47 protein-coding genes and 1 CRISPR repeat array are annotated in these 57671 nt (G+C 63.0%); of the genes, 13 read left to right on the top strand and 34 right to left on the bottom strand.

The features are described 5' to 3' along the window. Positions 1–36: 36 nt before the first annotated feature. The gene (locus tag OXG30_04800) at positions 37–375 is read right to left on the bottom strand and encodes a P-II family nitrogen regulator (GenBank protein MCY4134219.1); all 339 of its coding nucleotides are present in this window, start codon (positions 373–375) and stop codon (positions 37–39) included. A 129-nt stretch (positions 376–504) separates the two neighbouring features. Here OXG30_04800 and OXG30_04795 point away from each other — a divergent pair, with 129 nt between their 5' ends. Next, on the top strand, positions 505–900 hold the full coding sequence (locus tag OXG30_04795; protein MCY4134218.1) for a GntR family transcriptional regulator: 396 nt from the start codon (positions 505–507) through the stop codon (positions 898–900). Between the two features lie 3 nt (positions 901–903). Here OXG30_04795 and OXG30_04790 read toward each other — a convergent pair whose 3' ends face one another. Continuing rightward, positions 904–1686 (bottom strand): class II aldolase/adducin family protein, encoded by a 783-nt coding sequence (locus OXG30_04790; GenBank protein ID MCY4134217.1) that lies wholly within the window; start codon positions 1684–1686, stop codon positions 904–906. Between the two features lie 84 nt (positions 1687–1770). Here OXG30_04790 and OXG30_04785 point away from each other — a divergent pair, with 84 nt between their 5' ends. Genes OXG30_04785 through OXG30_04765 form a run of 5 tightly spaced genes read left to right on the top strand, consistent with a single transcriptional unit; the run spans position 1771 to position 5639 of the window. Then, positions 1771–2043, top strand: a complete 273-nt coding sequence (locus OXG30_04785) for a hypothetical protein (GenBank protein MCY4134216.1) — start codon at positions 1771–1773, stop codon at positions 2041–2043. Between the two features lie 22 nt (positions 2044–2065). Continuing rightward, a complete protein-coding gene (locus OXG30_04780) occupies positions 2066–3364 on the top strand; it encodes a M1 family metallopeptidase (protein MCY4134215.1) in 1299 nt (432 codons plus the stop codon). Positions 3365–3381: 17 nt separating this feature from the next. After that, the gene (locus OXG30_04775; protein ID MCY4134214.1) at positions 3382–4038 is read left to right on the top strand and encodes a nitroreductase family protein; all 657 of its coding nucleotides are present in this window, start codon (positions 3382–3384) and stop codon (positions 4036–4038) included. A 6-nt stretch (positions 4039–4044) separates the two neighbouring features. Further along, the gene (locus OXG30_04770) at positions 4045–5184 is read left to right on the top strand and encodes a DUF418 domain-containing protein (protein MCY4134213.1); all 1140 of its coding nucleotides are present in this window, start codon (positions 4045–4047) and stop codon (positions 5182–5184) included. 47 nt (positions 5185–5231) lie between these two features. Further along, the gene (locus OXG30_04765; protein MCY4134212.1) at positions 5232–5639 is read left to right on the top strand and encodes a PPOX class F420-dependent oxidoreductase; all 408 of its coding nucleotides are present in this window, start codon (positions 5232–5234) and stop codon (positions 5637–5639) included. A 115-nt stretch (positions 5640–5754) separates the two neighbouring features. Here OXG30_04765 and OXG30_04760 read toward each other — a convergent pair whose 3' ends face one another. The 5 genes from OXG30_04760 to cas1 all read right to left on the bottom strand — a co-directional run bounded on the left by OXG30_04760 (position 5755) and on the right by cas1 (position 15421). Next, positions 5755–6084 (bottom strand): XRE family transcriptional regulator, encoded by a 330-nt coding sequence (locus OXG30_04760; GenBank protein ID MCY4134211.1) that lies wholly within the window; start codon positions 6082–6084, stop codon positions 5755–5757. Positions 6085–6097: 13 nt separating this feature from the next. Further along, positions 6098–6472: a type II toxin-antitoxin system RelE/ParE family toxin gene (locus OXG30_04755; protein MCY4134210.1), complete on the bottom strand. Its 375-nt coding sequence runs from the start codon at positions 6470–6472 to the stop codon at positions 6098–6100. 309 nt (positions 6473–6781) lie between these two features. Further along, complete coding sequence (locus OXG30_04750; GenBank protein ID MCY4134209.1) at positions 6782–7909, bottom strand: DUF222 domain-containing protein; 1128 nt, start codon at positions 7907–7909, stop codon at positions 6782–6784. A gap of 390 nt (positions 7910–8299) precedes the next feature. Next, positions 8300–13893: direct repeats of the CRISPR family, unit length 37 nt; unit sequence CGTTCAATGAGGGCCGGGGGGTTACCCCCGGCGACGC. Positions 13894–14068: 175 nt separating this feature from the next. Further along, positions 14069–14362, bottom strand: a complete 294-nt coding sequence (gene cas2 / locus OXG30_04745) for a CRISPR-associated endonuclease Cas2 (protein MCY4134208.1) — start codon at positions 14360–14362, stop codon at positions 14069–14071. A gap of 3 nt (positions 14363–14365) precedes the next feature. Further along, the gene (gene cas1, locus OXG30_04740; GenBank protein MCY4134207.1) at positions 14366–15421 is read right to left on the bottom strand and encodes a CRISPR-associated endonuclease Cas1; all 1056 of its coding nucleotides are present in this window, start codon (positions 15419–15421) and stop codon (positions 14366–14368) included. Positions 15422–16238: 817 nt separating this feature from the next. Between cas1 and OXG30_04735 the strand changes: the two genes are divergently transcribed. After that, on the top strand, positions 16239–16568 hold the full coding sequence (locus OXG30_04735) for a hypothetical protein (protein ID MCY4134206.1): 330 nt from the start codon (positions 16239–16241) through the stop codon (positions 16566–16568). A gap of 455 nt (positions 16569–17023) precedes the next feature. Here OXG30_04735 and cas3u read toward each other — a convergent pair whose 3' ends face one another. The 6 genes from cas3u to OXG30_04705 all read right to left on the bottom strand — a co-directional run bounded on the left by cas3u (position 17024) and on the right by OXG30_04705 (position 25655). Continuing rightward, positions 17024–19882: a type I-U CRISPR-associated helicase/endonuclease Cas3 gene (gene cas3u / locus OXG30_04730; protein MCY4134205.1), complete on the bottom strand. Its 2859-nt coding sequence runs from the start codon at positions 19880–19882 to the stop codon at positions 17024–17026. Between the two features lie 646 nt (positions 19883–20528). Beyond that, positions 20529–20678 carry a hypothetical protein gene (locus OXG30_04725; protein ID MCY4134204.1) on the bottom strand — a complete coding sequence of 50 codons (150 nt, stop codon included), beginning with the start codon at positions 20676–20678 and terminating at the stop codon, positions 20529–20531. A gap of 615 nt (positions 20679–21293) precedes the next feature. Beyond that, positions 21294–22505 (bottom strand): type I-U CRISPR-associated RAMP protein Csb1/Cas7u, encoded by a 1212-nt coding sequence (cas7u, locus tag OXG30_04720; protein ID MCY4134203.1) that lies wholly within the window; start codon positions 22503–22505, stop codon positions 21294–21296. A 465-nt stretch (positions 22506–22970) separates the two neighbouring features. Then, a complete protein-coding gene (locus OXG30_04715; GenBank protein ID MCY4134202.1) occupies positions 22971–23198 on the bottom strand; it encodes a hypothetical protein in 228 nt (75 codons plus the stop codon). A 208-nt stretch (positions 23199–23406) separates the two neighbouring features. Continuing rightward, positions 23407–24459, bottom strand: coding sequence for a nucleotidyltransferase domain-containing protein (locus tag OXG30_04710; GenBank protein ID MCY4134201.1), 1053 nt, complete (start codon positions 24457–24459; stop codon positions 23407–23409). A gap of 62 nt (positions 24460–24521) precedes the next feature. Beyond that, on the bottom strand, positions 24522–25655 hold the full coding sequence (locus tag OXG30_04705; protein ID MCY4134200.1) for an LLM class flavin-dependent oxidoreductase: 1134 nt from the start codon (positions 25653–25655) through the stop codon (positions 24522–24524). A 114-nt stretch (positions 25656–25769) separates the two neighbouring features. Here OXG30_04705 and OXG30_04700 point away from each other — a divergent pair, with 114 nt between their 5' ends. Beyond that, positions 25770–26993 carry an acyl-CoA dehydrogenase family protein gene (locus tag OXG30_04700; protein ID MCY4134199.1) on the top strand — a complete coding sequence of 408 codons (1224 nt, stop codon included), beginning with the start codon at positions 25770–25772 and terminating at the stop codon, positions 26991–26993. Here OXG30_04700 and OXG30_04695 read toward each other — a convergent pair. From OXG30_04695 to OXG30_04680, 4 genes are read right to left on the bottom strand one after another with little or no spacing between them, the layout of a single operon-like run. Continuing rightward, positions 26990–27889 carry an SDR family oxidoreductase gene (locus OXG30_04695; protein MCY4134198.1) on the bottom strand — a complete coding sequence of 300 codons (900 nt, stop codon included), beginning with the start codon at positions 27887–27889 and terminating at the stop codon, positions 26990–26992. The genes OXG30_04700 and OXG30_04695 overlap by 4 nt on opposite strands. A 2-nt stretch (positions 27890–27891) precedes the next feature. Next, positions 27892–29049: a thiolase domain-containing protein gene (locus tag OXG30_04690; GenBank protein MCY4134197.1), complete on the bottom strand. Its 1158-nt coding sequence runs from the start codon at positions 29047–29049 to the stop codon at positions 27892–27894. 46 nt (positions 29050–29095) lie between these two features. Continuing rightward, positions 29096–30163: a lipid-transfer protein gene (locus OXG30_04685; protein ID MCY4134196.1), complete on the bottom strand. Its 1068-nt coding sequence runs from the start codon at positions 30161–30163 to the stop codon at positions 29096–29098. Next, entirely contained in the window at positions 30157–31152 is a 996-nt protein-coding gene (locus OXG30_04680) for an OB-fold domain-containing protein (protein MCY4134195.1), read from the bottom strand. The genes OXG30_04685 and OXG30_04680 overlap by 7 nt, the downstream gene beginning before the upstream one ends. A 97-nt stretch (positions 31153–31249) precedes the next feature. On the opposite strand from OXG30_04680, the gene OXG30_04675 reads away from it, so the two are divergent. Both OXG30_04675 and OXG30_04670 read left to right on the top strand, forming a co-directional pair. Continuing rightward, positions 31250–31516 (top strand): type II toxin-antitoxin system prevent-host-death family antitoxin, encoded by a 267-nt coding sequence (locus tag OXG30_04675; GenBank protein ID MCY4134194.1) that lies wholly within the window; start codon positions 31250–31252, stop codon positions 31514–31516. Further along, complete coding sequence (locus OXG30_04670; GenBank protein ID MCY4134193.1) at positions 31513–31893, top strand: type II toxin-antitoxin system VapC family toxin; 381 nt, start codon at positions 31513–31515, stop codon at positions 31891–31893. The genes OXG30_04675 and OXG30_04670 overlap by 4 nt, the downstream gene beginning before the upstream one ends. 15 nt (positions 31894–31908) lie before the next feature. On the opposite strand, the gene OXG30_04665 is transcribed toward OXG30_04670, so the two are convergent. Continuing rightward, on the bottom strand, positions 31909–32169 hold the full coding sequence (locus tag OXG30_04665; GenBank protein MCY4134192.1) for a hypothetical protein: 261 nt from the start codon (positions 32167–32169) through the stop codon (positions 31909–31911). A 71-nt stretch (positions 32170–32240) separates the two neighbouring features. Between OXG30_04665 and OXG30_04660 the strand changes: the two genes are divergently transcribed. Both OXG30_04660 and OXG30_04655 read left to right on the top strand, forming a co-directional pair. Next, positions 32241–33266, top strand: coding sequence for a cyclase family protein (locus OXG30_04660; protein ID MCY4134191.1), 1026 nt, complete (start codon positions 32241–32243; stop codon positions 33264–33266). Further along, the gene (locus tag OXG30_04655; GenBank protein MCY4134190.1) at positions 33263–34117 is read left to right on the top strand and encodes an SDR family NAD(P)-dependent oxidoreductase; all 855 of its coding nucleotides are present in this window, start codon (positions 33263–33265) and stop codon (positions 34115–34117) included. The genes OXG30_04660 and OXG30_04655 overlap by 4 nt, the downstream gene beginning before the upstream one ends. Positions 34118–34205: 88 nt before the next feature. Here OXG30_04655 and OXG30_04650 read toward each other — a convergent pair whose 3' ends face one another. Continuing rightward, positions 34206–35027 (bottom strand): TauD/TfdA family dioxygenase, encoded by an 822-nt coding sequence (locus OXG30_04650; protein MCY4134189.1) that lies wholly within the window; start codon positions 35025–35027, stop codon positions 34206–34208. Between the two features lie 9 nt (positions 35028–35036). Further along, complete coding sequence (locus OXG30_04645; GenBank protein MCY4134188.1) at positions 35037–35708, bottom strand: GPP34 family phosphoprotein; 672 nt, start codon at positions 35706–35708, stop codon at positions 35037–35039. Positions 35709–35996: 288 nt separating this feature from the next. Between OXG30_04645 and OXG30_04640 the strand changes: the two genes are divergently transcribed. Then, positions 35997–36230 carry a hypothetical protein gene (locus OXG30_04640; protein ID MCY4134187.1) on the top strand — a complete coding sequence of 78 codons (234 nt, stop codon included), beginning with the start codon at positions 35997–35999 and terminating at the stop codon, positions 36228–36230. A gap of 35 nt (positions 36231–36265) precedes the next feature. Here the strand turns inward: OXG30_04640 and OXG30_04635 are convergent, their stop codons facing one another. The 14 genes from OXG30_04635 to OXG30_04570 all read right to left on the bottom strand — a co-directional run bounded on the left by OXG30_04635 (position 36266) and on the right by OXG30_04570 (position 56999). Continuing rightward, positions 36266–39181: an ATP-binding cassette domain-containing protein gene (locus OXG30_04635; protein ID MCY4134186.1), complete on the bottom strand. Its 2916-nt coding sequence runs from the start codon at positions 39179–39181 to the stop codon at positions 36266–36268. Positions 39182–39324: 143 nt separating this feature from the next. After that, complete coding sequence (locus tag OXG30_04630; GenBank protein ID MCY4134185.1) at positions 39325–41478, bottom strand: NHLP family bacteriocin export ABC transporter peptidase/permease/ATPase subunit; 2154 nt, start codon at positions 41476–41478, stop codon at positions 39325–39327. Between the two features lie 97 nt (positions 41479–41575). Continuing rightward, the gene (locus tag OXG30_04625; protein ID MCY4134184.1) at positions 41576–42478 is read right to left on the bottom strand and encodes an HlyD family efflux transporter periplasmic adaptor subunit; all 903 of its coding nucleotides are present in this window, start codon (positions 42476–42478) and stop codon (positions 41576–41578) included. Positions 42479–42504: 26 nt separating this feature from the next. After that, entirely contained in the window at positions 42505–43461 is a 957-nt protein-coding gene (locus OXG30_04620; protein ID MCY4134183.1) for an LLM class F420-dependent oxidoreductase, read from the bottom strand. Positions 43462–43532: 71 nt separating this feature from the next. Next, on the bottom strand, positions 43533–43994 hold the full coding sequence (locus OXG30_04615) for a hypothetical protein (protein ID MCY4134182.1): 462 nt from the start codon (positions 43992–43994) through the stop codon (positions 43533–43535). A 297-nt stretch (positions 43995–44291) separates the two neighbouring features. Further along, positions 44292–45404 carry an ABC transporter substrate-binding protein gene (locus tag OXG30_04610; protein ID MCY4134181.1) on the bottom strand — a complete coding sequence of 371 codons (1113 nt, stop codon included), beginning with the start codon at positions 45402–45404 and terminating at the stop codon, positions 44292–44294. Between the two features lie 11 nt (positions 45405–45415). After that, positions 45416–46195 (bottom strand): ABC transporter permease, encoded by a 780-nt coding sequence (locus OXG30_04605; GenBank protein ID MCY4134180.1) that lies wholly within the window; start codon positions 46193–46195, stop codon positions 45416–45418. Beyond that, a complete protein-coding gene (locus OXG30_04600; GenBank protein MCY4134179.1) occupies positions 46192–46983 on the bottom strand; it encodes an ABC transporter ATP-binding protein in 792 nt (263 codons plus the stop codon). Before OXG30_04600 ends, OXG30_04605 begins: the two co-directional genes overlap by 4 nt. A 26-nt stretch (positions 46984–47009) precedes the next feature. Beyond that, positions 47010–47987 carry an ABC transporter permease subunit gene (locus OXG30_04595; GenBank protein MCY4134178.1) on the bottom strand — a complete coding sequence of 326 codons (978 nt, stop codon included), beginning with the start codon at positions 47985–47987 and terminating at the stop codon, positions 47010–47012. A 30-nt stretch (positions 47988–48017) separates the two neighbouring features. Then, positions 48018–49019, bottom strand: coding sequence for a TIGR03842 family LLM class F420-dependent oxidoreductase (locus OXG30_04590; GenBank protein MCY4134177.1), 1002 nt, complete (start codon positions 49017–49019; stop codon positions 48018–48020). Positions 49020–49317: 298 nt separating this feature from the next. Beyond that, positions 49318–49965 carry a hypothetical protein gene (locus tag OXG30_04585; GenBank protein MCY4134176.1) on the bottom strand — a complete coding sequence of 216 codons (648 nt, stop codon included), beginning with the start codon at positions 49963–49965 and terminating at the stop codon, positions 49318–49320. 95 nt (positions 49966–50060) lie between these two features. Further along, complete coding sequence (locus OXG30_04580) at positions 50061–50726, bottom strand: excisionase family DNA-binding protein (protein MCY4134175.1); 666 nt, start codon at positions 50724–50726, stop codon at positions 50061–50063. Positions 50727–51325: 599 nt separating this feature from the next. Beyond that, positions 51326–53041, bottom strand: coding sequence for a hypothetical protein (locus OXG30_04575; protein ID MCY4134174.1), 1716 nt, complete (start codon positions 53039–53041; stop codon positions 51326–51328). A gap of 10 nt (positions 53042–53051) precedes the next feature. Continuing rightward, positions 53052–56999, bottom strand: a complete 3948-nt coding sequence (locus tag OXG30_04570) for a VWA domain-containing protein (GenBank protein MCY4134173.1) — start codon at positions 56997–56999, stop codon at positions 53052–53054. Positions 57000–57671 lie beyond the last annotated feature (672 nt).

The following is a 57671-nucleotide window of genomic DNA, read 5'->3' as shown; positions in this document are numbered from 1 at the left end:
AATACGGCGCCGGTCAGTCTTCAGATGGGTCGGGAACTAGAGGGCGTCGGAACCCTGCTCGCCGGTGCGAATGCGGGTGAGGCCCTCCACCGAGGAGGTCCAGATCTTGCCGTCGCCGATCTTGCCGGTGCGGGCTGCGCCAGCGATGGCCTCGGTGGCCGCGGTCAGGGAGGAATCGTCTACCACAACCTCTATGCGGGACTTGGGGGTGAACGAAACCTTGTACTCGGTGCCTCGGTAGGTCTCGGTGTGGCCACCCTGTCGGCCGAAGCCCTGAGCCTCGCTCACGGTCATGCCCTGGACGCCGACCTCGGCCAACGCCTCCTTGATGTCTTCAACCTGATGGGGCTTTACAACCGCAGTGATGAGCTTCATGGGAGCCGTCCTTTCTGGTCGCCGACCGGGATGCTATCAAGTCAATACAAAACTGGCAACAACCGCACAATGTTGGGTTTCTTGGACTTCATTGTGCTTTATGAATCAGTACATTGGTACAATCTTGCTGTGCGGATTTGGATTGACGAGAACGCTCGCATTCCGCCCTATGAACAGCTGCGGGCCCAGCTTCGGCTGATGGTCTCGTCCGGTCAGCTCAAGCCCCGAGAACGGCTGCCACCCATCCGATCACTGGCCGAAGAGCTGGGCTTGGCACCGGGGACGGTGGCCCGGGCCTATCGAGAGTTGGAGTGGGAAGGGATCGTGGAGGGCCGGGGGCGGGCCGGCACCTTCGTGGTGGACGAGCCCCCCGTGGCGTTCTCGGTGGTAGAGCGTCAATTGGCCGATGCCGCCGAGGCGTTCGCCGCCGAAGCCGACCGGTTGGGGGCCGGACAGCAAGCGGCCATGCTGGCGCTGGAGACCGCTATTGCGGCCCGTTCCGATCCCGAAATGGAAGCTGACTGACGCTCAGCCCAGCACCACCGAGGGGTCGGGCACCAGATCTCGGGCCAGCCACTGGAACATGCGCCAGCCGTTGTCCGCCGAGAACAGCGATGCCTCGACTTCCTTGGCCGCCTCCTCGCTGATCGCCTTGGCGTCGGGGGCTTTCACATGCACCTCGGCTACCCGCTCGGCGGCCGCAAACCAGCCCACCGCCTCTCCCGGTGAGCGCCCTCCGGTGAGCAGCCCGTGGTTGCGGAGAATGCACACTCGGCTGGAACCCATGGCCTGGGCGATGGCCTCGCCGCCGGAGACGTCGTTAACCTCGAGGTTGTCGCCGTCGTAGAGGGATTGGTCGAACACGAAGCCACACGACTCCTGGCTGATGGGCCGAAACGGCTCGACGTTGGCCGACCACGGCGTGCCGTAGGGAGTGTGGGTGTGGGCTGCCGATGCCAGATCGGGACGGGCGTTGAGGATCGGCCAGTGGATGTAGTAGGCCGCGAAGTTGACCCCGTTTTCGAGAGGACCGGCCACGCCCTGTCCGTCGGGGCCCACCAGGGTGAGGTTGTCGATGGTGGCATCACCAAAGCGGATGCCGTAGCCCAGCACCCAGAAGCAGTCGGCAAGAATCGGATCTCGGGCGGTGATATGGCCGTCGCCGGTCTGCCCCCAGCGCATGGCGGCAAAGATGCGGTAGCCGATAGCCGCCTCCCACTTGCGCAGCAGGCGCAAGTCTTCGAGGTCGCTGACCTCCGGCGGAGACCCGTCGTAGGTGAACTCGGGATAGCGGTCCAGCAGTAACGCCATCGCCAAATGATACCCGTAGGCTGATCCAGTGATTGCCGGAAAGCTGCTCGTCTGCTTCGCTATTTTGGCCTCGATTGCAGCTGGATGCAGCGGCAGCCCCAGGCAATCCGCAACTCCCACGCCCGCTGCATCCCCCGTGCCGACGATTCAGGCCACACCATCGCCCACTCCCGCGCCGACGCCCACGATTCAGGCCACACCATCCCCTACTCCCGCGCCGACGCCCACGATTCAGGCCACACCATCCCCTACTCCCGCGCCGACGCCCACGATTCAGGCCACACCATCCCCTACTCCCGCGCCGACACCGACGATTCAGGCCACACCATCGCCCACTCCCGCCGCCGATCTCTCTGACCCCGCAGACCCCTCCGCCGGGGTGGGCGACAGCTTCTACCCGCTGCTAGGCAACGGCGGCTACGACGTCCTCCACTACCACATCGATCTCGATGCGGAGCCCTCGGAGAACACCATTGACGCGGTAACCACTATCACGGCGGTCGCCACCGAGGACCTGGACAAGTTCAACCTCGACTTTCTAGGGCTGGAAGTGGAGGCCGTGGCGGTCGACGGTGTGAAGGTGGAGTTCTCCCGCGACGGCCAGGAGATGACGATCGAGCCCATCGAGCCGGTCTCATCAGGCGCACAATTCACGGTGGCCGTCTCCTATTCGGGAACCCCCCAACCCGTCGATGATCCCGGTGTGCCGTTCTTCCCGTTGGGGTGGCACTCAGCCAACGGCGTGATCTACACGGTCAGCCAGCCGTCGGGAGCGATGACGTGGTACCCCAACAACAACCACCCCACCGACAAGGCCACCTTCACGTTCCAACTCACTGTGCCCGACGGAGTGACCGCTGCCGCCACCGGCCTGCTCACCGAGGAGACTTCCGCCGACGGCTTAACCACCACTATCTGGCAGATGGACGACCCCATGGCCACCTATCTGGCCGCGGTGTATATCGGCGACTTCGAGCGGCACGAGCAGCGATTGGACAACGGTCTGCTGATCCGCGACTACATCCCCCGCGGCTCGGATCCCTCGACTCTCGAACAGCTTGCGGTGACCCCCGAGGCCATCCGGTTCTTCGAGGAGATCCTGGGGCCGTATCCGTTCGATGCCTACGGCACCATTGTGATGCCCTTTCCCCTTGGCTTCGCCCTGGAGAACCAAACGCTGTCGATCCACGGCCCGAACACCATCTACCCCTATGTCATCGCCCACGAGGTGGCCCACCAGTGGTTGGGCGACTCAGCAACCGTCGATGATTGGAGTCATATCTGGTTGCACGAGGCCTTCGCCCACTACTTAGGGCTGATGTTCATCGCCGACTTCTACGACAGGGAGATTACGGCCATCATGGCCGCGGAACACCGCGAGCTTGTCCTGACTGGAACTTCGCCACCGGGAGCAATCGAGGTTCACGAACTGTTTGACTCCAACACGGTCTACCGCCGCGGCGCCCTGACGCTCCACGCTCTGCGGTCGCTGATCGGTGATGAGCTGTTCTTCGAAATTGCCCGCACTCACTACGACCAAACCGCCGGGGGCACCACCAACACCAAAATATTCCTCGGCATTGTCAAAGATATCGCCGGAAACGATGCTGCCTCGCTCGTCGAGTCATGGCTGTATGACGCCGAGATGCCCGGCATTGTGAGTGGTCCAATATCGTGACCCGCTAGAACAGGAGCATGGTCCATCTGAATCTGAGCGCTGATGAGGTGCTCACCACCACCAGAGCGGTGCGCCGACGCCTGGACACGTCCCGGCCGGTCGCGCCGGAGTTGATCACCGAGTGCCTGGAGATCGCCGTGCAGGCCCCCACCGGGTCGAACCGGCAGAACTGGCGGTTCATGGTGGTCACCGAGCCTGATCTGATCGCCGCGCTGGCCGACCTGTACCGCCGGGCCGGAGAGGTGGCCGGCGACTACCTGGGCGTGCTCCCCCGTCTCGTGCCTCCCGACAGCACCCAGATGGAAGCGACCAACGAGAAGATGCACGCCTCCACCGGGCACCTGTTCGAGCACCTCCACGAGGTGCCGGGGATGCTGATCCCCTGTTTGGCCGGCCGGGTGTGGGATCAGCCTCCGGTGACGGTGGCCTCTCATGTGGGATCGGTGATCCAGGCGGCGTGGTCGTTCATGCTGGCCGCCCGGGAGAGGGGCATCGGCACGGTGTGGACCACCATCCATCTCTGCTATGAGCAAGAGGCGGCCGAGCTGCTGGGCATCCCCTATGACGAGATAATGCAGTTGGCCCTCATCCCCTTCGCCCACACCGTCGGCACCGATTTCCGTCCCGCCCGCCGCGAGCCCCTGGAGCTAATCACCCGCTGGAACCGCTGGTAGGCCGACATGACCCGCGAGGAGCCCCGCTCGGCGCCGATCTCGACGGAGGGCCGCAACACCACCCTGGACTCCGTTCGAGGGGTAGCGGTGCTGGGGATCCTGACCATGAACGCGGTGTCCTACGGGCTGGACATGCCCTCCTATTTCAACCTCGATGCCAGCGGCTCGCGCACCTGGCTCGACTGGGCCATCGGGGGCATGGGCGAGGTGCTCTTCGACCAGAAGTTCATGGGGCTGTTCTCACTGCTGTTCGGCGCCGGGATCGCCATGTTCGCCGACCGGGCCGCGGCCAGACAGCGGCGGCCGGTGTGGTTCAGCCTGTGGCGCAACGCGCTGCTGTTGGGCATCGGCATCGCCCACATGGCGCTATGGGAGGGCGACGTGCTGGTGCTGTACGCCATTTGCTCGCCATTGATCATCGCGGCGCGGCGACTGCGCCCCTCGGTACTGGTGACCATCGGCACCGCCCTGATGCTCGCGGTGGCGGTGGTTGCAGTGGCGGTGCAGGCGGCCATCGACGACCCAGCCAGCCAGCTCAGTGGCTACTGGCTGGAAGGTGAGAAGTCCGCCGAGATCGAGCTGTGGTTCGTGGGCGACTTCGGAGCTCGGGCACTGGGCATGATGCTGATCGGCGTGGCGCTGTACCGCACCGGCGTGGTCACTGGCGAGCGCCCCCGGGGCTTCTACGTACGGACCGCCCGATGGGGTCTGGGCGTGGGCTTGCCTCTGTCGGCGGCCGGCCTGGCCATAATGGCGGCCAGCGGGTTCTCCCCGGACTGGGCGCTGGCCGGGGCCGCCCCCAACACGCTGGCCACCATCCCCCTCAGCCTCGCCTATCTCAGCCTCATCGCCCTGTGGGATCGCCGGGCCGAGTCCGGCCTGAGGGGGCGAGTGCAAGCGACCGGCCGCATGGCGCTCACCAACTATCTCGCCCAAAGCGTGTTGGGTGTCATCGTGCTGCGGGAACTGCTCGGCGATGTGGATCTCAGCCGCAGCCAGATCGCCCTGTTCATCCTCGGAGTGTGGGCCATACAGCTCTGGTGGTCGCAGGCTTGGCTAAGCCGCTTCCGATTCGGCCCGGCCGAATGGCTGTGGCGCTGTGCCACCTACCGCCGGTGGCAACCCCTGCGAGTATCGCCTAATTGACTTTGCCGACCCGGCCAAAACGACAAACAGCCCCATAGGATGCCCTCATGGATCCTGCACAGGCCTTGGACTACATCCGGGAGAACACCAACGCGGTGCTGGCCACCCTGCGGCAAGACGGCACCCCCCAGATGTCACCCGTCACCCTTGCGGTGGTGGACGACACGGTGGTGATGAGCACCCGCGAGACGGCCTACAAGACCAAGAACCTGCGGCGCGACCCCCGAAGCTGGCTGTGCGTGTTCCCCCGCAATTTCTTAGGCGACTGGGTGCAGATCGAGTGCCAGGCCGAGATCATCTCCGGGCCGGATGCTCTGGAACCGCTGGTCGAGTATTACCGCACCCTGCGGGGCGAGCACCCCGACTGGGACGAGTACCGCCAAGCCATGGTCACCGACCAGCGCTGCCTGGTGCGGTTCCACATCCTCCGTGCCGGCCCCGACCGCTCGGGCTGATCGCTGGTCGGCTCCGGTCAGCCTTCATCGACGACGCGCCGCAGCTTCTTGTCGAATTTTGCCCGGTAGTTGAGATCGTTGCGATGAGCGTCCATCTTCTCCTCGAACTCTGAGGCTATCTCGAAGCGCTTTCAACAGAGCTCGGAATAACAATTCGCTCGTCGTCGAAGACCGCGACGAGTTCGAGATGGCCGCCCATGCCTTCAACAACCGACCGATACGTGGACAGCAAATTATCTCCTGCGGACTCCATGGCCGAGACCGAGGCCTGGGTCCGCTCAAGGCGCTGAGCAAGCTCCACCTGGGTCATCTCGCGGTGACGGCGGAGCTCGGCCAAGTTGAACGCCACGGCATCAGCCCTGGCTTCTACCTTCATCGCGTCGATACGGGCACGACGCTCAGGGCTGATCTGCCCAACAATCTCGCTGAACTTGCGATATCCCATGTCGTGGTCCTTTCTAGTCGGTGTCTTCAATCAGATTTTCGGCAGCCAATTCGCTCAGATATTCCTCATAGAGCCGCTCGGCGATAGGAATGGCCTTGGCATACCACCGATCCCATTGGCCGCTCTTGTCGCCCTCAACGAGAAGGATCGCCTCACGCCGGGGATCGAACAGGAACAGGATTCGGAAGTTCTTGGCCACGCCACGCGGTCTCAGCTCCTTCATATTGTGGTATATCGACCCCTTGACCCGATCGGCAAGAGGCCGGTCCAAGCCTGGGCCATGCTCAGCAAGAAATTCAACGGCAACAATCACCTCGTCCTGTTCGGATTCGGCAAGCTCGCCGAACCAGTCAGCAAACTCATCGGTGCCGTTGACTTCCCAAGCCACTGGCGGACTATAGATCAACATTTATATTGAGTTAACTCAATATGAGGTGCGGCCAGCGGAGCCCACCCCCAGCACAGGGACCCTCAGCAGGGATCGGGGGAAGGAGGGTAATCGCCGGCGATGCGCCATGCTCGCCTTCAACGACGGCCGACGCCAACCGCGTTCAATGAGGGCCGGGGGGTTATGCGCCCATTGCAGGGGACAACCGCTCAGAAACCACCAGTATGAGGCAACGACGGTCAGTTCCCAAGAACCGGGGAACCCCCCTACCCCTCTCGCGGGTTCTTTTGATGTATGAGGCAACGACGGTCAGTTCCGAAGAACCGGGCTGTGCTGGGCCAAGTGGTAGGTGGAGGTTCCATGGTCGGGGAACGGATCGGGTGGAGCACTGATCCGATAATGGCTCCGGTGGTTTCGACAGACCTGCCAGTTGCAATCGTGGACCAGGTGATGGCAGTCGGGACAGAGCTGGGCGAGGTTGTCGATGTCGGTGGGCCCGTCGTCTAACCAGTGCTGGATATGGTGGGCCTCGCACCGCTCCGAGGGGGAAATACAGCCGATGCAACCGCCGTCACGGGCTGCCAGCACAATCCGCTGGGCCAATGAAGCTGATCGCTTGGACCGTCCCAGCCACAGCGGCTGACCATCGGCGTCGGCAAATGCGGTGTAGACGTCGGAGTTGTCGAGTAGTTGCTCCAGAAGCTCGGGGGGCACCGGTTGTCCATCATCGAGCCTGGGGTGGCTGAGCTCGCCGGTGTCGGCGTCGTACTCAGTGATCATGAGCAGCGACGCCGGAGTGGCCCGCTGGGGGCCGTCGCGGGTGATCAGCTGCACCAGGGCATCGGCATTCCGCTGTAGGTAGGTGATCTTGCTCTTCTCGCTGTTCTCGCTCTCCTCGCGTCGGAACGCCTCGGCCATTGTGGCCCAAGCCAAGCTGACTCGCTTGCCTGCCATGTAGTCGAGGTGGGCGAATAGCTTCCAAGAGCCATCAGGTTCCTGGGTGATAGACGCCCGGCGGTCTTGACGCTGTTGCTGGTACTTCGAGTAGCCCCGTTCCTCGACCGGTTCCCGGCGAAGCGCGTACCTTGACAGCAGGTCTGCGGGAGCCTCCTTGGTGCAAGCCAGAATGGCCTCTTCGCTTCGGTAGTCGGGCTTGCCTGCGACGCGCTCGATTACCCGGGCTTGGCCAGCGTTGATCTCGCCTGACGCCAGCGCTTCCAATGTGGAGGGAAAACTCTCCGCCAAAGATACCGCCAACTTCACATCTCCGCTCGCCTTGCCTGCGGACTCCAACACCCGCTCCCGCAGCACGCTCGCTGCGGCCCGACGAGTGCTTTGTCGAGCGCGCTCTGCCAATGCCTCAGCCAACAACCCCTCAATCTGAGAACGAGCCCGCCCTAATTCTTCAATGCGATCATCCAATTCTTCGACCAGCATTACACCGACATCAGCTCGAAATACACGCATCACCACTTCCGGCCCCACGCCGGAACAATCGCTTGCAGTTGCGGTTTCACAACCCGCTGATCTGGTGAACTCCATAACCACAAGAATACAACCTACCTGTGACAGTATCCCTGGGTTCAGGCAGACTTAAGGCACTATCTTCAGGAGTTATTCAAACGATTTACACCGATTCAATCCGCTCACCAATCGACATTGAAGGCATATCATTCTTTCACAAGAATTGAGTAAGCAATTTACTCAATATGTAGACGAATTAGACCCGATAGTTTAGCCGACAAATTGCAATTTTGAGACCGGAATATGGATGATTGCCTCGGCGTCGCTCGCCCTTTGGGACTCCGAAGAGATCACGGCCACGCCCGTTCAATGAGGGCCGGGGGGTTACCCCCGGCGACGCTGGCGCTTTGCGCTTTGCGAAGGCCACGGCGGATCAGCGTTCAATGAGGGCCGGGGGGTTACCCCCGGCGACGCTGCCGGCGGCTTCAGTTGCCTGCCCGAGGTCGGGGGACGTTCAATGAGGGCCGGGGGGTTACCCCCGGCGACGCGGACTGCCGGTCCAGCAGGCGCTGGTTGGCCTGCCGCGTTCAATGAGGGCCGGGGGGTTACCCCCGGCGACGCCGCCGCGAGATCGACAGGATCAGCGGCGGCCGGATCGGCGTTCAATGAGGGCCGGGGGGTTACCCCCGGCGACGCCGGAGTGGATGCTGGCCTGCTCGTAGGTCTGCTCCAGCGTTCAATGAGGGCCGGGGGGTTACCCCCGGCGACGCATGCTCCCATGCTCGGCGGCTGTGGACCGCGGCCGCCGTTCAATGAGGGCCGGGGGGTTACCCCCGGCGACGCCGATGGCCTCGGCGGTGGTGATGCCCATGGTGCCTCCGTTCAATGAGGGCCGGGGGGTTACCCCCGGCGACGCGCGGGTAGACCGCGCGGGTAGACCGCGACCGCGCGGCGTTCAATGAGGGCCGGGGGGTTACCCCCGGCGACGCCCCCGAGCAGGTCGGCGGCCCCAGATCGTGGGACGACGTTCAATGAGGGCCGGGGGGTTACCCCCGGCGACGCGCGAGACAACACGGGATCGACGACACCGACGGCCAGCGTTCAATGAGGGCCGGGGGGTTACCCCCGGCGACGCCCGCAGCATGGCCGACGGCGCCGAGTAGGCGTTCAATGAGGGCCGGGGGGTTACCCCCGGCGACGCAGCGTGGCGGCGGGCCATGCGGCGTTCTGGCTGTGCGTTCAATGAGGGCCGGGGGGTTACCCCCGGCGACGCACGGTGACTCCCGACTATGGGCGCTACTACTGGAACGTTCAATGAGGGCCGGGGGGTTACCCCCGGCGACGCACGGTGACTCCCGACTATGGGCGCTACTACTGGAACGTTCAATGAGGGCCGGGGGGTTACCCCCGGCGACGCTCCAAAAGGTCTTCAGGCTGGAACTGGTGGCACTCCGTTCAATGAGGGCCGGGGGGTTACCCCCGGCGACGCATCAGATCGGACCTCTCCCACTTGACGCCGGACTTCGTTCAATGAGGGCCGGGGGGTTACCCCCGGCGACGCGTGGCCGGTCCATTGCCAGAACTTCTCGGTCTTCTGCGTTCAATGAGGGCCGGGGGGTTACCCCCGGCGACGCCCTCGGCGGCGAACTGGCGCAGCACCAGCTCCATCCCCGTTCAATGAGGGCCGGGGGGTTACCCCCGGCGACGCCTCAGATGCGATCCGGCGGGCTACACCCCTACTGGACGTTCAATGAGGGCCGGGGGGTTACCCCCGGCGACGCACGACAGAGATCCGGGCTGAGATTCGGGCTCTGAGGCGTTCAATGAGGGCCGGGGGGTTACCCCCGGCGACGCCTCCCCCCGCTCTCCGGCGAGGTCTATGCCTCGGCCGTTCAATGAGGGCCGGGGGGTTACCCCCGGCGACGCCGGCACCGTACTCGTCACCGTCGAGCCGCCTAACAGTCGTTCAATGAGGGCCGGGGGGTTACCCCCGGCGACGCGGGCCCGGGCGGCTATGACCGGCCAATTCGCCTCGACCGTTCAATGAGGGCCGGGGGGTTACCCCCGGCGACGCGGTAGGGTCATGGCGTCGGATCGACGCAGAGGGAGCGTTCAATGAGGGCCGGGGGGTTACCCCCGGCGACGCTCGGCCAGCCGGCCCGCCGGTCGCTGGTCCACGCGGCCGTTCAATGAGGGCCGGGGGGTTACCCCCGGCGACGCCTGGATGGTGTCTGCCATGGGCGCAGGCTAGCAGGCGCGTTCAATGAGGGCCGGGGGGTTACCCCCGGCGACGCCTCTGCGAATGGGGCTAGCTCCTGCACGTCGTTGATAGCGTTCAATGAGGGCCGGGGGGTTACCCCCGGCGACGCACCCGACAGGCCCGCCGGGGACGGGTGGAAACCGGTCGTTCAATGAGGGCCGGGGGGTTACCCCCGGCGACGCCCGACAGGTCCGCCACCACTCAGCGACTTTCGCAGCCGTTCAATGAGGGCCGGGGGGTTACCCCCGGCGACGCCTGCGCTTCCCCCGGGCGTGCAGCGCGACCGGGATTACGTTCAATGAGGGCCGGGGGGTTACCCCCGGCGACGCCTGTTTTTTCTGTTCTTGGGTCGCCTGCTCTGTTGAACGTTCAATGAGGGCCGGGGGGTTACCCCCGGCGACGCTTCACATTCAACGTTCTGTCTGGAGCCGGTGTGCCGCGTTCAATGAGGGCCGGGGGGTTACCCCCGGCGACGCCTGATCTGGTTGACGGAGGGCTCGAATATCTGCTGCGTTCAATGAGGGCCGGGGGGTTACCCCCGGCGACGCTCTGATGTCGACAGCGGTTGCGGGTCTGGCTCCGAGCGTTCAATGAGGGCCGGGGGGTTACCCCCGGCGACGCAAGAGAGGCTATCGGGCCTACGTGGCGGGCCTGCGGCGTTCAATGAGGGCCGGGGGGTTACCCCCGGCGACGCTCGGTGAATGAGGCTCTGTGGGCGGTCAAGCGGGCGGCCGTTCAATGAGGGCCGGGGGGTTACCCCCGGCGACGCTCGGCCACGACAGCATCGAGGCGTCGTGGGCCGACGTTCAATGAGGGCCGGGGGGTTACCCCCGGCGACGCCGCCGACGGGGAGGGGCGCAAGTCGAACTCCATCACCGTTCAATGAGGGCCGGGGGGTTACCCCCGGCGACGCCAGTCTCTCTCTGGTGTGTGTCGGCTATGTGGGCCGCGTTCAATGAGGGCCGGGGGGTTACCCCCGGCGACGCCCCCCCGACTTGCCCGTAGGGTACCCGGTGTGTAGGCGTTCAATGAGGGCCGGGGGGTTACCCCCGGCGACGCGGCCAAGGCCCAGTACTCGGAGGACGGGCGCACGTCGTTCAATGAGGGCCGGGGGGTTACCCCCGGCGACGCGTCTGGTTCGTCAACGACGAGAGGGACGCCAGGGACGTTCAATGAGGGCCGGGGGGTTACCCCCGGCGACGCGAGGCAGGCGGATGCGTGGCTGACCCATCGCCGAGAGCGTTCAATGAGGGCCGGGGGGTTACCCCCGGCGACGCGGCCGCGGCCTCGACGCGCTGTTTGGCTTCGGCGACGACGTTCAATGAGGGCCGGGGGGTTACCCCCGGCGACGCCAGAATCACCGTGACATCCACGGTGACGTGCATCTGCGTTCAATGAGGGCCGGGGGGTTACCCCCGGCGACGCCCGCTTCTTACGCCAAGTACGTGAACGGGCGTAAAACCGTTCAATGAGGGCCGGGGGGTTACCCCCGGCGACGCAAGGGGTGCGACCCGTACAGCTCGAGCAGGTGCTGCGTTCAATGAGGGCCGGGGGGTTACCCCCGGCGACGCGCCCCAGCGGTTTCCATCAAGATGATGCCCCACGGCTTCGTTCAATGAGGGCCGGGGGGTTACCCCCGGCGACGCTCCTCTCTCTGACTGTCTGACACCATTCTAGCTCGTCGTTCAATGAGGGCCGGGGGGTTACCCCCGGCGACGCCAGGATCGCATTGGCGGTCCCGGCCGGATCCGCCAGCGTTCAATGAGGGCCGGGGGGTTACCCCCGGCGACGCCCGAGGAGCCTCCCACGGCAATTGCGGTGTCCGTCCAGCGCGTTCAATGAGGGCCGGGGGGTTACCCCCGGCGACGCATGAACAGCCGGGCACCACAGCGTCGAGTCTGGCTCGTTCAATGAGGGCCGGGGGGTTACCCCCGGCGACGCCAGGTCTCCGACCGCGTGCGCAACATCGAGGTGAACGACGTTCAATGAGGGCCGGGGGGTTACCCCCGGCGACGCGCCTCGAGGATCCGGGCACCATACGCCGCCATATCCGTTCAATGAGGGCCGGGGGGTTACCCCCGGCGACGCGTGCCGGTGTTGCTGTTTCCTTCATGCCGGCCACCCGTTCAATGAGGGCCGGGGGGTTACCCCCGGCGACGCTCGGCCACTCCGTCCGCGTCTGACCGGAGCTACGCGCGTTCAATGAGGGCCGGGGGGTTACCCCCGGCGACGCCCACAGCCCGCCGCGCCAGCACATGAACCGTCGGCTGCGTTCAATGAGGGCCGGGGGGTTACCCCCGGCGACGCGCCCAGTCACAGGCACAGCCTGGGAACACGGGCTCAACGTTCAATGAGGGCCGGGGGGTTACCCCCGGCGACGCCCGCAGCAAGGTGACATCGCGGTGGACCAACCGGCAGGGCGTTCAATGAGGGCCGGGGGGTTACCCCCGGCGACGCCGGCGGCGGCGTGCTGCTCATCTCTGCTCCTCAGTCGTTCAATGAGGGCCGGGGGGTTACCCCCGGCGACGCCCGGCACGAAGATGGGACTGGTCCACGCAGCGACTGACGTTCAATGAGGGCCGGGGGGTTACCCCCGGCGACGCCGTCGATTCCAAAACGCGTCCAGCTCAAGCCCTGCGCCGTTCAATGAGGGCCGGGGGGTTACCCCCGGCGACGCCTCGCCGGTCGGGTTGAACGTCCGGACGCTGACGCTCGTTCAATGAGGGCCGGGGGGTTACCCCCGGCGACGCGTGACCGGCTCGGCAGCCCATATCGGCGCCAGCAGCGTTCAATGAGGGCCGGGGGGTTACCCCCGGCGACGCGGGCAAACAACCAGTTCGGGATGGCCGTCGAGACGCGCGTTCAATGAGGGCCGGGGGGTTACCCCCGGCGACGCCTCTCGCCGACCGCGACCTTGTGCGTGTCGAAATCGTTCAATGAGGGCCGGGGGGTTACCCCCGGCGACGCCGCGGTGTTGGACCAGGCTGACGCCGACGCCGGCTTCGTTCAATGAGGGCCGGGGGGTTACCCCCGGCGACGCCACAGGCTGTGCTGTCAGTGCAGCTGTACATCCGACCCGTTCAATGAGGGCCGGGGGGTTACCCCCGGCGACGCCTGCGGGACCACGGCCTGCTGCGCTGGGCACGCTCGTTCAATGAGGGCCGGGGGGTTACCCCCGGCGACGCCCGGCTGATGTGAAGGGAACGCCGATGGCTGTGCACGTTCAATGAGGGCCGGGGGGTTACCCCCGGCGACGCCGGCAGGCGAGCCAGCAGAGCGGACATGGGTACCCGAGCGTTCAATGAGGGCCGGGGGGTTACCCCCGGCGACGCTTCGATGTCGGCCTTCGCCTCGCCGCACTCGGGGCACGTTCAATGAGGGCCGGGGGGTTACCCCCGGCGACGCATGATGTCACTCGGGGTCGACTGCCTTGGACGCACGTTCAATGAGGGCCGGGGGGTTACCCCCGGCGACGCGTTTTGATTTTCGCTGTTTCCTTCATGCCTCCACCCGTTCAATGAGGGCCGGGGGGTTACCCCCGGCGACGCCATAACGGTATGACAAAAGCAGAGCTCATCCAAGAGCGTTCAATGAGGGCCGGGGGGTTACCCCCGGCGACGCTTGCAGGTGACATGTGAGAAGGCATCAACCCCAGGCCCACGTTCAATGAGGGCCGGGGGGTTACCCCCGGCGACGCCCCCCCATCTTGATTTCCGATGTTTGCGACCGGATTTCGTGATTGGAGGAATGGTGTGATTTTGGCCGTAATGGTCTTTTGCTCTCTTTGGTTGTCAAGGATCACTGGAGGTTCTCACTTGCTTGCGAGAAACCACTAGAGAGAATATCTCCAACAGGTGACAGCTCTTGCTTGGTCACACGATCCAGGTGTCGCCGAGCCGGTGAGGTCTGTCGATTCCGATGACTGTGCGGCTGTCGTGCAGATTGCCATTCACACGGTAGATGATGACGCTATCGAGATTCGGGTCAATGACGTCGAACAGTTCGCCAATCATCCGGGCGTGTGATTCTGGGGTCAGGCGGCATTCAAAAACTGACAGCTGAGCGCGCTCTCCGTAAGAGGAGCAGACATCAGCAATCCGGCGCAGCCGAGCCGCTCCATCTGAGGTATCTGTATCGGCAATGTCGTAGGTAACAACAACATCCACAGTTCAGTCCTCAAGTAAGAACGGCGGATAGCCGGGTAGATCACCTCGAAGCCATCTGGCCATGAGAGTAGTTTGAGTAGTTGGGATCGCCCACCGCTGAACAGGACGCCCAAGAACTCCATGATGCAGTACAACGTTCTTGTGATCTTCCCACAGACCGATCAGGCATCGACGTCCTTCATCGGTCAGATAGAAGGCACCACCAGGAGTCTCAGTGAAGTGCTCAGAGGTGATCTGGCCTCGTCGAATCGAAGAGACCACGAAGCGGTCGGTCAGCGCTCTGAGCTCTTCTGTCAGATCAAGAGCCAACGACGGGCGCCCAGCACGCAGAGCTTGGTGCAAGAACCCGACTTGGGGGTCCAGTCCAATGGCGTCGCATGCCCCAGCGGTTTCGGAAGTAACCAGGCCGTAGCAAAAGGACATTGCTGCATTGGCTGGGTCACGGGGTGGCCGCCTGGATCTTCCGCTAAACCCGAGGTTGCTCGTTCCAAGTGCCTCTGCGAGACCGTTGAAATAGATTCGGGCAGCATCGCCTTCTATACCTCGGAGCGCGTCGCGGTCACCTGATGAGGAAATCCTCTCCACACGCCGCAATACCTGGTCGCTGCGGTCTCGAAGCTGAGCCGAAGTTTCGATATCAGAATGGTCGCGTGCCCATCGACGAAGAACTGTGGCGCTGTTGCGGATTTTCGCAGCAACGATGAGTCGGGCTGCGCCGATGGCGGCTGCCTCGTCGCTTGCAACCGCGTGATGTGCCGCACGCAGGTGGACATTTCCAACGATAGGCCCGCCGGCGATGAACCTGATCTTCCCACCTCTAGTCAAAACCGACACCCGAACCTTCCTGCGGACGCACTCAGCAATGGCATCTGTGGTGATGTGCCCTGCGAACATCACCACAGCGTCGACTGCTTCGAGGGGTATCCGACGATTCTGCTCAAGAGTGGATACGAGCAGCGAGCCCTTCTTGTACTTGATCCTCGTCTGATACTCGATTGAGTAAACCGTGTTCTGTGTCCTGCCCTCGTCTGCACCGGCTACGTCGAAGGGTTCCGTCATACGTAGAGCACTTGGTGGAGGTACACAGCAACATCAGCAGTATTGGCAGAAATCTCAGGCAGGCAATGGTGCCGAAGCTGGCATTGAGAGCAACGACTGTCATTCGGCGCGTGCGGCAGGATGCCCCCCACCAACTGCTGTCGGATTGCTCCGATGGTATAGACGGTTCTTCGACGAAGCTCCGATGTTAAGTCTACCCGAAATCTGCGTCGCGGCCCGCCGTACCAGATCGCAGCCTCAGAAATGGAGGTGCCGAGCATTTCCTCCAAACAGATCGCCTGGGCACACACTTGGAGGTCTGCCGTAATGCCATGCCGAACACCGGACTTGTGCTCAACCGGTAGAACAGCGCCTTCCTCACCGATCTCAACAACATCCGCTCGACCTGACAATCCGTATTGCTCCGACCAAAGCGGCACTGCCCGCAACACCTGTTTACTGCGTTCTTTGCGAGACTTCGTGGGATCGTCCGTACGGCGGTGAGCTCTTGCTCCCCGCACAGTGTGCGGGTTGTCAGCCCAGATACCGTCAACATGGATGAGAGCACACTGACGCGGACAATATTCGAAGTGCTCAATAGCGGAAATGGGAACTACCGCAATCTCTGGATCGCCCATATCTAGTTCGGTGATCTCCTGAATTGGCGACGCGGGCGGCCTGGCTGAATTCGTTGACTGCTGAATCCTCTGGTGCTGTCGGCCCTAGCAGTAGGCCTGTAAGGCTTGGTCGTCCAGCCTGCATGAATCCCTAGCCTGTCCCAGTCGAGGCGACTCGTACGCCACACCAGGCCTTCATCTGCTTTGTGAGGCTTCCATGATTGGTGCCAGGCATCGAGCAGCGCGTCAATCCCCCACCGATCGAGGGGCTGATTCCATGCAGGCCAAACGAAGGTATTCTCTTGGCGACCTCCGATACCATGTCCCCTCTGCCTGGCGCGTCCTTGGCGTTGTCGGAGGCCGTCACCACGAACCGGCAACAGGGCCAGGCCGAAGAAGGCGAGAACTTCGACAACCGGCTCTACCATGATGTGAACACCCTCTCGTGCTCGGTCAGGGAGTCGAGATATGTCAAATCCAAGACCGTTATCCCTGACCGGAACCGAGATACCGTCAATGGCCTTCTCGATGGCTACGCCGAGTGCATCTGAGTCATCTTGAGCAAGATGACCGGAGATCTTCAAGAGACGATGATGAAGCCATTTGATGGTCCCCGGGCCAGCGGGGTCGAATGGAGCGTGAGACGCTCTACCAGAATCGATGGCCAGATCGGTCAGCGATGAGGTCAAGGTCCAGGCATCTGAATGTCCCCGACTGAGCACTACCCGTTCAACGAAAGTACCGACGGGGACTTGTCGCTCCAGCGGGGAACAACCCTCGAAGTCTCTTGCCAAAGGCATTTCTTCTAGACGCCTCCTGCTCGGCCATGCTTCAGCTATCGCGACCGCTGGTTCCTTGCAAGGATGATGGAGGACGGCGATAGGGGATGGATCGGATGTCCATCTGAGCCTGATTTCTGGGTCTAGTACGGTGGTCCCTAAAGCGGCCAACCAGCCGTTGATCCATTCGGCGGGCAGTCCAGGACATTCGCGGGTCAAATCGCTGCTCATCGGATTTCCAATGCTGTTTCGGCCGCTGCCGATACGAGGTGGTCGGCTTGGCGAACGATTGCTTCGAGCAGGGCGAGTCCCCAGCAGCCGTACAGCCTGTTCAATGAGGCGAACCTGATGGGCTGCTCCCAGTCCACGGTTGAGAGATCGGCGTCGGCAATCACATCGTGGCCGTCAATCTGATAGGTGACTTTGGTGCCAGTCGGATCTTCAACAGGAGCGACCAGAGGCCGACCACGACCATGGTGAGCTACAACCAGGTGCAGCAAGAGGTTCTGCTCATCCTCGTGGAAATTGTGACTGCCGTGGGCCAGCCAGGCAGAGGCAAGCCGACGTGACAGCTCCTCATGACGACCTCCGCTAGGCCATCCAGATGCTGCGCGGCTGTGCTCCCATCGTGATCTCGGGACCTCCGACTTCGCCAAAGCGCTGGAGTGGTCTTGGCCGGGGTCAAGCCAACTCTGAAACCGAGTATCAGCTTTGCCGATGTCGTGGGTCCGAGCTGCTTCTTCAATTAGCTTGGCAGTGCTAGGGGTAACGCCCATTGCGTCGGCGATACGTCTCGCCGTCTTCGCGGCATCATCGCCGTGGGCTTTCAAACTCACGGGATCGGCAATTGAGAGTTCGTCATACTCGTCGAAGCTCACCTGCTGGTTGCCATTCTGGCGTTCTTCGACAGGGGGGACAGGCAATCGCGGAGCTTCGCCAACGGGTTCGACAACCGCATGTCGAATTCCCCTGTCGGCCATGCCGGTCCTCAACCCCTGGAGAAACTTCTCCCACTCCTCATTGGAAAATGATGGAGGTGCACCGCTTTCTTCAAGCTCGGCGCAGAGCCCATTTGCGGCCGAAGAAAGATCAGCAGGTTCGGCTTCCACACGGGGGTCAAGGAGTCTGACGAGATCTGCCATAGCGGCCTTGGGGCCTTCAGGTACTGCTCCATAGATGCCTGAAAGAGCCTCATCGGAAATTACGAGGCCATTGTCAAGAATGGAAGCATCCAGTGCAAGCTCATTCCAGACAGGGTCCCAGTGGCCGCTTTGGTCGAGTTTGGCCGCCTCGCAGCCCACAACGATCGTGTCTCCAGGACATAGGACGAGACTGCCGTTGTCACCCACAGCAATTTGCTCAGCGGTGGCTTGATCTGAACCAACCCGGATGCAGTTAGCACCTGCAAGTTCCTTTCTGGCTTCACCAACGGGGACTGAGACAATCTCATCGGGTGAGATACGAGGCCAGATCTTGTCCCCGGACTCGGGGACATGGGCTCGCCAGACAACGTCGACATCCAGATCGCTGTCAAGCAACCCGGAGAAATATGGCTCGACAGGTGCTTCGCCAGGAGGTGGGGTGCTCGTCTTGACCCATTCCCATAGCAATGCCTCAGCGAGGACTGGGACGTCCAGGGCTTCTGGGGGCAGGTCGCCAAGAACTGCGCCAACATTCCCGGGGGACATATCGACCTTCTCATCGAAGCCACGAGAAGCATCAAGCAGTTCGAGCACTCTGACCGGCTCATCACCGTAAACAGGCCACTGCCTGTCTTTGGGCTCGACATGCACATACACCCCTCGGGCGTGCGCGCGCCTGCCGAGACGGTTCAAGCGGCCGAGACGCTGGGCCAGCGCGCGAACCCCGCATGCTTCGGTGATCATGTAGTCGGCGTCGAGATCAGCCCCAACCTCGAGGGTCTGCGTAGCGACGACAACCAGATGCCTGTCGATTGAGCCCCCAAGCCGTTCTGGCATTTGGCCAGCCGACATTCGGGAAGTGATCGCTTCGACCGCCTTCTTCGCCTCAAAACCACGGGTTCTTCCGGTAGCGACGACTACTTCACAGTCGCGGCGTGATCTCAATGCCCTCGCCACCGATAGCGCTGTCTTTGGCGTATTGGCAAAGACCAGAATCCCGTAGGAACCCCCGGCGTCCAAAGTGTCGAGCAATTCCTTGGTCGCCGTTGCAATGGGTTTAGCCGGATCGCCTTGAGCAATGCCGGGAATGCTCAACGGCTTCGAGGCCTCAAGGCGCTTCACGATCTCATTGTCATCGCGATCTGCTTCATCAAGGTCGAACCGGTTACCCGGTGTTTCACCTGTCGCGGTAAGGGCGACAACCACGGGACTCATTCTCTGAGCTGGCAATGCATGCTCGATACCCGCCCCAAGGCTGTAGCTACCGCTAATTGCGTCAAGAAGCAAACGAAGCGGCTGAGCCAAATGGGCCTCGTCAAGCAGGACGAGGCTGTCGACTCCCGCAAGAGCAGCGTCGATTGGCCGCATCGACCTCGATGACCCATACCCTCTGAACAGCACTCGCGATCCATACATAGGGATGGTGGAGCAGATGATCGCTGGCTGTGCTGGATGTCTTGGCCGGTTGTGCGAGTCACCGCCGCGAAGACGACATGCCTGCAATGGCAGGCCCATGCCGGAGAGGTGTCTAAGTCGGGCTGCCACGGCTTGGACAGTTGCCGCTGCCTTTCCGTGTAGGCCTCCAACAGGCATGGTTGTGCCGTCACACTCAATGTTGTGGAGAGTTTCCGGGTCGGCAAGCAGCGCTTCAAGCCTCAATGCATGTCGGTAGGTGTCGTCGACCAGGTTTCGGCGGTTCACAACCCACCAAATTCTGGTAGGAACCGTGCGATCTCGTGGATCCCTGTCCGCTTGGCTGGCCAGTGCCCAAATCGCAATGTCGAGACAAGCTGTTTTGCCTAGTCCGGTTGGAATACCGATCAGCTCCGGCCACTCACCAGTCGCGGCGACCTGCTTGGCCAATCGCGCTTGCCATGGGAATGGATCACGCTTATGGATTGACCGGTACCAATCGCTGAACCCTGGGCAATCCGGGATACTCACGCCTGGTCTTCCCTGGGATCACAGGGAGCGCAAAGACCGAGTCCGTAGCTGCGGGCGGAGCCAATCACAACAGGTCCAGTCAATGGCTTTTCAAAGAAAAGACCCACATGAGCATACGGGCGGGTCTGGGTATGCCCGGGCCGACGAGTCTCGGTGGGATGCAGGTCTACACCTCCAGACAGGAAGGGTTTCCGGCTGATCCGAATTTGAACAGGCTTGGGAAGTCCTGCTTGCTCACACCAACGGATCACCGCTGTTGAGTCAATCCGCTGATGTCGATCACTGACTGCGGGGAGGGCGGTCACCCATCGACGGGCGGGGCCTTGCCATCGCCGCGGGTTTGTGGTCCAACTTCTTCGGGAACGGTCTACGGTGATCCTGGTGCCATCGGCCAATGACAATGACTGAATGGAAGACAGTGTGCTGGCCAGATTGCGCACGTCAATCTCTTCAACTCCTCTCGGCACCCAAACCGCCGCACCGTGGATCTTTCCCTCGGAATGGGGGTGTCCTATATTCGGCAGCGCGAGAAACCGGGCAAGCTGATAATCGGACTCGCCTTCGCTGACGTGGCCGTGCAACCAGCCAGCAGGGTCGCCGTGGTCTCGTTGATACCGAGCGAGTGTTGCCTGCTTGAGTCCGTGGGCTACAACTGCTGCTCGCCGGCCTGAAACCGGCCTTTGGAATCGAAGCCAAACTGGAACCCGGCCCAGCTGAGTGTCCGCGGGTGGATCAAGGGGATGCCGATAATGGGCTCGGGGTTGATACCGCCGGGTCTGGCTTCTAGTTGCACCATGCTTTGACCAGGCTTCAAAGGCGGCTACCCATCTGGCAACGTCGCCAGCTGCGTGCACGTTGACGATTTCCTGGCCATCTGGGTCTGGCGTCCACAGCATGTCTTCGCTTCCATCTACCGATTGGCCAGCAAGACGTGCAACGGTGATATTGACCGGCGAGTCAGCACATCCCAAGTACCCAACGCGGGCAGCCCGGTACCGGAGAGCTGCCAAGTCGTTGTCGTCTATCTCAACGTCGTACACAAATCGGACACGTGGTTTGCAGGGAGCGACCCTGACCCCTGGTCGCACCAAAACCCCCGTCCGTGCCACGTACTCCTGCTGCTGGTTCCTGACCCGGTCTTGCCCGACGACATACCGCTCTTCGAGTGGCTGGTGGTGCGGATCGGGATCGGCATGAATCATTGGCGGGTCTGCTGCCGCCAGCTGCTCCAGTTCAGCTCCAGTTGTGCGTTTGGTTTGGCTGCCGGTGCCGTCGGCGGCAATCAGTGCTGCAAGGAGCCTAGACGGTGCGGGAGGCCATTCTCCACTGGTCTGTCTGCCAGCTGGAGCAGAACCGTCGGGGTCAGCTCGGTAGGAGCCGTGCAATAGCTCAATGTCAAAGACGAGCACTCCTACTCCTCCGCATTATCGAGGTCGGGCCAAGTCGCACGGATCGCCGCGGTCAAGCCTTTGTTAGGAGTCAGATAGATCGGTTCTGCCTCCCATCCCTCCGTCGGGACAAGAACGGCTCGGGCTGCTTCGAGTGCCTCCCTCACCAAACTTGTGGAGTCGTCAACAGCTACCTCAGTTGAGTCGAGCCGAGATTCACTCTGCTGCACGACCAGATCAGTGCCCGAACGGAGCGCAAACGCCCGCCCAAACGCTGATTGGTGTGCGTGCAAGCCGAGCGCAGCGATAAGCACGCGAGCCGCGGCATCTTGCTCGTCGGAGTATCCGTTCCCCAGACGGACTCGGCGAAGCTGAGGAAATGACAAGGTGGCTCTCTGGGTGATTCGCCGGAACGAAACTGGTGCCAACCCAGAATCGGCAGGTACTTGTCCATGCCCGATGTTTGAAATGGCACCGGCCTTTTTCCCATCCTTTGAGCCGGATTTCTCGCCTTCGACGAACTTCCACCCGCTACCGAGCAAGTCGGCATCATCAAAGTCGACCCGATTCGTGTCCTCGATGTTGTACGGGTCCCCTTTGACGCCCAGAGTTCGGGTCAGTTCTTCGGGCTGCCCACCCGTTGCGGGGTCCCAACCGACAATCTCCGATACCCACGCCCGAGCGTGCTTGGCTTGAGATCGATCATTTCCCAGGTGGGACTGCCAAAATCCATACAGAAGGGCTTGAGGGAACCAGGCAACCAAAGCTCCGCCTGAATCCGCGGTGGCATCAATGATCGAGCGCCCTATTGAAGACTTGGCGAACGCTTCGCCGCCTAGGAGGGCATCCCGCAAGTAGGCATCCCCATTCCGATGCGGCCAGCGCAAGCTCGACAAGCTGCGCGGCAAGTGAGGAGGAAGGTGGGTGAAGTCCTCTCCGGCAAGGTTTAGCACTAGGCGGGGAACACCAGTTTCGTCGGCGGTGTCCTCTAGTGCTGCTTCAAGCCGGTTGGCCTGCGAGGGCACGTTGTCGATGACGATTACGGGGGTTGGCTCAGAAGCATCGGAGCTCTCCCACCGCTTGTCGTGCTGGTATCGGACGCCAGCGTAGATGGCTGGATTGACCGGCGTGCCATGGCCTCCAACCGGTTCCAACACCGCATCCAGCACAATCGCGCCATCGCTGGCATCTTCGTCGCATGCCGCCCGCAGCATGCTCATCGTCAGTGGGGTCATAAAGCCCTCTCCCTCTCTTGCAAGTCAATGATTAGCGAGAGGCAAACTAGCAAGAGGCGATGACAATATGCGCTCGCCTGACGGCCAGCTAGTGCAAATCCCCAGGTGGAAGGGCCAGAATACAGCCACAAAAGCGCCTCTCCCTCACACCAGGTGGCTATCGTCGCCCGCTGGCAGCCAAGGTGGGCTTCAGGGCGATGCCTTCCACCAAGAGCTACCGGCAGTTATATGAGCAGGTCGCTACCCGGCCCGGTGCCGCGCGGCGGCTCGCAGGGCTTCGGAAGCGAACCTTGGCTGAGATGAAGGAGCACAAGCCCCAACAGGCAGCCAGCAAAGCTCTCGAAGCAGGGTCGGATCACCGAGGGCCGGTTGGCGGGGGTTGATATAGATCGCGGATTCGGCGCCATCGCACTACCTCAGGCGCGTGGCGTATTCGTCGCCAATATTCGCGGAGAAGCTCGGCTGCTACTGGCCTGGGTCGGACTCGTCGCTGCAAACGTCGTCCAGGTATCTCCCAAGATCGTCGTTCTCTACCAGGGCAAGCAGAGCATCGCGTCCTTCAGGGGTGAGCCGAGAGTCACCATTGCCGGGGCCGGTTTTGGGGATGTTGTGGTCTGACCACTCTTCCCGATCCTGAGACGAAGCCGCGGCATCCAGCACCTCCACAGGCAAAGAGGCTGCGATATCGCTCACGCCAAGATCGTACCAGGCACCAAAACAAGAACCTACCCCGATACCGCCGCTTTCTCTTTGGCACGGAGGTGGGAAATGGCGTGCTGGCTGGTGAGAGCTTCGAACTCGTGCCTTGACGAGTCTTCCTGCTCGCCTTACCCACAAACCGCTCAACCCGCAGAAATGTCAGCGACGAGCACGCTCGGCGTCGAGCGCTGCTACTACATCTTCACTGGAGATCCTTCCCAAACTCTGGCCTTCGATCCGCTCGAAGACCTCTTCGGTCGGGCGGTGGCATGGCCCCGGTTTGGAGGTAGTGGGCGGTGGCGTGGTGGCGGAGGTAGTCGATGGGCTCGGCGCAGCGGTTGAGGACGGCGGCGGCGTCGGTGGGGATGGGGATGGGGCGCAGGGCGGAATTGGCGATTGCGGCCAGAGCGTGCTCGATGAGGTTGGCGGCGGCGCGTATGTGGGCGGCGGTGTTCTCGGGGGTGATCATCTGCTGGAACGAATCCGACTGCCCCAGATAGGGGGCGAACCTCCAGTTGGTATGAGAACCGTCTTCCTCAGCGGTATCGAGCGTGTCGAGGACAGCATCGACGAACGGGCCCGACGGGGTGGGACGGAGCTTGCCGGCCATGATGTCGATGTTGTGGGTGTTGTCGAGGTATCGGCGGAGATGGAGCCGACCAAGCGCGGTCAGGCACTTCTCGATGCTCATGTGGGCGGATTCGAGCGCAGACTCATAGGCATAATCACGATCGGCGGCAGACCACGCCCCTTCGCCTGCTTCGCCGGGGATGGATTTGAGAATTCGAACCAGCTCCTGATTCTTGCGGTGAGCCCCTTCCAGATCTTGCAAGGCGAGGCCCCAGTCGTCTCTCGACATGACAGTCTCCTCGGCACTTGGTGCCGGAAGAAGGCAGGGGCGCTCAACCAGAGTGATGCCGTGGGCGTGTGCTTCTCCGAATACGGAAGAACGGGCATGCTCCAGGCTCCACTCCCATTCGCCGATGGTGGCGAGGATCACCTCGCATTTGACCCCGCATGCGGCCTCAGCAGCTTGGCGCAGGGCGAACTTCGCCGCGCTGCGATCATCGTCCCGAGAGTTATGCGAGCCGGAGACAACAATGATGTCGATGTCGGAACCGGGCTTCTGAGTCCGCTTGGCGACTGAACCGAACACCACGACACGCACAATGTGCGGATCATGCTCAGCTATCGCCTCAGCAGCAAGGGCAGCATCATTGAGCGTCGGCGCTCTGTTGACAACGAGGGTCGCCATGGGACGATGATATCAACAAGACTCACCGAATAAAGAAGTAAATTAGATATTTTCAGTATATGTCAGCCAACAAGAGCGGACTCTTTGGCCCGGAAGTGCGGAATCACGTGGTGTCCGAATTGACGGATGGTCTCGAGCATGACCTCTTGGGGGATGGTGCCCATCTGGATCATGCACATGATCTCGTCGCAGCCGACGGCCTCCAGCTCGCTCACGTAGCGGATGGCGTCTTCGTAGTCTCCGTAGGCGTGCTCGACATTGAAGGTGCTGGTGGCGTTGGGGCTGAGCGGGATGTTCATCTCGCTGATCTTGGCGTGGACGTTGCCCACCGCCTCGTCGATGGCTGCCGCGGTGTCCTCGTCTTCTGATCCGGCCCGGGGTGGGGGCGTGCCCAGGTTCCAGTGCATGATGGCCTCGGCGAAGAATCGCTGGCCCCGGGCTCCGATGCGGAACGCCTCGTCCCGGTCGTCGAGGATCGTGGTGGGGCACAGCGCCGAGAACCAGTCGTTGGGATGGTCGCTCACGAATCGCTCGCCGGTGCGAGTGGCGATGGCCTCGTCGTAGGTCTCCTTCATCAGCCGGATCTCGTCGGCCCCGGCGAACCCCAGCACCAGCGCTCCGATGCCCAGATCGGCGGCCAGCTTCACCGTGTCTACCTTGGTGCAGGCCAAATACAGCGGCGGATGGGGGTCTTGCACCGGTCGGGGCAAGATCGGGTGGGGCGAGATGTCCAGCAATCCGTCCCATTCGAACTCGTCGTCGCGCCAGCAGTTGGAGATGATCCGCAGCGACTCCTCCACCTGGGCGTAGGTGTCCTCGGGCTTGACCCCGAATGCCGACATCTCCTGGAGGGTGGCCCCCCGGCCGGCGCCCACATCCAGCCGCCCGCCCGACAGCACGTCAAGCATGGCGATGCGCTCCGCCACCCGCAGCGGGTGGTTGTAGCCGAACGGCATGCACACCACCCCGTGGCCGATGCGAATCCGGGACGTGCGGGCCGCCACCCAGGTCAAGAAGATCTCCGGGGCGCTCATGTGGGCGTACCACTTCAGGCAGTGATGCTCGACCGCCCAGATCCGGTCGAAGCCCACCTCCTCGGCCAACACCGCCTGGTCCACGCAGTCGCGGATGACCTGCTGCTCGGTCTCCCGTGACGGATCGGCCATCTGGGCTTCGAAGATCATGGAGAATTTCACGGCCATCATTGAACCACTCGCCATCCTCCAACCCCGAATGGAGGCAAAGACGCGCTCTCCGCCCTGCCGTCCGGTAGGGACTGCCGGAAGCCCTCTGGCTACCATCAACGCGGCATGGATTTCGACGAGACACCCCAGGAAGCCGCCTTCCGGGCCGAGTGCGTGGAGTGGTTGGATGCCAACATCCCCCTTGATGGCGGTGGCCCCCGCGATCAAACGGCCATCACCATTTCCGACCCCGAGGTTGAGAACGCCTATGTGAACCGGTGCAAGGGATGGCAGCGCACCAAGTACGACGGCGGATGGGGCTCCATCACCTGGCCTGTCGAATACGGAGGCCGGGGCCTGAGCGGCATCCACGACGGCATATTCAAGGAGGAAGAGGCCAAGCGGGTGTCGGCCACCGGAGTGTTCGCGGTAGGCATCGGCATGACCGGCCCGACCATCATCGCCCACGGCACCGACGCCCAAAAGGAGCGGTTCCTGCCCGCCATGCTCAAGGGCGAAGAAGTGTGGTGCCAGCTGTTCTCTGAGCCGGTGGCCGGATCAGACCTGGGCGGGCTGAGGACCACCGCAGTGCGTGACGGCGACGAGTGGGTGGTCAACGGCCAAAAGGTGTGGACCTCAGGCGCCCAATACAGCGACTGGGGCATCTTGTTGACCCGCACCGACCCCGACCAGCCCAAGCACCGGGGAATCACCTATTTCCTGGTGGACATGAACACCCCCGGTATCGAGGTGCGCCCGCTGGTCCAGATAACCGGTGCCGCCCACTTCAACGAGGTCTTCCTGTCGGATGTGCGGGTTCCCCACGAAAACATCCTCGGCGAGGTCAACGCTGGGTGGGGCCCGATCATGACCACCTTGTCCAACGAGCGGGCCCTGATCGGGGGATCCAATGCCCGGACCCGCTTCAAGGAGTTGGTGAAGCTGGCCCAGCAGACCGGCACCGACCACGACCCGGTGATCCGCCAAGAACTGGCCAAGACCTACACCCGAATGGAGATCCTCAAGTACCAGGGATACCGGGTGCGCACTGCGGCCAGCCGAGGCGAGCTGCCCGGACCGGAGAGCTCCACCATGAAGCTGGCCATCTCCCTGCACTTCGGGGAGATGGGCGACTTGGTGATGGCCATGAACGGCGCGTCCGGGATGCTCCACGGCGACAGCGCCCGAGACGAGGGGCGCTGGCAGTACGAATTCTTAGGTCAGTGGGCGTCGCGCATCGGCGGCGGAACCGACAACATCCAGCGCAACACCATCGGTGAGAAGGTGCTGGGCCTGCCCCCCGACATCCGGGTGGACAAAGGCGTCCCGTTCCGGGAAATCCCCAGCTAGCTTGTGCCGTAAACCGGGGCTGGCTCCGGTGATCTGGCAATCGAAGCCTGCACCGCTTCACCCACCTCAGCAGCAGCAAACTTGCGCCCCACATCCACCACATGCCCGTGCTGCCAGCCGTCACACACGTTGAGCGCCCCGCCGGCGATCTCGAAAACCCGTCCGGTCACGTCGCAGGCGTCCGACCCCAGCCACACCACCAGCGGTGAGGCATTGGCCGGGTCTTTCTCATCCCAGCCCTCGGGCGCCTCCTCTTCGTACATGATCCCCGCTGTCATGCGAGTGCGGGCGTCGGGGGCGATGGCGTTCACCATCACCCCGTAGCGGCCCCACTCGGCGGCCTGCTGGATGGTCAGCGCCGCCACCCCGGCCTTGGCCGCGGCATAGTTGCCCTGGCCGATCGAGCCCAGCAGTCCGGCACCGGAACTGGTGTTTATCACCCGCCCCTGCACCATCTCGCCAGCCTTGGACCGGTCCCGCCAGTGGGCCACGGCGTGGCGGGCGGGGGCGAAATGCCCCTTGAGGTGGACCCGCATGATGGCGTCCCACTCCGATTCGCTCATGTTGGCCAGCATCCGGTCGCGCAAGAAACCGGCGTTGCACACCAGCGTGTCAATGGAGCCCCACGTCTCAACAGCCTGAGCGATCATGGCCTCGGCCTGGTCCCAGTCGGCCACATCAGCCGCATTGGCCTCGGCTTCGCCCCCCATGGCCCGGATCTCGGCCACCACCTCCTGGGCCGGCCCCGACGCGCCGCCCGAGCCGTCGCGATCCACTCCTAGATCGTTCACCAGCACCCTGGCCCCCTCGGCGGCGAATTCCAGGGCGTGGGCCCGGCCCAGCCCCCGGGCCGCTCCGGTGATCACCACCACCCGGCCCTCGGCGATACCGGCCATCACTACAGCTCCGGATTCAGCTCAGACGACACCATCCACATGGCGTAATACTGGGCGGCGCCGCCGTAGGCGTGGCCGATGGAGATCTTTGCCCCAGGGACCTGGTACTCGCCGGCGGTGCCCCGCACCTGATTGGCCGCTTCAAGGCAGCGGATCATGCCCGACGCGCCGATGGGGTTGGATGACAGCACACCGCCCGACATGTTGACTGGGAACGACCCGCCTAACTCGGTGTCGCCGGCGTCGGTCATCTTCCACCCCTCGCCCTCTTCGGCGATGAGGTGCCCCTCCAGCCACATGGGCTCGTACCACGAGAACGGCACGTACAGCTCAGCGCAGTCGATCTGTTCCCGGGGATTGGTGATGCCCGCCTTGCGATACAAGGCCTCGGAGCACTCCACTCCGGCCTGGGGCCGCACCGTGTCGCGTCCGGGGAACTGGCCGAACTCGGTGCGCTTGGCATGGGAGATGACCCACGCCGGCGGGCGGCCCGACTTCTTGGCGATGTCGTCGTTGCCCAGCACCATGGCCGCGGCCCCGTCCGACGATGGGCACGACTCCAGAAAATGGAGCGGATCCCACAGCATGGGCGACTCCCGCACCTTCTCAACGGAGATGTCGGGCAGGTGCAGGTGGGCGTACTCGTTCTTGAGGGCGTTGAGCCGGTCCTTCACCGCCACCATCCAACCGATGTGCTCGGGGGCTTGCGACCGGGCGATGTAATTGCGGATCCACGGGGCGAACGTGCCGCCCGCACCCTGGCCACCGCTCTTGCCGCCCGACAGCGCCCAGGTGGCGTTGCCCTCCGACTGCTTCTCGTAGGCCACGGTCAACACGGTGTCGTACATGCCCGACTCCACCAGGTTCACCGCCGAGATGGAGGTGGACGCCCCCACCGACCCGGCAGTGTGTACCCGGTGAATGGGCTTGCCGATGGCGCCTAGGGCGTCGCACAGGCTCAGCAGCGGCATCATCACCCCTTCGAGGGCGTCGGGGGCCTTGCCGATCACGATGGCATCGATGTCGTCGAAGGTGGCCCCGGCGTCCTCCAGGGCCCGAAGAGTCGCCTCTCGCACCAAGCCGTCCAAGGTCACGTCGTCGCGGCGCCGCTTGTACTTGGTCTGGCCGATTCCCAGCACAGCACACGGTCGAGGGGCCATTAGCTCGTCCTCTCTGTGCTCTGACCCTGCGTTTTCCTCAAGAACATCAGCTGTCTCCTTCCAAGACGCAGAGCAGGTTCTGTTGGAGCGCCGGCCCGCTGGATGCGTGGGCCACGCCTCGACCGCCATCGCCGTTGCGGATGGCCCGGGCCAGCTCGATCACCCGGGTGAGGCCCACGGCCATGAACGGGCTGCCGGTAAGCGGCCCGCCCGACGGGTTCACCGAGGTCTCGCCGTTGAGCCCGAGGGCATCCCGCAAGATGATCTCCTCGGGGCTGTAAGTCACGGTCAGTTCGGCGATGTCCACCGGTCCGTCGTGGAGTCCCACCCGCTCAGCGGCGATGCGCACCGACGGGGAGTCGGTGAGGTCTCGCAGAGTGGGATGGTGCGAATCGATGCGGTGGTCGATGGCCCTGATCCACACCGGGTTGTCACACAGCTCCCGAGCCCTGTCGGCCCGGGCGATGATCATGGCCGCGGCCCCATCGCTGGTCGGCGGGCAGTCGAGGCGGCGCAGCGGCTGCTGCACGTAGGGCTCGGCCAACAGGTCATCCACCGACAGGTCACCGCTGAGCTGCGCGTAGGGGTTGGCCTTGGCGTTGGCGTGGCTGCGGGCCACCACCTCGGCGAAGTCCCGCTCGGTGGCCTTGCCCGCGGCAATGAGGGCCTGGGCCTGGAACCCGGCCTGAGTCCGGGGGTCCAAACCAATAGGGGCATGGACATAGGGGTCGGTTTGGAGGGAGAACCCCTCCCGGTAGCTGCCCGGCGAGCACTTGCCCGAGCCCGACACCAGCACGGTGTCGATATCGCCCGACTGGAGCCGCACAAAGCCCTCGAACAGGGCCCAAGCGCCGTCCATCTCCACATGGCTCTCATACACCGGCGGCCACGCCCCCACCGCGTCGATGTTCATAACGAAGGCGAACGGCATCCCCGACAGGTAGTCGCAGCTCCCGGCGATGGTGAAGTCGATGTCGTGGCGGTCCATACCCACCTGCTCGATCACCGAGTTGACGCACGGCATGATCATGGCCGGCTCGCTGTCGTTGAAATGGGCGTGGGATGGGGTTTGCTCGAATGCGACGATGGCTACGTCTTCGGCCAGGCTTACCATGAGTGCTCCTTGAGCTCGTCGGCGGGCACGTCGGGTTCGCCGGTGGGCTCGAACCGGGCGTACACCGCTTCGGGGATGTTGCCGTAGCGGTTGTCGATGTCCTCCACCGACCTCTCCTCGGGGTCGCGCCAGATGCAGCGCATCCTCATCCCCACCCGCATCTCGTCCACCGTCATGTCGCGGATGTCGATGCCGATCACCGGCTGGTCGGTCCCGTCGAACAAGATCGAGCACCGCACATAGGGCTCGGTCTCGGTCTGGCCGTAGTACTGAACCGGGTTCAGTTCGGTGAACGCCACCACGGTACCGATGTCGGACACTTCCACCTCGTCGGCCTCGCTCATCAGCACCCGGGACATGTTGTCGTATCCCCGACCGGGCACGTACACCTTGCCGGTGACCGGGCTGCGCTGGCCGATGATCTTGCCGTCCAGCAGTCCCTGGGCGAACCGGGCCCGGTGGGGATACAGCGGCTCGTTGATCCGCAGGCTGATTAGGTGCTCGGTGATGGTCACCGGCTCGTCGCCCGGCTCGATCACCTGTTGGGCAGCATCGGCCTCGGGTACGAAGTACACGTCGGCAACCGATCCGTGGCGCTCCTCCCGAAACTGGGCCTGCACTCTCATGCCGGTGCTGATGGCCTCGGGATCGCCGCCGGTGTCCACCGCATGGACCAGGGCGGTGTCGGCCCCGTCCAGCTTGATGAAGGCAAAGCCGAAGGGCCGGTCGAAGGGGTGCTTGGCCGAGGGCTCGGCCACCCAGGTCCAGTTTTCCACCACCCCACCGGGGCCGACCTCCACGAGGTCGGGCGCCAGGGTGGCGAAGGTGTCCGGATCGAACTCCATGGGCGGGCACAGCACCCGGTCGCCGCACCGCTGGCCGAGAATGCGGCCGTCGCGCAGTCCGGTCAGAAACGGACCGATGACCGGTCCCGTGGTGCGGGTATAGGGGTACTCAAGGGTGTAGTCAACGTCATGCAACTGGGGCACGGCGGCAAGTTCACCACACCCCCGTTGCCGCTCCCAAAGCAGACCGGAGTAGTTAATGAGGATAGGAAAGTAAACTAAGTCGGGCTAAGCTAGCTCAATGACCACTTTGACGGTGAACATTCATGCTGCGAAGAGCCGTTTGTCGGAGTTGCTCCGGGAAGTCGAGGCGGGCACCGACGTTATCGTTGCCCGCGCCGGGCAACCAGTGGCCAAGCTAATCCCATGGCCCCCGAAACCGCCGGAGCGGAAATTCGGTTTCCTGGAAGGCCAGATCCACATCTATGAGGACGACATCGTCAGTTCCGATCCCGAGATAGTCGCCATGTTCGAAGAGTCTGCGGAACGAGACCTCTACCAACCGTGAGGTTGTTGCTCGACAGCCATGTCGTGCTCTGGATTGCTGGCGACATCACCCCGCCCAAAGGGCGAAGCGAAGCGATCATCAAGTCGGCCAGAGAGGTGTTTTACTCAGCTTCAACGCTGTGGGAATTGGGCATCAAACGGTCGAAAGGGAAGCTCGACTACCCCGACATCCTGGTACCAGATCTCATCGCCAACGGGTTCGTCGAACTTCCTATAACTGTTGCCCACGCCGAGCGGGCCGCGGCGCTGCCACTGCACCACCAAGACTCGTTCGACCGGATGCTCGTGGCCCAAGCACAGGCTGAACGACTCACCCTGGTAACTGCCGACCGCTTGCTCTCCTCCTACGACGTGGAAATCCTCGACCCCCGCCGGTGACCGCGGGGAGAGCCGCTAGCCCAGCCCGGCGAAGTAGTCGACCACGTCTTCGACGTACAGCTCGGGGGCTTCGAGGGAGGCGAAGTGGCCGCCGCTGGGCATCTCGGTCCAGCGGGCGATGTTGTACCAGTACTCCACCCAGGGCCGGGCCGGCCGGATGCCGTCTCCGGGGAAGTGGGCGAAGGCAGTGGGCACCTTCCAAAACCCGACCCCAGCCGCCCCAACCCAGGCATATTCGAGAAACGCGGCGAAGCCCGCTGACGCGGATGCCTCCAAATGAGGCAATGTGCCGCCAATCCACCATCGAGGGATGCCCTCTGCCTGCTGAACATAACTAGGCTTCGTCGGTGACCTTTGACGATTCAAGGTTCGACGTAGAGGCGGCGGCTGCCGGGGCATGGGCCCCCAGCCGATACGGGCCCGACGATGTGCTGGGCACCTACAACGAGGTCACTGACCAGAAGCGGGCCAACGCATTGGCAATGCTGGATTTGACCAGGCCGATCCGCACCTTTTCGATGGGTGACGGCATCTGGCCGGGGTATCCGGCATTCGCCGACCGCCAGTTCGCCCAGACCCTGGTGGTAGCGGGCTACGACCCCGGCGAGGGCTTCGAGGGACAGATCGTCAGCGGCACCGAGGGGCTGGGCCAGTCCAAGCTGGGCTATTCCGAGGAGAGGGTGTCGTACACCTTCAATATGAGCTCCAAGATCAACGGCTTCACCCACGCGGCAGTGGACGGCATCTTCTACAACGGCCACCGGGGCACCGACTTGGCCCGTACCGATGGGGTGACCGCTATGGACGTGCCGTCGTGGGGGCCGCCGCTGCTCACCCGGGGGCTGATGATCGACGTGGCCGATTATGTGGCCAGCACCTCCGGCGATGTTGAGGCCAACCAAGCGGGGCTGCCCCGGCTCATGGACCGCCACCGCATCACCGTCGAGGAGATTGAGGGCGCCATCGAGCGCCAAGGCCTGCCCTGGCCCGAACCGGGTGACGCCCTGTGCCTGCGCACCGGATGGATCAGCCTCACCCGGGAGGACCCCGAACGGTTCCTAGCCGCCTCGCCGGGACCGTGGATCGCCGAGAACAAGTGGCTGGCCTCCCATCGACCGTCGCTGGTGTCCACCGACAGTTGGATGTGGGGGGTGTTCGATTTCGAGGCCACCGGCGGCTGGGTGTCGGCTGGCCACCAGATCATGCTGGTGAAAGAGGGCATCCGCATGGCCGAGTCGATGAGCTGCGAAGAAATCGCCGCTGCGGGGGTGGACCGCTTTGTGTTCTGCCATTCGCCGTTTCGGGCCAAGGGGTCCACGTCGTGCTCGTCGCCCCCCATGGCTATCGCCAATCCACCGGAGGAAACCTCATGAGCATTTTGGACGGATCGCCCTTGACCGGAAAGGTGGCCTTGGTCACCGGGGCCAGTCGGGGAATCGGCAAGGGATGCGCCCTGGAGCTGGCCGTCGCGGGGGCCTCGGTGTATGTCACCGGCCGCACCACCGGTGCTGGTCAGCACCCGCTGCCCGGCACGGTGGGGGCTACTGCCGAGGAGATCGCGACCGCGGGCGGCAACGCGGTGGCGATGGCCTGCGATCACCGCGACGATGACGCCGTGCGGGCGGTGTTCGACCAGATCGCCGCCGACCATGGCCGCTTGGACGTGCTGGTGAACAACGCCTTCGCCATTCCCGACGAGCTGACCGCCATGCTGCCCTTTTGGGAGGTGCCCATTTCCAATTGGGATGACATGATGGACGTGGGCACCCGATCGGCCTATGTGGCCTCGGTGCTAGCCGTCCCGGTGATGATCGAACAGGGCACCGGTTTGATCGCCAACATCAGTTCCTCCGGGGCGGTCGAATACGCCTGGCACGTGGCTTATGGAGTGGGCAAGTGCGCCCTCGACCGCATGACCGCCGACTGCGCCCGCGAGCTCCGGGACACCGGGGTGTCGATGGTGTCGGTGTGGCCCGGCTTCGTGCGCACCGAGCGCATCGACATGGCCGTGGAGTCCGGGGTCGAGCTGCCGCCGAGCCTGGACCTGTCGGCCGCGGAGTCGCCCCGGTTCACCGGACGGGCGGTGACTGCATTGGCCATCGACGCGGACCGGTCCCGCCACACCGGTCAGGCCGTCTCGGCCCGGGACATGGCCGACGCCTACGGCTTCACCGACGTCGACGGCCGCCTGCCCGCCGGACCTCTCCACGACCGCACCGGCTAGCCGTTCACCAAAGGGGCGCCTTGACATCGCCCACCCTCTCTACGGCATGTTGGTCATGAGCCGCGAGGATGCTCAGGGAGACTTGCGATCAGGCGGGGGCGGAGACCGTCAGGCGGGCCATCTCCCGGCGCTGGGGGAAATGGTCGGCCACCGCGAAATGCTGGGTGCAGCGCTCGTCCCACAGGATGAGGTCACCCTCAGTCCACTCGTAGCGGATGGTGAAATTGGGCTGGGTGGCGTGCTCATACAGCATGTTGAGCACCGCGTCGCTCTCGGCCCGATCGAACCCCACCAGATGGCTGGTGAAGTTCTTGTTGACGTTGAGATAGCGGCGACCGGTGTCGGGGTGCACGGCGATCACCGGGCGCTCGGCACCGGGGAACTGCTCTTTGGTGCGGTCGTACAAGTCAACGCCGGCTTTGGACTTGAACGCCTGACCCTGCCCCATGTCGTGCCAGGCGGAAACCCCCTCGAGCCGGTCTCGCAGGGTCTCCGAAAGGCCGTCGTAGGCGGCGTACATGCTGGCGAACAGGGTGTCTCCGCCCCGGACGGGCATTTCGATGGCCCGCAGTGTGCCCAAGATCGGAGGGTCGGGGTCCCAGGTGACGTCGGTGTGCCATTTGTCCTGGTAAGGCGGGCGCTCCTCGTCATCGACGATGCGCTCCACCTTGGCCTCCACCCCGCCCGCCACTCGGCCGATGGGGTGGATGTAGGGCTGACCCCACGGGGCCAGTAGCTCCATCTGGTGGGAGTCTTCGATGGACTGGCCAGGGAACGCCAACACCAGGTGCTCCAGAAGCAGCTCGTATAGATCCTTCCGCTCCCCGTCACCCAGTGGTTGGCTCAAGTCGATGCCGGTCACCCGGGCCCCGAGCACACCCCCGATCGGCTCCACCGTCCATTCAGCCATGGCTGTCTCCTAGAAGAAGCCGCGGCCCTGCACGGCCGCGTTGGCCAGCCAAATCTCGAAGTCTTGGATCGACTGGGTCATGGCCTGGCCGATGAGGTCCAGCTTCCGCACCTGCTCGATGCGGGCGGTGGCCTGTTCCAGCTCCCGCTTGGAAAGCAGTTCGCTGAAGATTCCACAGGCGTGGGCCAGGCAGATGATCACCACGTCGCGGGGGCTGGGAATCTCATCGCTGAACAGCACTCCCATGATCCGCAGCTTGACCTCGCGCTCAGCCTCACCGTCGACCGTCGGGTAGCGGCGGGACCGGAACACCCACAAGAAGCGGTCGTCCTCGCGTTCCAGGATGCCCCGCTCCACCAGCCGGTCCAGCGTCGCCTCCCGGATCTCCGGCGCCTTCTGAGCGGTCTGCTCCACCCAGTGGCGGGCATCCCTTTCCTGGCCTTCGACACCCTGCCCGGCGGCGATCATGGCCAGAGTCGGATCCAGCAGGTCGTCGCCCACTGGGGTGGCATCGACCAGGACGAGGTGCTCCAAATCGGTGTCGATCCGGTTTTCCATGGCCAGCTCCATCAACACTGCTCCGGCCACTGCCCGGTCCATGGATGACTGGGACACATTGATGAACTTCCCGTCGTCGTCGCGAAGCAGCAATAGGAGGATCTCCTCAACGAATCTCAACACGGGAATCCCCTTTCAAGCCCTGCACAACGACGGCAAGAAGTGCCTTCGGCAAATCTCAACATGTGCCTAACCATAGGCTATGGTTTCCTCGCCGGTGCGGTAACATTTTCGGCTGCTCGACCTAGAGACTGTCGTCGGACCCAACCAAAGGAGAACGACGTTGACACCACAGCGGGAGTTGACTCGCATCACGCACCGATGCGCGGATAAGGGGTTGCCCCCTTCGATCCCGCCAGCGGTTTTGCCGCGAGCAGAAACGATCCACAACCAAGAATGGAGCATATAAACATGACTACGAAAGGCAGCGATTCGACGACGACCCCATCGGAGAAGGGTGTGAACAGCGAACAGCTCACGGAAGAAGAGATGGAGGCCGTCGCCGGCGGAATCGACTTCGACCCCCCAAGCGACGCGGGTTCCGCTTCGGCTAGGGGGAACAATCCCCCCTACTCGAGCCCGCGCAACTACTACGACGGCAGCGCACACAACAACGCAAGCGGACCGCCTCCCGCCCTGCAATAGGGCAGGGCAACCGCTGCCAACAGGTCTGATCTGGCTCAGATCTGTTGGCGGCGTGCCAGATCCCGGAAGGGCCCGTCTTCCTCGTTGAGTTGGGAGAACGTGCCCTGCTGGCATATCTTGCCGCCTTCGAGCACATAGATGCGGTCTGCTGAGCGGATCGTCGACAGGCGGTGAGCTACCACAATCCGGGTCGCGGCGAGCGATTCGATGCCCTCCATCACCGTGGCCTGGCTGGCGGCGTCCAGCCAGCTCGTGGCCTCGTCAAGCAGCACAAAGCGCGGCGATCGGACCAACGCGGCTGCGATCCGTATGCGCTGCACCTGCCCGCCCGAGAATGTGGTCGCCTGATCGCTCACCGGCGTGAGCAGCTGCATCGGCATTGCTCTGATGTCGGCCTCAACGCCGGCCAGCCGGGCGGCTCGCCAAGCGTCGTCGACCGTGTACGTGCCCGCCGCGCCGATGATGTTCTCCAGCAGGCTCCCCGGCTGCAAGCCGCTGTCCTGGAGGACCGTGCCGATCTGGCGGCGCACGCTCGGACGGTCCAAGTGGCACAGGTCGCGTCCGTCGAAGTACACGCTGCCGGTCACCGGCTCGTCCAATCCCAAGATGAGCCGCAGCAGGGTGCTCTTGCCAGAGCCAGAGCTGCCGACTATGGCGACGAATTCACCAGGGCGGACATGCAGCGAGACGTCGTCGATCACCAGCGGACCGTCGGCGCGATGGCGGAAGCTGACATGGTCGAGTCTCAGCTCGCCGTTCAGCGTGAACTCCTCGACACCAGCGGGCGCTGATTCGGGCACCGCCTGTAGAATGGGCTTCACCTGCTCATACGCGGGCTGCACTCCTGCCAGCGACTCGACCGCCCAGCCGATCTCCGTGACCGCAGCCAAGAAGGTCATGGACGCCACGTACACCACCAGGAACTCGCCGATCTCCACCGAGCCGGTGCCGCTCGCCAGGGTGACGGCCACCAGCGCCGCACCGGCAAGCGCCGGCAGTGCTGCGCAGAGAGCGACCAAGTGCTCGTTGACGCGCGAAACCTTCACGCCGGCCGCTTGGGCATCGCGATAACCCCGGGCCCAGAATGCGAACGACGCCGCCTCGCCGCCCGCCGCCCGCACCTTGGCCACACCGCTGAGCATCTGCAAAAGCTGACCGCCGAGATGCCTCGATGCATCATGAAGCTCGCGCAGCGGCCCAAGCTGCCGCATGCCCAGCATCACGACGGCACTCAGCGACACAGCGCCGACGCCGATGCTGACCGCCGCCAGTCGCACATCGTACAGAACCAGGATGCCCAGCGTTGGCACCACGAAGATGAGCGACATGAGGGCGCGGATCACCGCAGCCGACACACGGTCTCGCAGCGCCTGAAAGCTGCCCAGACGCTGCGCCAGCTCACCAGCCACAGTGCTGCGGAAAAAGCTCGGCGGCAGTGACAGCAGCCGGCTCCACGCCGCGGCGCCCACCCGGGCGGCGCTGCGGCCCTGCAAGCGCATAAGCATCGCACCGCTGAAGCCGCCGAGCGCCAGACCCACCAACGAGAAGGCCGACAGCGCCACGATCAGATGCACCGCGGCACCGCGCGCCTGAAACGGCAACACCCAGTCTGCCAGTATCCCAAGAACGATGGCGGGGGTCTGGGCCAACAACCCGATCACCAGCCCGACGATTATCAGCCGAAGGACATCTACGCCGATGCGCTTCGTGGCGATACGCAGCAGGTCACGCGCCCCCGCAGGCCGATCCGCGGGTAGGGACGCGTAGAACTGCCACGCTTCGGGCGCGAGCTTGTCGGCCAGCTCGGTGGTGACCTTGGCCCGGTTCCCGCGAGACTCAACGACGCGGTAGCCGTTCCATGCGGTCGGCACCAGCGCCACGGGCCTGCCGTCTTCGCGCCATGAGCCGACCAAGGTGCCGCTGTCGCCCCGCCACCACCGTTCGCCGGGTTGCAGGCGCACTTGGCGCAGGCGCACACCCGAGGCGCGGGCAACCTCGACGGGCGACGGCACTGCGATCGCCGCGCCCTGGCGCTGTGGCCAGCGGAACTCAATGCCCTCATATCGGCCAACGATGCGCAGGACTTCTTCCATCTGAGCGCCGGCCGTCCCCTCCGCGGCACGGGCACCGTACGCCAACGGCCCGCTGGCGTAGTTTTGGCGACCGCCCCGAGGGCCAAGGCTCGCGAGCGCCAGCGTCGCCCGCGCCTGCGACTCGCGGCGATGTGCCGATCGAGCGGCCTGCTCGTTGACCTCATCAGCCAGCAGTAACAACCGGTTCAATCGCTCGGCCCCCAACGCCACGACATGAAACTCATCCAGGGCATCGAGCAGCAAGCCGCGACGGGCCAGCTCACCTGCCGAGCACACTTTCAGCTGGGCGTCCTCGGTGATCGTGGCCCAGCCTTCGCCCGCCAGCGGCAGCCATCCGTTGCCTTCAGCATGCGGACGCTCGGTACCCAGGTAGGCGATCGGGAAGCCGTCTGAATCGCGGCGCTGCTCGTCGGGCACAACCTCAGCCCGCAGCCATGCCACCGCCTCGCTGCGGGCCGCTACCACTGAGGAAGCATCCACATGCACGGCCTTGGCGGTCGCCCCGGGGGCGACCAGCTGTGACAGCGGCGGTCGGTACTCGATCATCGACCCGACCGCGTTCGACAGCCCGAGCGCCCAAGCGTTCACCGCGTCGGCCAGCTCGTCCGCCGTGCTGTCATCGGCAAGCTCGGCCAATTCGGCGACAGTCAAACGGTACAGGCGGGTTCCCTCGAACCCCTTGGCCACGAAGCGCATCTGCTCGGTTTCCTCGGCAAGCCCGAACAACAGACCGCCCGCCCGAGTGCGCACGAGGTGTCGGGCGCCGGCTACGGGGCGGTCGTCCGCGTACTCCATCCCGAACACATCGACCACACCCGAGGCCACGTACCACACGCACCGCGGGTCGTCGAGCAGCACCGGCAGGTTGCCCGCGGTGTGGACCAGTTCGCCTCGCTGCCGCGCCAGCGCACCGAGATGGCCAGGCGACGCCGACAGGGGGTCGACTCCGCCAGAGAGCGTCGGACGGGGGGAGGGGGGAGGGGGCGGCTCGACAGGGGAAGTCATTGGGAGGCCACCAGTTCGGCGTAGATGCCATCCACATCGGCGAGCAGCTCGTAATGGGTGCCTCGTTGGACGATGCGCCCTTGGTCTAGCACCACGATCTCGTCGCTGTCGCGAATCGTGCTGAGGCGGTGAGCCACGATGATGCACGTCACGCCGCGCCGTCTCAGGGCTTCGTCGATCTGCTGCTCGGTTTCCGCATCGAGCGCGCTGGTGGCTTCGTCGGCCAGCAGCACCGCGGGATTGACCGCAAGGGCTCGTGCGATCTCAAGGCGCTGCCGCTGCCCGCCGCTGAAGTTCCTGCCGTCTTCATCCACCTTCGACTCATATCCGGTATCGCGACCCATGATCTCGTCGTGGATCAGTGCATCGCGGGCTGCGGCCACCAGCTGCGCGTCGGTGATGCTCGGGTTCCACATGGTGAGGTTGTCGCGCACGCTTGCCGCAAACAGCGTCACCCGCTGATCAACCGTCGCGATAGAACTGCTCATCACTTCGGCGGGAATCTCCTCACGCGGCGCGCCGTCATAGAGGATCTGCCCGGACCATGGCTCACGCTCGCCGTTGATGAGCGACAGCAAGCTGGACTTGCCCGAGCCGGTCGCTCCCACGATCGCCACACGCTGCCCTGGCTCGGCAACCAAGCTGAAGCCATCCACCAGCGGCGCCTTGCCCCGCCGGTACCCGAAGGCGACATCCCGCAGTTCGATGCGTCCGGCCAGGCGCAGCCGGCCCCGGAAGGTTGCGACTCCCACCGACGCCGATGCCGGCACCTGTCCGGCTTCGATCTGGTCGCGGCGCTCGGGCTCGGCCTCCAGCACATCGTCGATGCGTTGAAGATCGGCTTCAAGCAGTTGCAGCCCGTCGGCAAACTGCACGAACCGGCCGATTGGCACTAGGAAACTGCCCGCCAAGGCGAAGAAGCCGACCAGCGCGCCAATGGTCATCTCACCATTCATGACACGCCAGCCGCCGATGCCGTACACGACCACGGCGGCAGCCAAGGCTGAGAACCCCGGCAGCGCGGAGGCCGCCTGCCCGAGCTCGGAGAAGCGCTGGCGAGTGGTCAGTTCGCGGGCTTGGTGGCCGCTCCAGCGGGCAAAGAAGTCGTCTTCGGCCGCAGTGGCCCGCAGCATGTCCATATCGCGCAGCCCCGCGGCGGCGATGCTGTACAGCGATGCCTGCTCACTGCCCATCTGCCGCTCCTGGTCGGTGCGCAGCCTGCTCAACAGCCGCATCAGCACCACCATCGCCGCTCCGATAGCGGCGACTGCTGATGCCAGCAGTGCGTCGTAGAAGAACATGAGGCACAACAGCACCACGCTCATGAACATCTCCACCGCCAGTCGGGCCACATTCCCAGCGGCACCGTCGGCGACGCTGTTCACCAGCTGTACTCGCGAGGCGATATCGCCGACGTAGCGATGGTCGTAGTAGCGGCCGGGCAGGCTCAGCAGATGCCGCATCATCCGGGCAGAGCCGGCGACGGCGAGACGCAGTCGCAGCTTGCGGAAGGTGTACTGCTGCATCCAAACCAGCAGGTAGGTGAGCAGGCCCGCCGCAACGAACGCGCCGACGATCGTCGCGCCCCAAGACTGTTGCGATCCGGTGAGGACCTCATCGACCAAGACGCTCAGCAGCAGCGGCAAGACGAGGTGCGGTACCGCAAGAAGGATACCGGCAATGGCCGCGAAGACCAGCGGCCCGCGGCTGCCGGCCAGCCACGGCCACAGGCGGCGCACAATGCCGCGTCGCTGGCCGCCCCGGCGGAACTCAGGCGTCGTTTCAGGCACCAGCACGATGCCGGTGAAGGCGTCGTCGAATTCATCGGTGCCGACCGAGCGGCGGCCGTTGGCGGGGTCGTTGATATACCAGCGGTCACGCCGGAATCCTTCGAGAACGACGAAGTGATTGAGCTCCCAGTGCAGGATTGCCGGCAACCCGAGTTCCCGCAATGCGTGGGGCTCTTTGCGCCACCCGGTGACATTGAGGCCGTACTGCCGCGCTGCTGCGACAAGGTCGGCGGCGCTCGCACCGTCGCGGTTCACACCGCAGGCATCGCGCAGCTCCTCGGTGGGCACGCGACGGCCGAAGTAAGCCAGGACGCTGGCAAGGCAGGCTGTACCGCACTCGGTGACGTGCATCTGAGGCACCACAGGTGTGCGCACCCGCCGGCTCCGGCGGCGCCGGTTGTCAGGCACCACAGCTGTCGGAGCCGTCCGCAGAGGTGCCGGTGCTCATAGGCCCGGCTCAGCTTGCACCGAGTCCGCCAAGCAGGCCGATCGGCCGGTGCCGTGAGGTGATGATCCGGACATCGCATGTGTCCCCGTCATCAGTGCCGGTCGGCGTCGCATCATCGAAGCTGAGCATGACGATGCGCTGGGTCGCGGTAGGCGCCCACACAGCCACAGCAGGCGTTTCTGCCGACCCTGAGGCAAATGCCTCAACTCGGGCAGCAGAGACCACCGGCGTCGATGACGAAGGGGTGACCAGCGAGACTCGGGCTTCCATACCGGGGTCGACGCGGGCGGCCGCGTCAGCTTCGAGCAGCGTGGACACCTCCAGTTCGGCGACGCTGTCAGTCCGGATGGTCACCAACTCGGCGCCGGCAGGCACCTGCGTTCCGGCCGGCACGCCGACTGCGGTCACGACGCCGGCCTTGGGACTGCGAACCGCTGAACCCGCTGCCTGCATCTCGTTGAGAATGTCGAGCTCGGTCCGCGCCACTACCACTTCAGGGCCACCGGAACTGCTCGACTCGAGCGCTGCGAGGCGCGCCGCGGCCAACGCGACCCATGTGGCAAGGTCGCCGTTGGTCACGCGCGCCACAGGCTGACCAGCTTCCACCCGGTCGCCCTGACGCACCAGCACTTCGGCCACGGTGCCTGAGGCAGTCGCGACGGCATGGTGGCGCTCGCCAGGCTGTGTGACGACACACTGAGCAGTGACGCCCCGTTCGACCGTTCCGAAGACCAACCACGCTGCGAGTGCGCACAGGGAGATCGCGACCGCGGCGAGGATCACCCACTCGTGCGGTGCGGTGACGCGCAGCAGGCCGTCGATGGGCTCGATCCGTCCGCTTTGCTCCAGGGCCCGCTCGCGGAACAGGGGCCGTGAAGACCCAGGCGAGGCGTCGGCATCCTCGGAGCTCATCAGCTCAGGCTATATGAACTTCCATGTCAAGCCGGTGGTCGTTGGCGGTCAGTGAGCGCGCGGGGCTGCCAACGATGGGCGATGATTTCCTCGCCGTATTGTTGGAGCGCCTCAACCACCTGCGACCGGGTGTCGCCGGTAATGGGGGCTGCCATTCCCGTGACTCCGATGGCGGCTTGGGCCGCGATGTTCTCCAAGTGCTTTTCGGGGTTCCAACCCGATGTGCCCACCGCCCCCACTTCAAGGTCCATGTACTTGATGTCGATGGGCTCGGTGCGACCCACCGACGCGGCGTGATCGCGCAGGTAGGCGATCATGTCAGCCAGCTGGTCCAGGGTCTCCAGATGGGCCGACCGGCGGCGGGAGGCCAGGGCCGCCGGATTGGGCATGGGCATCCACCCCTGGGCCTTCTCGGCCACCCGACGGCGGGACAGCTTGGAGTTGCCCCCGATCCACACCGGAACCGGCGACTGCACCGGGGTGGGCAGACCAGTGCTGTTCGCGATTGAGAAGTTGAGCCCCTGGTAATTCACCGTCTCGCCGGTCCAGATCAGCCGCATAACCTCGAGGCTCTCGTCGAACAGGGCATTTCGCTGGTCGAAATCCACCCCCACTGCCTCGAATTCCGACTCCAGATATCCCACCCCCACGCCAAGGATGACCCGGCCGCCGCTGAGCCGGTCCACGGTGGCCACCGTCTTGGCCAAGATGGCCGGGTTGCGGTAGGGCAGCGGGGTCAGGTTGGTGAGCAACCGCAGCCGGGTGGTGGCCCCTGCCGCCACCGCCAGTGCCACAAATGGGTCGAGGGCATCGTGGCCCCCGCTGGCCAGCCACTGGTCGTTGGGCAACGGGTGCTCAGTCAGCGAGCAGGAGTCGAACCCCACCGCCTCGGCCGCCCGAGCGAACTCGGAGACGGCCTCGGTGGTCAGGAATTCGGGGTTCTGCGGATGGGCCATCAACGGGAGACCGAAGCTGAACTTCATTCCCCCAGTCTTCTCGATGGCTCGGTCATTTCGTCAACCGAGCCTCGAGCCTGCCACTTGGTCAGCGCCCGCTACACGAAGATCTGCGGTATCAGTACGCCCCACACGCTGGCGATGAAAATCACCATGGATCCGTAGTGTCGGCGAGTCTGCTTGGCGAACTCAGACCGGAATTCGGCCCGGACCTCCGCGAACCCCGTCTCCATCTCGGCCCGGATCGTCGCGAACTCGGCCCGGACCTCCGCGAACCCCGTCTCCATCTCGGCCCGGATCGTCGCGAACTCGGCCCGGACCTCCGCGAACCCCGTCTCCATCTCGGCCCGGACCTCCGCGAACCCCGTCTCCATTTCAGCCCGCATACTGGCGAACTCTACCTTCGTTTCGGCTTCGAATACCTTCACGTCGGCTTTGGTGGCCAGCTGGTCCCGCCCATCGGGCAACACGCACTTCATAAGCGTCTCCGTCGCCTCCTCACCGATAGCATCGGCCAGCCTGCTTACCAACTCCACTCGCTCGACTTCGCTCACCGACATCGCAAGCGTCCCTTCTCTTCGCACAAGACTCTGGAAGGGCACCCTTTGAAGCCGGTGCCGACAGCACCTTCACCTTAACTGCCACACCCCCGGTTAGCAACCATCCGAGCATCTCGCCTCAAGCCCAATGATCGCATTGGCCTCATAAGCAGGAACTGAGGGTTCAGCGCTGCATTCATTTTCTGCTGCACCAGCTACAGGGCTCGGTGCAGCACGATAACCGACGGTGCTCTCCGCCGATCACATGGTCGGCGGAGAGCACCCTCAGCTCAATGAATCAATGGCGTGAGGAGTTGGCTAGTTGCCGCCCTCTGTGACCTCGACGGTGCGGCGCTGGAAGTTGTTACCGTATACATCGAGTCCAGCCTCTTGGAGATTGGCAACCGCTTCCTCGGCGATGTCAGTGCGGAATGCGCCGGCATCAGGCGCCGCCTGAAGGATGCCCTGGGAAGTGGCCACGTCAATGGTCTGGTTGTACAGGGCTTGGTCCATAACGCCAACTCCACCGGGCGATGGCCAGATGAGGGCGTTGATCTCGTTCATCATCCACGTCTGGTGTGCCGGTCCGCCGAACGGCGGTGAGGCTGCCACCACGATGTCGACGCACTCTTGGAAGTTGTCGCGGCAGTGGATCCATCCACGTAGCGACGCCTCCACAAAGCGCACCGCGATGTCGCGGTACTCCTCATCAGTCTCGAGCTTGTCGGCGTCAGCCCAGATGGCGTCTTGCAGCATGGCCGTGCCCACGTCGTTCCAGTCGATGACCGAGAGGTCCTCGGGCTGGAACAGCTCACCGGTGGCGGGATTGATGGTTTCGAGCACCTGGGCGTACTCGTTGTAAGTCATCGCCTGAGCAGCGTCGATGTCGCCGTTGATGAGCGCGGTCATGTTGAAGTCCTGCTGCACCAGGGTCACATCGCTCTGGGGATCGAGACCCACGCTGACGAGGCCGGCAAAGAGCTCGAACTCGTTGCCGAAGCCCCAGTTGCCCACCAGCTTGCCCTCGAGGTCGGCCGGTCCGGTGATGCCAGCGTCAGCGAACGACACCTGCAAGGTGCCGCTGCGCTGGAAGACCTGGGCGATGTTGGTGATGTTCAGCCCCTCCTCACGAGGCACCAACCCGCGCGGCACCCACGAGATGGCGAAGTCAGCGCTGCCCGAGTCGAGAACCGTGGCCGGCACGATGTCGACACCGCCGTCGATGATCGTCACGTTCAGGCCGACATCCGCGTAGAACCCCAGGTCGCGAGCGGCGAAGTAGCCCGCAAACTGTGACTGCGGGACCCACTGAAGCTGAAGCGACACATCCTGGATTTCTTGGACTTCGTCATCGTCGTTGCCGCACCCGGCGGCCACGAGGCCGAAGACAAGCAGTACCGCAAGCAACCTCCAAATTCTTCGTGTGTTCATGTTGTTTCCTTTCATGTTTCGTCATTATGGGATCGGATTAACGAGTTCCACGGCATGGCCGCTCGCTCGAGCACAAGCACGACAAAATACAACACGGCGCCAATGATGGTGCCAGCCAGCACCGCGGCCCACGCCTCGTCGTATCGGGTAAGGCCCGCCGATTGCGTGATCATCGGACCCAGGGCGTCTTGTCTGCCGCCGAAGTACTCGGCGACGATGGCGGCGATAACGGCCAGCGATGTCGCCAGCTTCAGTGCGGTGAAGAAGAACGGCATGGCGTTGGGAATCCGCACTTCGCGGGTAATGCGCGAGCGGCTGGCGGCATACGACTCCATGAGCTCGATCTGACTTCGATCCACCTGGGTAAGGCCCCTAGTGGTATTGATGAAAATGGGGAAGAAGACGAGTGCCACCACGATGGTCTGGTTCGACCGAGGCGAGGTGAGCCCGAACCAGTTGTTGAAGATCGGGGCCAGGGCAATGATCGGAATGGCGTTGACCGCCACGGCCAGCGGCGTGATGGTCTCGTTCGCCGTCCGGAAACGAGTCACCAAAAGGGCGGCGATGATGCCCAGGATGATCCCGGCGATCAATCCCGACACCACCACGAAGCCGGTGATACGGGCACCGTGATAAACCTCGTCCCAGTTGTCGATCAGCGCACCGACGATCTCAGACGGGGCGGGCAGCACGAATCCGTCGGGATTGAAGAGGGAGAGGACGCCCTGCCACAACCCGAAGAGCACCACGCCGGCCACGATGGGGGCGGAGAACCCCTTCAGCGCGTTCACTCCTCCACCTTCCGCAGGGCGGTCCGCACCTCGGTGACCTTGGTGAAAAAAGCCGGGTCGTCGCGGGTGGAGGCGATGCGATCGCCGAGGTCCACGCCGATGACCGAGGCGATTCCCCCCGGACGGGGCGACATCACCACTACCCGGGTAGACAGGTACACCGCCTCGGGAATCGAGTGAGTGACGAACACCACTGTGGTCCCGGTTTCCTTCCAGATCCGCAGCAGTTCGTCCTGCATGTGCTCGCGGGTCATCTCGTCGAGGGCCCCGAACGGCTCATCCATCAACAGCAGCGATGGGCTGAACGACAGCGCGCGGGCGATGGCCACCCGCTGCTGCATCCCGCCCGACAACTCCGATGGGTGGTGCTTGGCGAAATCGCTGAGCTTGACCAGATCCAACATCTCCCCGGCCCGGCGACGTCGGTCGCCTTTCGACCATCCCATCAGCTCGAGCGGAAGCTCGATGTTCTTGGCCACCGTGCGCCAATCGAAAAGGCCAGCCGTTTGGAAAGCCATGCCGTAGTCCCGGTCTAGACGGGCCTGCTCGGCGGGCTTGGCATTGACCTCCACCGAACCGGTGGATGGGGAAATCAACGACGCTATCAGCCGCAGCAGGGTGCTCTTTCCGCACCCCGAGGGCCCGATGAGCGTGATGAACTCCCCCGGTCCGACGGACAGGTTGATCTCGGCCAGCGCCTCCACTTGGTTGCTCTTGCCGGGATTGAAAACTTTTGTGGCCCCGCGGATGTCTATGACAAAAGAAGACTCCCCCTTACCAGCGGACATGGCCTCGTCCATGGATGGAACCTCGCTCATGTCGTCGACTCCTGGGTTTGGTTGCCCACCACCAGCCGCTCCACCGCGGTCACCACCAGGAACACGAAGATCCCCAGGACGGCGGCCCCCAGAACGCTGGCAAATAGACGATCGGGACCGGTTGTGTAGTTGAACGCCTCTCGCAAGATCCGACGGCCGAGCCCGCCCTCGACACCGGCGGAAATCTCGCCCACGATGGCGCCCACGATGCTGGCCGTGGCCGCGATCTTGAGCGCCGCGAACAAATAGGGCAGCGACGCCGGCAGCCGCAATCGCCACAGCATCTGCGTCCAACTGGCGGCATACGACTCCATCAGCTCCTGGTTCTCCGGTCGGGGCGACTGCAACCCCCGCAGACCGTTGACGGCCACCGGGAAGAACGTGAGGTAGGTGGCGATGATGGAGACCGACATCCAGTCCTGCCACTCCCACGGGAAAACGTCAAAGTTCTTTCGGCCCCAGATCACGATGATGGGCGCGATGGCGATGAGGGGAATGGTCTGGCTGGCGATCACGTACGGGAGCAGTCCCTGCTCGAGCCGACGCCACTGGGCCAGCGCCAACGCGATGACCATGCCGATAACCAAGCCCACCATGAAGCCCGCAAAGGCCTCCCGGAGGGTGAATATGGCCTCATCGAACAGGATGTGCACATAGATCCGGTCTTGGCCGCCGGGGGTCTCCCCGAACTGGCCGAAGATCTCGCTCACCGGGGGCATGTTCAGGTCGTCGGTGCGGGGCAGAACCGATCCCACCACCGCCCAATCGTGCTGGGCGTCGTCGATGGCCTGGCCGAAGGCCTTGTAGCCGGTGTACAGCCCGGCGAGCAGGGCCAAGAACAAAGCGAAGGTCACCGTCTGGCGAGTGATTCGCACCACGGCGTCGCGGCGCTGCTCTTGGGCCGCTTGCTGCTTGATCCGGTGCTCCCGAACGAGGGGATCGTCCGTATCGGCGTCAATGTCCGTATCGGCCATCGAATCGGTGTTAGGCATACTGCTGCGTCCCTAACCGGTCATAGCCGGGATGATCCGCTGGCCGTACGCATTGAGGGTCTCGTCCTTCTGGTCGTGCATGAGATAGATGGCAAACTGGTCCACGCCCAGGGACTCCAGTTCCCGCAGCCGAGCCAGGTGGTCGTCCTCGTCGCCGAGCAGGCAAAAGCGGTCGATGATTTCGTCGGGCACGAAGTCGGTGTGGTCGTGGCCCGCTTTGCCGTGCCCGCTGTAGTCGTAGCCCTCTCGGCCGGTGATGTAGTCGGTGAGCGCTTGGGGCACACCCACCCCCTGGTCGCCGTAGCGGGCCACCAGGTCGGCGACGTGATTGCCAACCATGCCGCCGAACCATCGGCACTGCTCCCGCTGGTGCTCGATGTTGTCGCCCACATAGGCGGGCGCGGCCACGCAGATGTACAGGCTGTCGGGATCGCGTCCCGCCTCCTCCGCGGCCCGGCGGACGGCGGAGATGGTCCATTCGGCAATCGCCGGATCGGCCAACTGGAGAATGAACCCGTCGGTCTCGCTTCCGCAAAGGTGAAGCGCCTTGGGACCATAAGCCGCCATCAGCATCTTGAGCTCCGACTCCCCGGCCCATGGGAAGTGCTGCTGAGTACCGTTATAGATGGTCTCCCGGCCTTCGGCCAGGTCCTTGATAACCCCCATGGCCTCGCTCAAGGTGGCCAGGCTGCATGGCTGGCGGCCGATCACCCGCATGGCCGAATCGCCTCGTCCGATGCCGCATACGGTGCGGTTGCCGAACATCTCATTCAGGGTGGCGAACATCGACGCGGTGACCGTCCAGTCGCGGGTGCCGGGATTGGTGACCATCGGCCCGACGATCATGCGGTTGGTGGCCGAGAGCATCTGGCTGTAGATCACAAAGGGCTCTTGCCACAGCACATGGCTGTCGAAAGTCCAGCCGTAGTTGAAGCCGAGCGTCTCGGCCTGTTTGGCCAGCTCCACCACCCTCCATGCCGGAGGATCAGTTTGCAAGACAACGCCGAAATCCATTCCGTCCCCCTGGGGTGCCAGCTCGCGGCTTGAAGAGATCGAATGTAGCAGGGCAACCCATCGCAGTGTCTTTCACAGAGCACTCACCAGGAACAACCAAGGCCCGACTCGCAAGCAGTCGCCTATGCGACTTCTGCCACTTGCATTCTGCGATCCGCTCCATCTATACGACGGTGACCGAAATCTCCGTCAACTGGTTGATCCCATCTCTCTACCGGATAGGGCATCCAGATTCCCGATGCGCCGATCCGGCGCACATTCCCGCTCTACATAAGCCAAAGGCGCCTCGATATGGGGGTTAGCGGGTAAGCAGTCGGTATGCGGCTCGGCCTCGGTCGGCATCGTGGACGTTGAGGGTGTGCCATGCGGGGTTTTCTGGACTGCCCATCTCGGATCTCTTGCGGAGTCGAGCTTTGTCCTTCGAGGTCAGTTTGCTTGCGAGGATGAGGGGGTCTCCCACCAAGCTCAGCAACAGGGCCAGGTCTGCCCTTTGGGCGCTGGGCACGTCGTCGATATCGACTGCCGCTGCCTTGCAGATGATTGCTCCTAGCAGGGATGGTCTGGGCACGTAACCGGTCGATTGCTGGAATCGGATGGGCACGAACTCGGTGCGGCTGAGCGCTTGTGAGCCTCCAGGTACCTCGAGCGTTCGACCAGGCGGAGTTGTGGTGAGGTCGGTACGCGGGCCGAGGCCTTCGGGCGCTAAGACATCGATGCCTACACCATCGCGGCCATAGCGGTGGGCAAGCCCATCGGGTGATGCTCCCTCGAGGTCAAACCCGAGCGAGCCGAGTGCGTTCACAAACTCGCGTATTCCGCCCGCTGCGACGCGGGCATCGACCAAGACGTCGATGTCTGCGGAAACACGCGGAGCTTGGGCTTCGTTTTCGAGGGAATGAAGCAAAACCATCTGTCCACCGATCAGCGTCCATGCACCTTGCATCACCTCGGTCAGTTCAACGAGTGCAAGCCATAGGCGATCGTCCAACCCAGGCAAAACCGGAAGATCAACCGGTTCTCGGTCGATCGTCGGCCAGATGTTCACAACCGATTAAGGAGTTCTTGGCCCGCGCGTCGTGAACGCTCGTCAGCGGAGTCGAGTAGGTCTAGAGCCACAATCGGCAGGGGGGCATACCGCTGTCCAGGCTCAAATGGCCAGTATTCGTCACCCACCACTCTCAACTGGACGTTTGGCCGGTCGACTGCGTTGTCGAGCGCGTATTCATCAATCAGGCTGGCCAGCTCAGACCTGCGGATATAGCCCTCCGCCTGGTCGACGGCGACGAGGTCTACATTGTGAGAACCGAGAGCACTCACGCCGGAGGCGACAATCCCAGGGTGCTCCATCAATTCCCCTAAGACCGAGGGGTGGGCATAGAGCTGGTGACGCTCCGCACGACTGGCCAGTTTCCCGACGAGCGGCGCTATTCCGTCCTCAGCTCGTTGGCGAGCGCGGAACCGATCAACAGCTGACCCACCGACCTCGACGCCACTGGCCATGGCGAGCACGTCCCAAGCCGACGACGGGCACCATGGCCTTCCAGCGGGAACCCGGCGCCGGGCCGCCTGTTGGACTGCTCTTCGGTCGAGAACCCAATTTCGGCCAACTTGCTCACCCGCCAGGCGACCGTCCGCGAGCATCTGATGAACACGACGTCCGCTGACTCCGAGTTCATCAGCAGCTTCCAGGACGCTGATCATCCCCATATCAAAATACTACTTCTATCAGAAATATTTTGCAATAACTAGCAGCCAAACCCGATCAAAGGAGCCTGGCCCGGCAAACACGATGTTCTCGGCCGCTGCCCACCATCCGGGGCGGGTACCGGGCCGAAAAACTCGGCTGGTGGCGGAAGTCCCCGATGGCGGCCAACGGCACCACCGGAGCGAATCTACGAGGGCAACTCATCTCGTTTGACGGTGCCGACAATCCCGGGGGCCTCTTGCCCACTCGTCGATCACCAAGCAGCCAGAGACGGCGCTGAGCACACTGTCGGGGTCTTCCCTGGCGGCGCGCGCCATTCCGGGCCGCGAGAGGTCGACAGTCGCATCGGCGAACTAGGCAGCCGAGGTCGACTTGCCGCAACCCCGCGGCCCCACAAGCAAGATGGCGGGGAAATCTGGCAACAGGTCGTCACGCAATACGCGCTCGACGATCCGGGGGTATCGTGGCGAAACAAGCGACACAGCACAACGATAGACCCTGCTCCGAGCAACTCGCTATAGATTTCGCAGACAATTATCTATGTGATTTTCGCTAATTTCATTATGTGATTCGCGTTACCGATGCTCGCTAGGCCGGGGTGCTACCCGGGTGCCAGTAGCGGGTTGTCTGCGATGTCATAGCAGTCGTCGTTGTCGTGCATGTAGTAGTCGTCGTTGCCGGCGTCGAGGACTAGGTTTTCCCGATCCCAGTTCTCTGGCCCATCGTAAAACAGGTCGCGGTTGTCGTCGTTGTAACCGAGCACTCCAGTGGAGTTCGGCCCGCAGCCGATATCCGCTCGGAGCGCTTTCGCGAGATGCCTGGCTACTGAGATCCACCAGACTGCGTCTTCTCCTTGTGCGCCCACGCAATCTGTGGTGACTCCCACGACATATGAACGATGACCGCAGCCGGAGGTCGGGTTTTCGATGATTACGAGCAGTGGCGCTTGGGGATTCAGGCCGGACATTCGGCGGATTTCACTATGAAATTTGCGGCCAAAGTCACGGACAGCGTCTCTTGGCTGGTCTAGATGCACTGTGACCACAGATACAGAGGGCCCGTCGCGGGCGAACAGCGGGTGCCTGCCCCCGGTTTGGGAGCGGTACCACTTCTGCACCTCGCCGATCACGCTGGCTATGGACGACTCCCTCCCGGCTACCGAGGCGACGTCTGACGGGACCGCGTAAACCGCCTGAAACGGGATCCCGGTCGGAGTCGGGGTTAGTGGGGTTAGTGTTACGCCTGGTTCGGAGACCAGCAGCGGATTCCTATCGATGTCGTAGCAGTCGGTGCGCCCGTGCAGGTAGTAGTCGTCGTTGCCGGAGTCCAGAACTGGGTTTACCCAGTTCCGTCCTCCAGGACCTGCATAGATGACGTCGTTAGCGTCGTCATCGACATGGCCGATAGGCAAGTAATTCGGGGCGCATTTCCTCTGCCGCCATGCCGCGCCCAGAAGATGGACCAGTTCATGGGCGATCACACTTGAGAACCTATTTGGCCATCTGTCTCCGGGCTCGGGGGAAAACGAGCAATTGGCCAGTGGGAACACAATCACCGAACCAGAGTGCCTTGCACAAAGAAAATCCGATGCTCCATCGGGATAGAAGCTTGCCTCCATCACGATCAGCAATGGCGTTCTCGCAGGAAGGCGGAGGGCTTCCCTCACATGATCCGCTAAATCCGTTGTACCCGCAAAACGGCTGAGCGGTCGATCCAACTCAATAGTCTTCACCGATACCGAATTCCGGTCGCGGGCGAACAGCGGATGCCTCCCCTCGGTCTGGGAGCGGAACCATCTCTGGGCCTCCACCACCCCGGCAGCGATCGCCTCAGCGCGAAACACAACGGGCGACTTTCCCTGCGGCACTAGATACACCGCTTGGATGGGAACTACCCCGGCGTCAGGGCCGACCGAAGAGCTATCCCTCGGCCCGGGCTGCGCGCAGCCACCGGGCACCACCTGGGTGTCCACCCCGAAACGACAGCGGTACACGTTCAACAGCGCCTCCTGATCGCCAATCAGCCTGTCGCGAATTTCGATGTCGCCCGGTGCAGGGTGCCCCTCAAACACACCAGGCCCAGCCGGGAACCGAGACGGCTGCCCGCCAGCGCACCCGCCGGGCACCACCTGGGTGTCCACCCCGAAACGACAGCGGTACACGTTCAACAGCGCCTCCTGGTCGAAGACCAACTGGTCTCGAATCGCAATAGTCTGCTGCGTAACTGCCGACTGCGCGGCCACCGTCCCGGACACCGCTACCGCGAACCCCGAAACCAAAACAGCCACAACCACCAAAACAACAACTACACGCCGCATCTCTTCAAACTCAATCCGTCACAAAAATCCGAACCCGACGTCCCCGCTTCAACGCGTAGAGCCTCCAAAGGAGTAGCGAGCCGAGCAACAGAAGAGCCGCCAACGCTGGAAGGATAAGCGAGTAAAGAGGGCGAAGCGGAGGCAGCACCTCGACAGGCTGTGCCCCTGAAACCGCGGCCCCTGAACGGCCTCGTCCCTTGACCACGATCGCTGCTTCTTCCAGCGCTGCTTCTTCGGGGCCCAAAACCATGTACAGATTCGCCGTGCCCCGCCGGTCGGCAACCGAAGAGGCAAGGAACCTTCCACTGGGTTTCACCGAGGCGGTAACCAGGGAACCGGGTAGGAAGCCGGATACTTCTACGTTCCAACCTTGGCCCGACTCAAGGGTGATCGACCTGTCAGAGCCAAGAGTCAGGGTTTCGTAGTCTTGCGACGTATTGAGCAGATCGGCGGCGACACCGGCGGAGCGCTGCACGAATCTGTCGTTCATGGCGTTGTTTGCAATGAGAGCTTCGTCGCTACGAGACCATCTCAGCACCGCGTTGGCTAGCGCCTGCTCGCCTTCGAGGTTCGGTGCCAAGAATTCCTCGCTGAACTCGGCGACGGCGTCTTCGTTGAGTTCCTCGCCAACTACCCCAGGGATGCCTTGTTCCACCAGTGCGGCGATTGAGTCAGGACCAGCTTCAAACAATGGCTCGAGGCTGCGAACGTAGGGCTGGCTTGAGCACGCTGTATGGTCGGGGAGGTACGCGGTCTCGGTGGCGTCCACAAATAACACGGGCAAGCCCAGTTCCTGTGCGGCCAACGCTGCGGCTTCCAAAGTGCCGTTGACCGCGGAAACAAAGTAATGGTACAGGTTCAATTCAGCTTGAGTTAGGAGGGGGGTCTCTCCGCCATGCCAGCGCTCGAAACATGCTCCACTTACAAATGAGAAAGCCCGTGGTTGCGCCAAAAGCAATATGGGGGCCTGGCGCGATTCGCCCATGGCCGCGTTCAGTTCCTGATCGACGGCACCAAATGACCGCACCAACTCTGACAGGACCGAATTCCGTCGGGGTCCGCTGCCAGCGATTGATCCCTCAAGCCAGTCTTCAGTGGCCATGCCGGATATCTCAGAGTCGCAGGAAACGATCGAAAGCACGCACTCCTGGGTCAGTTCTGAAAGACCCAAGTCGGTGGCGCCGATGCTCAAGATCACACCGTTGATGGGGTTGCCTTCATCAAGGAGAACGGCGAGCTGGTTGATCTGGGAGTCGACACCTTTGGCCCAGTCCGGTGCAGTGAGATGTGCGATCAGGGCATTCGCACAGGCAAGAGACCTCTCTGAATCCTGCCCGAAAACCTCAAGCAGGCCGATGTTCCGGCCTTTTCGGCAACTGCCGTCGGCATCTCGGCCGTTTGAGCCCACCCCAGTGAGCAGCTGATCTCCCATGACCACAACCTGGCCTACCCCCACAATCGGACCCGCATCCTCGGGATTATTGAGGTTCTCAACCGCCACCGCGTCAAAAGTGGACACGACTTTTTTGGTGTTATCCGCTACCACTGACACTCCCAGCGCCAGATCGGCTCCGACGCTGCCAAAACTGGGACGCAATTCCCACGATGCCGTTTCCTCTGCGCCGGGAGCGATATTTCCAATCGCTACTGACCGGCGAGTTGGTTCCGGACCTCCGTCCACCTCGAGCGACACGACAACGTCTTTCGCGGCAACATTGCTGTCGTTACGAACCACCGCGTCCACGCGTTGTTGTTGCTCAGCCGGACCAGTAGAGGGCGCGACCGTATCAGGAACCTCAAGCGCAATCTCTAGCCTCGGAATCGAGTTGCGCTCCAAGAACTCTCCCAGTTCCTCGGCAAACTCGCTTTCCTGGCCTGAACTCTCCACATAGGTGCCCCCGGTTGCATCGGAAATACACCGGAGAATGCCCCTTCCCTCCTCGCTATCCACAAAGGCACCCGTATGGACTCTGATATCTATTCCCGTGGCGACAATATCGTTTGCAACTGCACATGGATCCGCGCAATTGGCGAGACCATCCGAAAAGAGAGCAATTTCGGCCTGTGAAATTCCAGCCCTTCGGATATCCTCAACGGCTGCTTGGAGGGCCTCCGCTGTAGGGGTATCGCCGTCAGCGTACAAGGAGCGAACTCTTGTTCTCATCGCAAAGGTTGGAGGAGAGAAATCGATCCACAATTCTCCAGAATTGCATTCCCCTCCTTGAGTAGACGGAAAGGTGCGAAGGGCAACTTGGCGTGTTGGGCTAACGGTTGACAAGAATTCAAGCATGGACGCCTTAGCCAATTCTAGCTTTACTTGCCCATCAACGATCTCATCCATCGACCCTGACGTGTCGGCAATCAATATCACAGGAGTCTCTCCCGTTATTTCTTGTATCGCGTCAAAGTCGATCTGAGTATGCGGCGATGATTCAGACAGTGAAGGATTTCCAATAAGTGAAACCGTCATTCGACTCTTGGCAAGACTATCGAATGTGGCATCCCATGCGTTGACGACCAGTGAAGCCACGGCTGTAATCTTGCCTAAAGTTTTCGCAACTCCTTTCATTCGGCCACTGTCGAGAGTGCTCAGAACATTATCTCCGGCAGCGCGAGCAATATTGTCCGACAATCCAACCAAATTGGCAGTTTCTGTTGCAACATCAGCAGCCAATTGAGGATTTTGGATTAGATTGAGTATGCAAGCGAGGAGTGGTTCAAGATATGTTAGGAGATTCGTGCTAGCTTCGATGGATCCACCATCAGCAATGACAAGGTCGTACGCGCATTTGGATAACGCTAACATTGCCACCAGTTCTTCGTTTAACTCCATTCCGCCGATGACGCTAAATATCAGGTTAGCGAATCCTATCGCTATAGTTTGATAGGCATGGGCAGCAATTTGGACATCCTGAGCAGGTCTCGCGAGACTATATGACATAGTCTGGCCACCAAATAGGAGTACAGATGTATCTCGCTGGCTCCGCTCATTGAACCAGGTTGTCTCTACGATTGTTGCCAGGTCGACCAGCAACGGTCGCATCCAATCAGTTTGCAGGTCTACCCACAAGTTCTTCTTCGTCCTGGGAACTTCCATGAGTTGTAAAGTAGCGCGGTTGGACTTTATGAGAATTTCGACCGCCTCAATACCGTCAATTGGATCACTGGATTGGAGACAAATGTGGACTGATGACAACTCTTCTTTTCGGAGACTTGCCCAGAAAGGAGCGTCATTTCTACAAGGCGGTGGGTCCGTGCGACCTGTAAGGTAGTCGAATACAAAGTCTGTTGCTTCATAAATCCAATTCAATGGATTCCACCATCCACCCCAGAACTTGGAAAAGTCCTGCACGTATACGGTAATCGTGTTGGCGTCGATGTCCCATACGCCAGGGACGAATGAAGCTTGATTGTTTTCCCCTACGTGCCATACCCCAGGTATGGAATCGGCAGCAGGCTCATCGGGGAGAGCAAGAGTCAAGATATATTCTCCCGACGCTTCCACGTCACTTTTTATTTCTACGCCGTTACCTAACAGGCCGTCGGTATCAGAGGCATTTTCTGAAGATGGAATTATGGACATCTCGATATCGGTTGGTTCTACTCCTACAGTAGAACCAGCAAAGAGAGTCGCGTTGTTGGTTTGAGCTAAGACACGGAATCGCTCCGATTCGGACACCTCACGCAAGGCAGATGCGTTCGCTTCTCCTTCTCGTTCTGTCGAATCACTCTCGCCAGATACCTCCGCGATCCAATCGTCATGGAATGCAGAGCTAATGGGTATGTTTGATCTGGCAGGAGCAGTTGCAAACTCATTTCGCTCCGAGGTCCCACTCAGGGATGTATCGCGGTCGTAGCCGCGCAGATCTTCGATGCCGTCTTGGAGCAGGCCCTGTTGCCAGGTGGCAGCTATTGCAACGACCAGAATGACGACGACCGTGGCCTGCCAGCGCCTCATTTGTCGTCAGCTATTGTTGAGTTGAGGGGTTGCATCCTGAAAACGCCAGACAGCTATCGCGAGGAAACTTCGAGCACGATCGACCGCTCGAGAATTTCCCCGGTAGATGGAGTGGACGCCAGCACTGTCCCAGGGGCGGAATTGGGATCGAAGCGAAGTTGGATAGTCGGTTTCGCACCGAGATCTTCGAGGAGGGCCTGAGCGTCGTCCGCTGAGAGCCCTACCAAATTCGGCACGGCAGCCTCAACGGACACCACCAGAGAAACGCTGCCCGAAAGGGCTGAGCTGGCTGGAGGGTCTTGGAGTAGTACGAGTCCTTGCTCCAGCGCGGATGGCTGTTGAGCCACATTGATTGCATCGGCTGGTATCCCGGAGTCGAATAGCACGCGGCGAGCCTGATCAAGCGGCAATCCTAGGACTGCAGGCATCCGGCCGAGTGGTGTATCTGAGGGACTAACGACGGAGACGGGCCTGTCGACAACTGCCTCGACCCTCAAGGATGCCTGTGAGTCGCCTCGTGCGTCTCGCACCCACCAGCCAATTGCTGCTCCCGCCACCCCTACGCCAATGGTGAGCAGTACTATTGCCCCAAACCTCAGGTTCTTAGGGCTCCATATTGAGCATCCCCCTTTTGGCCGGTCACCTCGATTAGGAGGTAACCATGTCATTGAT

It is taken from the genome of bacterium (assembly GCA_026708015.1).
Lineage (GTDB): Bacteria > Actinomycetota > Acidimicrobiia > Acidimicrobiales > Bin134 > Poriferisocius.
Note: the sequence above shows the minus strand (reverse complement) of the source record. Positions and strands in the feature narration are given on the sequence as shown.

Bases quoted from the DNA above. Each gene is read 5' to 3' on its own strand.
- OXG30_04800 (MCY4134219.1), bottom strand. From the start codon at position 375: ATGAAGCTCATCACTGCGGTTGTAAAGCCCCATCAGGTTGAAGACATC.
- OXG30_04790 (MCY4134217.1), bottom strand. From the start codon at position 1,686: ATGGCGTTACTGCTGGACCGCTATCCCGAGTTCACCTACGACGGGTCT.
- OXG30_04785 (MCY4134216.1), top strand. From the start codon at position 1,771: ATGCAGCGGCAGCCCCAGGCAATCCGCAACTCCCACGCCCGCTGCATC.
- OXG30_04775 (MCY4134214.1), top strand. From the start codon at position 3,382: ATGGTCCATCTGAATCTGAGCGCTGATGAGGTGCTCACCACCACCAGA.
- OXG30_04770 (MCY4134213.1), top strand. From the start codon at position 4,045: ATGACCCGCGAGGAGCCCCGCTCGGCGCCGATCTCGACGGAGGGCCGC.
- OXG30_04765 (MCY4134212.1), top strand. From the start codon at position 5,232: ATGGATCCTGCACAGGCCTTGGACTACATCCGGGAGAACACCAACGCG.
- OXG30_04760 (MCY4134211.1), bottom strand. From the start codon at position 6,084: ATGGGATATCGCAAGTTCAGCGAGATTGTTGGGCAGATCAGCCCTGAG.
- OXG30_04750 (MCY4134209.1), bottom strand. From the start codon at position 7,909: ATGCTGGTCGAAGAATTGGATGATCGCATTGAAGAATTAGGGCGGGCT.
- cas1 (MCY4134207.1), bottom strand. From the start codon at position 15,421: ATGACGGAACCCTTCGACGTAGCCGGTGCAGACGAGGGCAGGACACAG.
- OXG30_04725 (MCY4134204.1), bottom strand. From the start codon at position 20,678: ATGGTGCAACTAGAAGCCAGACCCGGCGGTATCAACCCCGAGCCCATT.
- cas7u (MCY4134203.1), bottom strand. From the start codon at position 22,505: ATGACCCCACTGACGATGAGCATGCTGCGGGCGGCATGCGACGAAGAT.
- OXG30_04710 (MCY4134201.1), bottom strand. From the start codon at position 24,459: ATGGCGACCCTCGTTGTCAACAGAGCGCCGACGCTCAATGATGCTGCC.
- OXG30_04700 (MCY4134199.1), top strand. From the start codon at position 25,770: ATGGATTTCGACGAGACACCCCAGGAAGCCGCCTTCCGGGCCGAGTGC.
- OXG30_04695 (MCY4134198.1), bottom strand. From the start codon at position 27,889: ATGGCCGGTATCGCCGAGGGCCGGGTGGTGGTGATCACCGGAGCGGCC.
- OXG30_04690 (MCY4134197.1), bottom strand. From the start codon at position 29,049: ATGGCCCCTCGACCGTGTGCTGTGCTGGGAATCGGCCAGACCAAGTAC.
- OXG30_04685 (MCY4134196.1), bottom strand. From the start codon at position 30,163: ATGGTAAGCCTGGCCGAAGACGTAGCCATCGTCGCATTCGAGCAAACC.
- OXG30_04675 (MCY4134194.1), top strand. From the start codon at position 31,250: ATGACCACTTTGACGGTGAACATTCATGCTGCGAAGAGCCGTTTGTCG.
- OXG30_04655 (MCY4134190.1), top strand. From the start codon at position 33,263: ATGAGCATTTTGGACGGATCGCCCTTGACCGGAAAGGTGGCCTTGGTC.
- OXG30_04650 (MCY4134189.1), bottom strand. From the start codon at position 35,027: ATGGCTGAATGGACGGTGGAGCCGATCGGGGGTGTGCTCGGGGCCCGG.
- OXG30_04640 (MCY4134187.1), top strand. From the start codon at position 35,997: ATGACTACGAAAGGCAGCGATTCGACGACGACCCCATCGGAGAAGGGT.
- OXG30_04625 (MCY4134184.1), bottom strand. From the start codon at position 42,478: ATGAGCTCCGAGGATGCCGACGCCTCGCCTGGGTCTTCACGGCCCCTG.
- OXG30_04620 (MCY4134183.1), bottom strand. From the start codon at position 43,461: ATGAAGTTCAGCTTCGGTCTCCCGTTGATGGCCCATCCGCAGAACCCC.
- OXG30_04615 (MCY4134182.1), bottom strand. From the start codon at position 43,994: ATGTCGGTGAGCGAAGTCGAGCGAGTGGAGTTGGTAAGCAGGCTGGCC.
- OXG30_04610 (MCY4134181.1), bottom strand. From the start codon at position 45,404: ATGAACACACGAAGAATTTGGAGGTTGCTTGCGGTACTGCTTGTCTTC.
- OXG30_04600 (MCY4134179.1), bottom strand. From the start codon at position 46,983: ATGTCCGCTGGTAAGGGGGAGTCTTCTTTTGTCATAGACATCCGCGGG.
- OXG30_04595 (MCY4134178.1), bottom strand. From the start codon at position 47,987: ATGGCCGATACGGACATTGACGCCGATACGGACGATCCCCTCGTTCGG.
- OXG30_04590 (MCY4134177.1), bottom strand. From the start codon at position 49,019: ATGGATTTCGGCGTTGTCTTGCAAACTGATCCTCCGGCATGGAGGGTG.
- OXG30_04580 (MCY4134175.1), bottom strand. From the start codon at position 50,726: ATGGGGATGATCAGCGTCCTGGAAGCTGCTGATGAACTCGGAGTCAGC.
- OXG30_04575 (MCY4134174.1), bottom strand. From the start codon at position 53,041: ATGCGGCGTGTAGTTGTTGTTTTGGTGGTTGTGGCTGTTTTGGTTTCG.
- OXG30_04570 (MCY4134173.1), bottom strand. From the start codon at position 56,999: ATGAGGCGCTGGCAGGCCACGGTCGTCGTCATTCTGGTCGTTGCAATA.